This window comes from Mesomycoplasma ovipneumoniae (assembly GCF_024758565.1).
Classification (GTDB): domain Bacteria; phylum Bacillota_I; class Bacilli_A; order Mycoplasmatales; family Metamycoplasmataceae; genus Mesomycoplasma; species Mesomycoplasma ovipneumoniae_B.
The window spans coordinates 487,501-545,171 of sequence record NZ_CP079199.1 but is presented as its reverse complement, the minus strand read 5'-3'; the positions used below and the strand labels follow the sequence as shown (position 1 = coordinate 545,171).

Genomic DNA, 57,671 nt, shown 5'->3' with positions numbered 1-57,671 from the left:
ATATTTACAGGAAAATTAATATCCTAACTTACTAAAATTTTTAGCTAAATTAATAGAAAAATTCAAACAGTTACTTTTTTATCTATGGCTTTGATTCCACCGCTTTTGTTAATTTTTTCTTCTAATTTATTGATGGAAAAATTTTTTATTGTTTTTTAAACTTGTACTTAATATTATAAGATATAATAAGGCTTAATTATAGAAATAATAAATGTAGAGGTGAAAATGAAAAATTTAGAATTAATAAATATTTTAGCCGCAGGAAGGGCTTTAGAAAATGATCTTAAAGAAAAAATTAGAAAAATTATAGCTAATATAAATAAATTATCAGGAAATATAATAAATTTTGAAGATTTTGATATGGAGGAAATACTCGCTTGAGGGTATTAATTTTTCATGAAAGCAATAACTCTTCTTTTTAAATATGTTTTTTTAAACTGGGTGATTAAATTTTTTTACTTTTTAATTTATTTGTTAGAAATACTTTTTTTTACGTTCAATGCCGTTTACAACGGTGTTCTTATTAATCATCCAACGTTATTAGGCAAAATTATTATTTGGGGTTCAATTTCGGTATTATTTATTTTATTTTTATATTGTTTAATAAGATATGTTTGATTTATAAAAAAATATAAAAAAGAAGCATTAAATTTAACTAACAGTCAATTTGAAGAAAAGTATGAAAAATTATCATTAAAACCTCACTGATTTAATATTTTTAATATGATTATTCGTGATATGCGGGATTATCCTGATGAGATTGAATTCAACAAGGAGAAAAAAAACTTTTTATTTCACGTTCATTATAGAATCTTTATTTTGCAAATAATTTATATATTTATTTCATTTATTTCCATACCAATATTAACAATAATTATTGCGATTCTTCCTATTAAAACCACTTATTTCTCTATTCACTTTGCAATATATGTGATAGGTATGGTCATCATTACTATAAGTCACTTTTTTTTATATAAAATATCAGCTCTACTTATTAAAAACACAATTGAAGAAGTTTATAACAAATACAAAAAATCAATTGCATGGTTTTTTATGCCAAAGTATGTATCAAACCGTAATTTTTAATGTTTAGTTGTTTGTTTGAAACGGGAGTGTTCATAATTTGATGAGATAATCTTAAAAAGTGTCCGGTTTTTGGGTGCTTTTTAACTTTTTTGGCAAGAGTTAATTACCTATTTTAAAACACTGACAAAAATCGATTTATGGGTAAAATAACAAAAACCATAAAAAATACAACTACTATTTAAACTCAATGTAAAAAGAAAACTCATTTTTATTTACATTGAGCCTAAAAAACATATGAAGTTTTGAAAGAACAATAACTAAAAGCCCTAATTTCTAGATTTCTAAACGGGTAAATTTAAGGCATTGCATCACATTTAAAAACATGATGGAAAAGTCGCATTTTCTGATTTTTTATGACAAAAACATACTAATTCCTCCCTAATTCAATGTCAAAATTTATTAATTATTCTTAAGTGAGATTTATTATAACATAATTTTATTTTAGACCAAGCATTTTTTTTCTTTTTTTGCAAAAGTCTGAATTTAAAATAATAAAAATTAAGACTTTAGGTCAAAAACCATGGATTTAGCAGTACTTTTGCCTATTTATATTCATTAAAAAGTGAATTTTTACCTTCAAACTAGCAAAGTCAGGTATTTGCTTAGACTTTAACAAAAGAAGTTATAAATTTTGACAAAAGCAAATTAATAAATTTAGCATTGAAAAATTATTTGTATATTTTAGCCTAAAGTTAATTTAAAATAAAAACCGCGAAGTAATCGCGGCTTTTTTACAAAAATATTCTAAAATTTAGAGACCAATTTTATTGTTTTTTGACTGGTAATGATTGACCAACTAGCATTGGGAGTTGATCAATGTTTTGTAAAGGAACTTTAAATTCGAATTCTTTTTTATCTGACTCGTGAAGAATAACAACGATAATATCGGTATTTTTTATGTCTGATTGAGTTAAATAATCAAGATCGACACTAGCAACTTTATCTCCAACACTAATATCTTGGCCAGCTTCAACAAAAACCTCAATACCTTTACCTTGAAGTTCGACAGTATCAATTCCGATGTGAATTAAAACTTGGGTTTTATTATCTTTAGAAGCAAATCCAATTGCGTGTTTTGTAGCAAAAACCATTTTAATTTGACCATCAATTGGTGAAAAAATGTCTTTTTTACCGGTGTTTCCAACACGAATTGCAAAACCTTTTCCTAATTTTTCTTCAGAAAATACGCCGTCTTTTACTTGCGCTAATTCAATTAATTCACCTATTGCTGGAGAATAAATTTCTTCTGGCAAGTGGCAAGTTTTGTTTTCACATTTAGTCATTTCAACTTTTTCTGGCTTAGGTTGAGTTGGTTTGTTTTTCAAAATTGCGTCAATTTCGTCTTGAGACAGTGCTTTAATTAAATCACGTTGGGAATTAATTTTTGCATTCATTTGCTCAGCGATTGGTCCTAAAATTGCCTGAACATGGTGTTGTCCTTCAACTTTTATAGCAACAACGCCGGCAGCTTTTAATTTTTGTTCGTCAACAAGTGATAAGTCTTTAATGTCATAACGAAGACGTGATGCACAGTTATTAAAATTGGTAATATTATCAATTCCACCATATCCATCAACGATTGCAAGAGCTTGTGGGTCAATTGATGAGGCAGATCTTGAACTATCTTTACGTGCTAAATAATCAGATTTTGTATATAATTTGGTGTTTGTTCCTCTTCCTGGAGTTTCAAGGTTTTTCCATTTGATAACAAATAGGAAAACAAAGTAGTAAATTGGTGCATAAGCAAGTCCTACTACTAAAACTCACCAGAAATTAGTACCTTTTTGGACAGGAACGGCTCCATAAATTAAAAGGTCAAGAACTCCACCTGAGAAGGCCATTGGAATGTGAACTCCAGCTAAATTCGCAAACATGAAGGAAAGGGCCATCATAAATGCGTGGAATCCTCAGAAAAGTAGTGGAGATAAGAATAGGAATGTAAATTCAATCGGTTCAGTAACACCAGTTACAAATGAAGTTGCTGCTGCTGGAATAACAGTTCCTGCGGCAACTTTACGATTTTCTTTTGGCGCTGCCATAATCATGGCCGCTGCAGCTGCTGGAAGACCGAACATCATTCCTGAGAATTTACCGTCAGCAAATCTACCAACTTTGAAACCATGGTTTTCTAAAAAGGTAAATAATGGGATTGAAAATTCTTTCTCATCAACAGTGTAATCGATTGTGTTAGGAGCTCCTAATAAAGTAAGTGAAGCTGTTGAGTCACCAACATATTTATCTCCATTTTCACGGATGGCAATTAAAATATTTTTAAGTGAATCACCAGGAATTGTTTGTGCTTTAGCAATTACCTCAAAACCACCGCTGTCACCCGCCTTTGAAACAACTTCAATTCCTTGACCAAGAGCTCAGTTGGTGATAGTTGCACCCGCATCTCCTCCGGCTGATGAAAATCAAAGTGGCGCGTAGAAAACATGGTGTAGACCAAAAGGAATTAGAGATCTTTCGATGTAACCAAAAATAAATGACTCAAATCCATAAGGAACTTTTGCAAGTGAGGCACCAAAGAGGTTAAGTACAATTCCTATTCATGGTCAGAAAATTAGGAAAACAAAAGCTAAAAGCGCCATTACTGGAATTGTGATTAATGCAACAAATCTTTTACCTCCAAAAAATGAGATCATTTGTGGTAATTGAATTGTATGAAAGCGATTATATAGATATTGAACAACAAGTCCAACAGCTATTCCGCCAAAAACTGATGTTTGAAGCGCCCTAATTCCGAGAGCGCTACCAACAAGGTTTTTTAATCCGGCTGGATCACGTCCTGCACCAGAGAATAAAATAGTAACCCCGTTTTCAACATCAGTAATAAAGACTGATTGAATGCTTGAGAAAACAAGATATCCAATTACTGTTGCAAAAACAGCCACACCGGCATCATCAGTAAAGGCAATAACAAAGGCAATTGCAAATAAAAGCGGCAAACCGCCAAAAATAGGGTCACCTAGGGCTTGGATAAAGTCCCCAAATTGTTTAAGTGACGCGGATGAGGCATTACTTGCAATCGCAGCACCAACTCCTAAGAACAGACCAGCAATGGACATAACTGAGATTGGTAGCATAAAAGCGCCAGATATTTTGGACAAAATTTTACGCATTTTCCCAGCACCAGAGTTGTTGGTGCTCTTTCTTGTTTTTTCACTGAAAATTGATTTAAGTGAAATGGACATTTTTCTCCTTTCTTTTTTTGTATATATAAAATAATTAATTTGATAAATTGGTAAGGCAAAAAATCAAATTAATTACCATAATTTTACATTATTTTATAGTTTTTGCTAGAAAATAATTGAAAAATATATTTTTTTTCAATTATGGGTAAGATTTGACAAAACCTGGCAAAAAAATAAAATAAACCGACGTTTTGTCGGTTTATTTTATGCACGGTTTTTGCTATTTATGCAAGTTTTTGCTGAATTATTCAAGAATTAATTTTTCGGCGATAATTAATTCTTTGATTGCTTTTGCAGCTATAATTTCGTCTTCACCTGAAACTTCAATGGTAAAATTTGATCCCATTTTAATTCCAAGAGCCATTATGTTCATAATTGATTTGGCATTACCTGATTTTTCACCAGATATGATTTTAATTTGTGATTTGAATGTTGTTGCTAATTTTGCAACTTTTGAGGCAGGGCGGGCATGAAAACCAAGTTTATCTATTACTGTTCCTGAAATTATTTCCATTTTGTTCCTTTTTTAAGAAATTAAATCTTTTATAAATTATACATTATTTTGGAAAAATAATGTATAAAATGTTAATAAAAAAAGCGCATTCGCGCTTTTTTGAGAATTTGGACAACCTGATATGGAGCAAGTGAAGGGAATCGAACCCTCACAGTCAGCTTGGAAGGCTGAAGTTCTACCATTAAACTACACTTGCACTAGCAAAAAATAATTTTACCACAAAATTTTGAATTAGTAGAAAAAATATTTTTTTTTTTTTTTTATAAGTTATGACAAGCGCGACAACGCGCCTCGTATTCGGCACTATCGCCAATTAAGTTTTGTTTGTCTGATTTAACAAGACGGGCCGATGTTGTTGCAGCGCGCTTGCAAATTGTGCAAACTGCTTGTAATTTAGTGACATTTTCGGCAATTGCCATTAAATTTGGTAAAACACCAAAGGGTTTACGACGAAAATCCTGGTCAAGACCACTGACAATCACGCGAATTCCTTTGTTTGCAATTTTATCCAAAAAGGGGATAATATCTTCGGAAAAAAATTGAATCTCGTCAATTGCAATTGCCCCATATTTTTCTTTTGCAAATAGTTCTTTTATTTCTTGAGTTGTTTTAGCACTAAAAGTTGGAATTCTCAAACCTGAACGCGAAACAATTTCGCAATCAGAAAAACGGTTGTCAATTAAAGGTTTTATTACTAAAATCTTAATATTTGCATAAGTTAGAATTTTTATTCTTTTAATTAGTTCATCAGATTTTCCTGAAAACATTGGGCCGGTAATAACTTCAATAATACCTTCGAAAAATTTTTTGTACATAATAAAACCTTGAAATATTTTTTTCGTGAGTAGCTATTTTTTATTTTTTAATAAGGAGTTAGAATTATACTATAAATTTTTATTTATTTTAAAGATTTGTCATAAGGTATTCCGAGTGCTTTTGGCGCTAAATCTTTTCTGGAAGTAAGACCTAGAATTAAAATTGTAACTAAATATGGTGCTGCCTCAATAATTGCTAAAAAGTCACCAAAATTTCCGGCTAAGCTAATTGAAATTGTGTATAAAAATGAAAAAATTAAGCTATAAATTACAATTAAAATTATTTTTCAACGGCCCATTATTAAAATTGTTAGCGATAAAAATCCTAGCCCCTGAACATCGCCTGTAAAAGAAGATCCTAGATATTGGAAATAAAAAGCGCCTGCGGTTCCTGCAATTAAACCTGAAAGAAAAACTCCAAGTCATTTCATTCTATTGACATTAATTCCGGCTGCAGCAACGGCGTGTGGATTTTCACCAACAGCTGAAAATCTAAGTCCAAATTTTGTTTTGGAAAAAACAAACCAAGTTACAAAAATTAGTGCTGTTACAATTAGTAATTTTAGTGAAAAAATGTTTAAAAATGTTCTATGTGGACCAAAAGCAAGTTCATTTACTGGAGACTCAAAGCGACTACTATTTCCATAAATTTTAAGCAATGCAAATGCAATTGCTGGCGCCAAAATGTTAAGCGCCACACCTGAGATAATATGATTTCCTTTCAGTTTTATCGTTAAAAATCCATGTAATAGCGAAAATAATCCTGAAAAAAGCGCTGCAAGTGGGATTAGTATTAATTGCATCGCCATGTTTGAAACATCAAAAAGAATTGAAAAAAGACCATAAACTGTAGCCCCAATAATCATAACTCCGTTGATTGCAATGTTTACAACCCCCGCTTTTTCACTATAAAGTCCGGCTATCGATCCTGTTGTTATTATTGAGAAAAAAACAAAGAAAAGCGCTAAAATTGGAATAATTGTTTCTAAAGTCATTATTTTTCCTCCGTTTTTAAAGGTTTTTTAGCTTTTTGATCTGCTTTAAAATTTTCAATGATTTCAGATTTTAGACTACGAAACTGAAGGTGATGTTCAATAAGTTGCTGTCAAAAGGCGTTAAAATTATTTTTCGCATCAAAATAACCTAACTCATTTAGTTCGATATTTAATTTACGCCTTTTTTGGTTCATTTGCTCAAAAAAGGCTAATTTTTCCTCAACATTTTCCGACTTAAGTGCCGAATCTAGTCCAGATTTGTTTTTTAATTCGCTCTTTTTTTGCTTTCAAATTGCGACGTTGTCATAATTCTTAATTTTTAAGTATGCTCTTTTTAATAAGAAAAGTTTAATGTTTATTTTTTGAATTTTTATGTAAATTCAAAAAATATTTACTTTTTGGTCTAAAAATAAAGTTAAAAGTTCTGCCTTAATATTTTCAAATTTAGTAATTTCTGTTTGCAAATTCCTAATTTTTTCCTTTTTTTCAGCTTTTATGAACAATAAACTTAAATTACTGTAGGCAGAAGTTGGTGACTTTATGTTTGCATTTTTTGCATTTTTAGCACTGAAAAATCGGCCTGTTCTAGATAAGTATCAAACATTCATCGTTCATTTTAGAGGTTTAAAGTGAATGAAAATAACGGATATAGCAGATAAATACACTATAATTCCAATAATAATTTGTGTTGTTTGTTGATTTAAGGCGATTGAATGAGCCTCAAGTGCGTTTGTTCCAATTAGAAGAACTGAGTAAAAAAATGATATTGGAATTATTCCAAAAGGCGAGTTAAAGGCTAAAAGCGCTAATAAAATAGCATCAAAACCTTCTCGTGGCATTCCGGCCTGAATTGTAAAGGATCTTCTATAAAAAACATACCAGGCAAAACCGGCAATCCCGCCGACAATTCCTGAAAAAGTCATCACTGCAATAGTTGTTTTTTTATTATTAATTCCAGCATAATTTGCAGCATCTTTATTTTGACCAGTAATTTTTATTGAAAGGCCAATTGAGGTTTTTTGCAAAACAAACCAAATTAAAAATGCAAATAATAATGATAAAAATAGCATTATTATTGAAAAATTACGGGTTAAAAATATTGATGTTAAAAATGACAACTCATTTATACTTTGTGAAGTTAGTGTTGTAGTTTTAAATCCAATATCAAGACTTGTTGATGTAAGGAAAAATTTACCAATATAAAAAATTATTCAATTTAATAAAATTGTTGAAATAACTTCATTTATTTTCAAATAAGATTTAAGAATACCAACTAGCGCACCCAGAATTCCGCTTACTAAAATACCTAAAAGTGCGGCTATTAATAACCGAGCATAAATATTAATTGATGTTAAATTTAAAACAATCATCAAGGAAACTATCCCTGAGATCATCATTTGTGCCGGAAGACCGATATTAAATAACCCTGATTTAAAAGGAATTGCAATTGCAATACTAGCAAAAATGAAAATTGATGTAATTAATAGCAAATTTCTGATTTCATTTCAGGCAAAAGCGATCTTAAAAACAATAGTATAATAAACTTGAAGCGGATTATATCCAAATGATCAGATAAAAATAAAAGAGACTAAAATTCCAAAGAAAATTGCCCAAAAAGTAGACAAAATCTTTTCAGATAAGCTTTTAGAACTGTTTTTTTCTAATTTTTTAAAGAAAAAATTAGAAAAAATAGAAAAATTAATTTTTTTCTTAATCATGATTTAAACCTGCCATTAGTCTACCTATTTTATAACGGTCAATTTCATTTGCAAAATATTTTTTAGAAATTTGTCCTTTATTGATAACGCAAATTGTATCAGCTAGCGCTAAAACTTCATCAAGTTCGTATGAAATGAGTAAAATTGTTTTATTTTTGTTTTTTTCTTCAAGAATTTTTTGATGAACTAAATTTATCGCCCCTATATCAAGTCCGCGAGTTGGTTGAACTATTAAAAGTACTTGGTGATCAGTTAAAATTTCGCGTCCTAGAACAAATTTTTGCTGATTACCCCCGGATAAAAGTCGGGAATTTTTTTGGCCGGTTTTATCTCCTCTTACATCAAAAAGTTCAACAATTTTAGCGTATAATTCTTGAACTTTTTGAGTTTTTATATATTTTTTTGAAACATATTTTTCGTTTTTCATGTTTCTTATTATTGAATTATCTAAATTTGGCAAATCTAAAACTATTCCGTATTTATGGCGATCGCTAGGAACATAAGAGATTAAACCAAAACGAGAAGAAACGCTTGAATTTTCTAAGTTTATAGGTTCGTTGTTTTTGTTGTAAACAAAAATTTTACCTGTTGAATGAATTAGTCCTGAAATTGCAAGTTCGACTTCCAGTTGACCGTTGCCTTCAATACCTGCAATTGCAAAAATTTCGCCTTTGTGAATTTCAAAGTTTAAATTTTCGATTTTTTTATCAAAAGAAGCGCTAAGATTTTCAACTTTTAATCCAACTTGAGTGAAATCTTTTTTAAGTAAATTTTTTGAGCTAACAACTTTTTTACCAACCATTGCCGAAGTCATCTCGGAAATACTGATGTTTTCGAGACTATCAAAGTTGGCAACTACTTCTCCATGACGCAAAACGGTCGCAGAATTTGCAACTTGTTTAACTTCGGATAATTTATGTGATATAAAAATTATTGTTTTGCCGTTTTTAATAAAAAATCTTAAAATATCTAAAAAGGAATCAATTTCTTGTGGCGATAAAATTGCTGTTGGTTCGTCAAAAATTAAGATATCTGAATCTCGATATAAAATTTTGATAATTTCAATTTTCTGTTTTACAACCACAGAAGCATCGCCGGTTTTTTGGTCTAAATCAAATTCAATATTGTAAATTTGCTGTATTTTTTTTATTTTTTGACGGGCAGATTGTCGATTTACAACACCACGGTGGGTAAATTCCTGACCTAAAATAATGTTTTCAAAATTAGTATAAGCATCAACTAGTTTAAAATGTTGGTGAACCATTCCTATTCCCAAGTCGCTTGCACGATTAGGGTTGTCGATAAATGATTGCTTTCCGTTTACTTTTATTTGCCCCTCATCTGGTGTATAAATTCCAAAAAGTGTGGACATAAGTGTTGATTTTCCGGCACCATTTTCGCCAATTAGTGCATGGATTGTGTTTTTTTTAACTTTAAAGCTAATGTTTTTATTAGCAAAAAAGTTACCAAATTTTTTTGAAACACCGATAAACTCAATTACATTTTCTTCTCTTAGCATTTAACTAAATATTACCAAAAAAAATTAAAAAATCCAGACAAAATAGCCTGGATTTTTTCTTGACTTTAAAAAGGGCTGAAATTATGCGTTAATTTCAGAAACAAGCTTATTAATTCGAGCTTGTTGATCAGTGTCCATCTCTGGAATACCTAATGTCTTACGAACGTCGCTTGCATTTGCTGTTTTTTCGTCAAAATGTTTTTTTGCATCTTCGATTGCTTTATCGGCTAAAGTTTTATCTGAATCTGGTAGGGATGAATCGGCAATGTCGACAAATTTATCTTTATATCCAAGTTTTACAAATGCATTTTTTTGAGATTGAACAAATCCGCCTAAATATTTTGAACTTGATTTTTTAGTATATAGATCGGCAAGAACTGAAAAAAGTGAATATCCTAAATTTTTCAAAATTGATGTGAAAAATCTTCTTCGCGCATTAGTATAAACTAGTGACTGATCAGTATCAACCCCTATTAAAAAACGGTCATGATCTCCTGCGGCAATATCTGCAAAAATTCCTGTTAGTGGGCCGGCCACTGCTAGTAATGTTGAAGGAGAGCCATTTGCCGCTAAACCTTCAAGTGTGTTTTTACTTGTTGCATTGACAGCAAAATTTGTATCTAATTTGATTGTACTAGCGGTAATTTTAGTTTTTTTGGTAGGATTTGCGGCATTATATGCCTTAATTCCGGCCAAATATCCAGCAATAAAGTCAGTAACAGCGGCAAACGCTCCACCACCTACAGTTATTGCAGAACGTCTGGCTGCATTATTTGGATATTTAGCAGCTAAAAACGCTGCATTTGCATAACCAGCAAGATATCCTGCTTCTTCAGTTTTATAATTTAAACCAATGTATTGCCCTTGTGGAATTACATCATCTAAACCAGATAAGTCAATTCCGATAACAATTATTTTTTTACTAGTAAATGATTGTTTGTTTTCTGGAAGAGCAAGTCAAGTTTTTAGGGCTTCAGTGTGTTGAAATCCAGAAAGAACTCAAATATTTTTATTTGTGTTAATTAAGGAATTATATTTTTGTGATAAACTATCAGTACTACTATCAATTGGGGTAATTTCTGCACCTGTTATTGCAGCCATTTGTTGAATCGCTTCTCAACTTGATTGATTAAAAGATTTGTCAGTAACAGTTCCATCGGCTGTTACAATTGCAATATTCATTGCAAAATGTTTGGTAGGGTCTGCTTTTGCTGCACTTATTTCATCTCTACGGGATGAAACTAAATTAGAAATTTTGGAAACATCAGTAATGTTTTGTGTTTGGCCTGTACCAGGAGTTTCTTTTTTTGGGCCATCATTTGTGTGGCCATTGCCACAACTAGCAATAATTCCAATTACAGAAACTGGAAAAACTAGACCTAGTTTTAAAAACTTGTTTCACTTAGTTTTCATATTCTCCTCTAAAATTTTAATAATGTTTTTTTTGTTGTTTTGTTATTATAACATAAAAAAAAACATTTTTTTGCTATGTTAACAAAAAAATGTTTTTTGATTATTTTTGATATTTTTCTGGGAATTTTTCTTGCATTGTTTTAAGAAAATCTTCTTTTGAATAATGGTGAAAATCTTCATAAAGTTTAGTGCATGTTTCAAATTCTTCAATCGCCTCGTCAAGAGAGATAAATTTTGAGACTTTTGTAATTCCGGGACGTTTTCAATTTTTATAATTGCTGAAAAAATAATGAATTGAATCTAATCACTCCTGAGGTAGACCGTCCATTGAATTAATATGATCTAAACGATAGTCATCATGATGAACTGCAATTAATTTTGTGTCTATCTCGCCGTCATCTATCATTTCAAGGGCGCCTAAAATTCTAGCATTTAGTTGTGATCCGGGTAAAAATTTTTGGCTAGAATAAACTAAAACATCTAATGGATCACCGTCTCAATCTAGTGTCTCAGGAATGCTGCCATAGTTAGCTGGATAAACAAAATCACCACGAAGAATTCTATCAACAACTAATTTTTTAGTTTTGGGATCAATTTCATATTTGATATTTGACCCTTTCTCAATCTCAATATCAACTAAAATTACTTTTTTTTGCATAAAATCCTTAAAAAATATTTGAAAATAGAGCTAAATTATATATTTTAACGTCTGTTCAAAAGTCTTAATATTTGAATGACTAAACGAAGGAAAGAAATATATAAACCAAGTGCATTTGCGATTCCCAATCTTAAAAAAACACGTTTAATTTCTCTTTCACTATTGTAATGGGTCAAAATTACAGATGATTGATTTCTTATAATTCAAAACTCATATCCGATCATTCCTAATGTAACTGTAATAGCGACAAATGAGTATAAGATATCTACAAATGTGGAAAAAACAAAATAGGAAACAATTAAAAGAGTTAATTCAATAAAAATACCAATCATAATTAAAGGTAGTAATTTACCAAAATTAATAACTTGGAAGTAACCTAAAATTCCAATTAGAGCCATTATACCACCAGCGCCACCAACCGCTATCATTATATAGTTACCTTGCCCTAAGGCTATTTGAATAGTGAAAATCAGCGGAATAAGGAAAGAATTAGCCATTACAAAAACAAAAAAGAGCAAAACAAGAACGATTGTTGGCGGGTTATCGGCTAATGCTCATTTATTTATATAATATCACAGGCCAAAATTTACTGCAATAAGTAAAAGAAAAAATATTAAAAGTCCAGCAAACCTTGATGTAATACCGGCAACCATTCTTAAATAAATAGCAAATAATGAGTCTATTGATAAAATTGCAAACGTAATTAAACCAACAAGTAAAATTGCAATACCTAATCACATAATGGAAAAAGACAACAATTTATTTGTTAATTTTTTTGTAGCTTCATCGGCTCGGCTATAAGCACGATAATCTTTGCGGTCAAAAAAAATATTATTGTGCATTTTTCACTCCTTTTTCTAAAATTTTATTAGATTTAACAAGCCAATAGTTTAGGCCTGCTTTTGTTCTAATAATATTATACTCTTTTTTTAAAATTTTGCAAATTTCTTGTAAACTTAATTCAGGATTTTTTTGACGAATCTCGAAAAAAATTAATTCTTGGTCGCTAAATTTCGATGTTAAATTGTTTTTTTGAATTAATTTTCATTTTTTAATAAAGTTTGTCGATGATTCACTTATTTTTTTGGCATTTTTTATGTCAAAATTTGTGATTCGGTTAGCATTAAGATAATGATCACGTTCAATCCTCAAAATTTCTAGTTTTGAAGCTTGCTCAAGTGCACCGATAGCCATTAAAAAATAAATTATTTCGTTAACTTTTTTTAAGTAAATTTTTAAGCGGTTCTGGTAAAAAATTTGCTTAAAAGTGAATTCTAATTGATTTTGACGCAAAATATTTAAAACTTTTTCACATTTTGATTTATCCAAAAATGAAATTTCAAGGTGGTAAGATTTTGACCCTAGCGGTGAAATCGAACCTCCTCCTATAAAGAGTCCAGCAAAAAAATATTGGATATTCTCAGGTGTTTTATCAATTTTAATTAATTTTTTCTCAATACAGATCCAATTTTTGTTTTTTCTAGTTTCTGAAAAATTTAATTGAAATTTTCTAAAAATTTCAATTAATCGAGAATTAATTTCATTTTTGTTAATTCTTAGTATAAAATAGCTTAGGTCATCATCTAGCGATGATGAAAAAATTAAACCTTTAACTAAGGAATTAAATTTTGGTCGAGTTAGTCGATTTGCTAAAATTTCAAGTTTTGCTTGTTGACTGAAAGTCATAATTTAACTCTTTTTTGCCTATTTTTAGGCGTTTTTTCGGTTATTTTAACTGCTTTTTGTTATTTTTACTGTTTTATTATTTATTTAAGAAAATAAAAAAACAGTAACTCCCTATTTTCCTATTTCTAGTATCGTCGGCGTAAAAAGGCTTAACTACTGAGTTCGGAATGGGTTCAGGTGATCCCTTTTGCTATTGTTACTGTTATGTTTATAATTATATCACAAAAAAATTTTTTTGCAAAATATTTTTTTTTTTTTTTTTTTTACAGGCAGGAAAACTAACTAGTTAGTTCCTTAATAAATGCATTTGTAAGCACTTGAGAGATTGACTCTTGGTCTGCAAGATCCACAGAATCATAAATTGCTAGACCTCGAACAGTTACTGTAGATTCATTTGTTAGTGTAGAATTGGATTCACTTGCTGGTGCAGGTGCTGCGCTTGGACCTAAATAACTTCAATCAAGATGGTGGTTATATACGTTAGAGAATGAATCTTCTAAATTTAAATTAGATACAATTTTTTGAGACAATGGATTACGAGATGAACTTAAAGTAAATGTGTAATTAGCATCTTTTTTAGAGATAGTTAAAAATAATAAATCATCTTCTTTAAGCAAGTCGAAATTAGCACTTTGATTAGTTAAATTGATATTTTTTTGAGAAAAAACATCAAAATCTAACGGTGCTGTGGTGCTTTTTTCAAGTTTAGATTGTTTATCTTTAATTTCAATATCTTTAATTTCGAAAAGTCCGGCCGCGTTACCTTGAACACCAGAAATCAGACCAACTACTGGGTATGCTGTTTCACCTGAAGCGGCATTAGAACCATTTTGGTCTAGGCCAATTACTAAAGTTTCTTTATTATTGAAATCAACTTTTGAAATAAATAAGCCCTTGCGTCCTTTAGATGAAAGTAAATAAGTTTTTTTGTTTTTAGTAATGTTTTTTAGACTAAAAGCCAACATTACCACACCATTTTTAAGCGGAGGTTGATTATCTTTTCCTAAAATTACAGGTTTGTTTAGTATAATTCCATCTTGTGGGTTGGCGGTGTTTTGAATAGGAGGTGTGGTTACAGTGGTTGTAGTTCCGTTAGTTTGAGTTGTTTCCGCAACCGGCATTGAAACTGAAGTTGACATTGAAACTTCTTCCTCTTGAGCCTCTTCTGCTTCTTCGTTCATTTTACTATTTAGTTCAATTTCAATATCAGTTCGATTTAATGATGAGATTTTTGAAACAGTTCCATTTTCAGTTTTTTGATTTTTTCTAAAGTCAAAAAGAACTAGCGGATTATATTTAACTAAATTATCATAAGACTGATTATCTTCAAGATTTTGAATTGAAAAAATTAATTTTGCTGGATTTGATGTAGTTTCTCCAGTTGTTTTTTGATTAAAACTCATAACTACATCAATTTGGCTGCTAGAATTTTTAACAACTTCATAAGAAATGTCAGAATTTTCTAATTCTGGATAGTTAGATTTTTGTAAAAATGACCAAAGTTTTATACCTAAACCATCTGTAGTTTCGGTTTTTTCAGGTGTTTTAGGTTTTTCAACTGTTTGAGTTTGGGTTGTTGTTTTTTGAGGTAAATCTTGAAAAGCAGATGCTTGTACAGGAGTTGCGGCTGCGGCAGGAGTTGCGGCAGGAGTGGATGTGGCAGGAGCGGCAGCGCCTGTTGATGCACCAGTTGTTGTTTCGGAATTAGTTTCTGATGAAGTTGAAGCTGGATCTGAAGTTGAAGGTTGAGAAGGAGTTTGGGTTGAAGTTTGATCTGAATTTGGGGTTTGAGGTGTGGTTGAAGCTGGATCTTCTGTTGGTTTTTCTGCTTTTTCTTCAGATTTTTTCTCAGCTTGAGGAAACATTGCTGAATATTTTTGTTTATATTCATCTAATTTAGCAGTATCCTCTGGTTGGTATCCGTGATCTAAAAAATAAAGTTTTCTAGCTACTTCATCAAATGTTTTTTGTTGTTTAGCGTCTTCAACAACTTCTGAAACTAGAGATTTAACGTATTCTAAAGTTAGTTTTGGACCGTTAGGATTTTCTTTGAATTCAAAAGTTCTAGCTAGAGGATTAAAGTTTTGAACTTTTGGATCTTGAAAATCAATCTTATCTAAATTTGAAAAGTCAATTTGTGAATTTCGTTGTAAAGCAGAATTTAGAAGTTTTCGCTGATTATCATCATAATCAAGTTGAACTTCAAAATTAGATTTTGAAGAATCAAGATCAACTAAAACAAATTTAGAATTACTTCCTTTTCCTAATGTGGCAAGTGAAGATTCAAGAACTCGCGGATAATTTGACTTAACAAATTCACTTTCAAGGTAAGGAGCTTCAATATTTAGTTGTTTTTTTATACTAAAATCAACCTCAAAAGAAACTTTATTTTCTTTTAAAAGTTTGTCTTTTTGCTCTTGGGATAAATTTTGTGCTAAACCAATTGAATTAATTTCAACAAGATAGCCTTCAAGTCCAGGAATTTGGATTGTATTTAATTTTCAATCAAAAAAAGAATTAAAATCCTGAGGGTTAATTTGAACTTTTTCGGTTGTAGCTTGTGAATTTTGGCCTGAGTCTTGGAAAAGTTGGGTTGAAACTTGATTATGTCGTCCATTTTGTTGAGAGTTTTGCGTAATTCTACTCAAGACTTTGGCGAGATGAACGGGGTTATTGTCGGTTTTGTAAATACTTTGGGCCAAACTTAGATTATCTTTAACAAGCGCAAGTTGAACAAAAGGTTTTAATTGAATTACATCACTAAATTGTGAAAGAATTTGTTGCTCGAAATTTTTGGCATCAACACTTAATTTTTTAATTCCTAAAATTGGAAAATCAAATTCTTTGACAACTTTTCCGGTTGGGTCGATTAACTCAAAAGAAATTGAAAGAGTTCCGGCTTTATCGTCATGATTTTTGAAAACCAAGTTTTCAACATTCATTAAGCTATCAACTCTTTTGGTTTCTGAATCAGCAATCATAACCATTTTTTCTTGTTTAGCTTTTTGGTTTTCAACTGTTTTTGGGGACAAAACATAACCTTTTTCCAAAATTGTTGGTAAACCTAAAGTGTTAACCAAATTATAAGTTAATCCATTTTGAAATAAAGCATCAGAAAATGCCTGAGATTTTGAGCGTGATATTTTATAAGAGGCTTGAAAATCATTATCAAGTTTAAAAGCAACTTCAGAGGCTGTCAAATTAGAACTTTTTGCTGTAGAAAGTTCTAATTTTGATTTTTCAAGATCAATTTGGAATCCAACTAAATCACCATCAGCTTTATCGCTTTGCGCAAAACCTTTAAGATCAGTTTGCTTTGAATAAGTAAGTTTGAATTGATCTGAATGAGCATAAACTACAACATTTTTTACTTCACTACCAGAAGCAGTTGCTTTTTCAATATCTAAAACTACCCGAAAATTGTGTTTAGTAATTGGACTAAAGTCATATGCTTTTAAAAAATTAAAAGCATATGAAGGATTATTAGCTAAAGCAAGAGCTGTTTTTGCTGATAAATTTTTATATTGATCATGTAATTTTAGATTATTAAGAGCATTAATGAAATCTTCTTCGCTAAAAGTTGACTGAGTTTTTAGATCCACAACCTGATTTTTATCAACGTTTCCAAAAATTTGTGAACTATATGAGCGCTCAAAAATAGTTAGACCAATCGGAACTGCAACAATTGTTGTAAGAATTGCTGTAATCGAAAAACCAGTTGAAATTATTGTTTTTGCATTTTTTATTTTGTTTGTTTTATTAAGCATCTTTTTCTACTTTCTAAAAAATTATGTTGTTGAACTTGTTTGTTGAGTAGCGGTTTCAGTTGTTGTGGTTGTTTCTGAAGTGCTTGAATCAGTTGTTCCTGGAGTGGTTGGTTTTGCTGTTTCTGGAAGTTTTTGAATTCTGATTTGGAAATTAAGTTGAGATTTTTCACTATTTTGGGTTGTGTTTTGGCTAGATTCGGTTTCACTTTGAGCTTTTTTGGTAACTTCAAGGAGAACTATTTTTGTTGTATTAGGATGAAAAACATCTTTTGTTTCTGATTTAACACTAAGGGCTAAAGTTGGATCATATTTTTTAATAATTTCTTGAATTTCTTTGAATTCTTTTGTTTCTTCAAAAGCTTTTTTTGAAGCTTGATCACCACTTTGGGTAGTAGCTATTTTGTCAAATTCAGTTTTTTCATATTGAAGCAATGAAAAAGAAGGTGGGATACTTAAAACTGCTTTATTTAGGGTTTTTATTTCTTCAGATTGATGTTGATCTGTTTTAGAAACCAAAATTTTTAAAGCTGTTTTAGGACTTTGATATTCTTCAGTCTTAGTTTGTTTATTGAAAATTTTGTAATAATAAGTAAGATTGTACCCTTCAGATCCGCTTGGAATATCGGTTTCTGATGTTGAATAATTTGCTGCTCCAGTTTGTTTTTCAAAAACTATTTGATAATCTAAATCTGAGCCAACTTTTGCTCAAGCTCTAAAATTATTAAGTTCTTTAGCCTTAACATAAAATGCAAGTAATAAATCTTTTAAATTTGTCAGTTTTTCTGTTTTTGTTGAATAAAATTCTTTTACTAATTCTTCAACAGATTTGGCGGATTGTTGAGTTTCACCAGTGGTGGCGGTTGAAACTGGTGTTAAGATTCCGTTTCCTGAACTTGAAGTGTTACTACTTTCATTAATTTTCTTAGTCTTTTCGCGAATTTCTTTGTAGATATCTTCGGGTTGACCTGTTCCTGTTGAGTTGGTTCCTGAAGAACTTTGTTGGGTTTTTGCCGTACTTATTTTGTTAAGTTTTTCAAAAATTTTGTCATCATCATGGACATTTTTAAATTGATCAGCGATAGTTTTTGGTAAAAATAAGTTAGAAAATCAACCTCTTGTGTCAAAAGTTTTAACATGACCATTAAAATCTAGACCCATAATGTCAGATTCAGACTTAAATTTTATATCATATGCGGTTTTAAAAATGCTGCCTTCTTTAATGTCTGTTATATTTATTTTTTCATTAGGATCGATTAAGTTTGCTGATTTTGCAATTTCAAAAAGATATTCTAAAATTTCAGTTGGCTCCATACTTAATAAATAAGCATAAAAAGCAGCAACATCATGCTCGTTTGTGAAAAATTTGTTAGATTTTAGAGATTTAATTTTAAACTGTGAGCCAGTTTGATCATCAGATTGAAAATCAAGAAAATCATGTAATTTAGGGAATTTTTGATTTCCTGTTCATGATTTTAGCATTGATTCATGCGGATTAAAATCATATCCATACTGGAATTTATTTGATAAAATTTGCTTTAATTCTTCAGATTTTTGACTATCATCTCCAATTAATTTTTCTAACTCAGTCTTGGAAATAAATGAAGTTGAGGTTACAATCTTTTCTTCATGAATTTTAGGCTGAGCTGATGAAGCAGCAGAAACTTGAACTTGTTGCATTTGAGGAGAATTATCTGGTAAAGAATTAATAAAATAAAATTCTTGACGATTTTTATCAAGTTGATGAGTTGCGCCAGTTGTTTCAGTTTTTTGTTTGAAATATTTTATTTCAAAAGTTTCTTGTTTTGATTTTAATAGTTTAGGGTTGTTGTCGCCAAAAAAACTTGAATAAAGGTTAATATTTACCGGAATTTCAAGAGTATTTGAGGTTGCTTTTGCACGATTAATATCAAGATAAAAATCAACTCCTGATACTTTTTTTTGTGAAAAATATGGAGAAAGTTCACCAAAATCAAGAGAAATCGGTTTTATTAAAAGATTATCATTGATTGCTTTTACAACAGAATTAGATCGAGCTTGATTTGATTTATAAAGATCTTTATTTATTTTTTCTAAAAATTCTATCGAAGTACTTGAATTAACGGCAAGTTTGTTAACAAATTGTTCTAAACTTTGTGATTTTGTTTCAGGAGAAGAAGGTTGTTCTGGTGATTCGGTTTGGGTTTGGGCACCTTCAGTTCCTTGTTCTTCGTTTTGTTGTTGTCCTTCTGTTTGTCCTTGCGGTTGTTCTTGGAATAATTGGACTGAATTTACTTGCTGAAGTTGAGGTAATGACTCAGAAGTTGATGAGGAAGCTAAATTAACTACAACAGTTGAAGTGCTTGGGGTTGTAATTTCCCCTGGAGCAATTTTAAAATCAAGAAAATTTAGTTTTCTGATTGAAATTTTAGATAAAATATCATCTAAATCAGCAAAATAAGTTGCTTGTTTTATTTGTTTTTCACCAGATTCAGTGGTTTTTCCTCCATTATTTGCATCTTGACTTGGGTTAGAATTTGAACTAACTTGTGGAACTAAATCAATTTTTTCAAGTAGTTGAGCGTCTTCGATATTAAAATTTTTAAGTTCAAATTTTGCATCATCAGTCAATTCAGCTTTAACTAAAAAACTTGGAACTGAATTTGAATCAACTGAAATAAAATTATTTGTTCCAGGGTGTTTTTCTAAACTAAAATTGTAAATTGTTCCTTGTTTAAAAGGGAAAGAATTATTTTGATCAAAATTTAACTCGTTAATTATTTTATGAAAATCAGGGAAATATTGAGCTATTCTTTCAACTGCCTCAAGTTGAGTTCCAGCTTTATTGATATCAGCGGCAAAATCCTCAACACGAGTTAAGGATGCGATTTTTTGATTAGTTAAATTTGGACTTGAAAAACTAGAACTAAAATCTGTTCTTCTTAAATTTTGGATGTTTTCTTTGAAACTTTTAGTAATTTTTTCTAAATTGGAATTAAATTCGGCAAGAGCAAATTGTGAACGTTGTGCAAATGAAACTTTTTTAGAAATAATTGTTGAAAATGCGGTGCGATTGTTATCGATTTGGTGTTTTGCACGAAAGCGAAGTTCAAAACTTTGGTCATTATCGTTTGGAATTAAGTCAATAAATTCTAAAAATGGTTTATTTGGTGCAAAAGTTGGCTCAAATTTGCGTAATTGGGAGTTAACTTGTGTGTAAAAAGATATAAATTTATTTAAATCAGTGCCAGCTAATAATTTTCCACTATTGTCAAAAAGTTGTGCTTTTATTTGACTATATGTGGTAGAATCATCAAAGACATCAGTTTTAAAGGCAACATTATGGATTCGGGAAACTAAATTTTCTAACTCAGCTCGCGGATTTTCTCCTGTATAACGAATTCGAGTTACAAGTCCAACCGTTGTTGCAAAAATAGCAACACCACCAACGGCGGTCAATGCTAATATTAATGAATTTTTGTTTTTTTCGGGCATCCTTTCTCCTTTTTTATTTTTGTGTATAGATACATAATTATATCATAAATCGCTATTTTTTTATGTTTATATATAATTTTAGACAAAAAAATTCATTTAAAAATGATTTTATTTTTAAAGATTTTTTATCCATTCAGTCAAAATTAGATTTACTTTTTTAGGATCGGCATTTCCTTTTGTTTTTTTGATTAATTTGCCTATCAGAATTTTAAATAATTTTTCTTTATTATTTTTATTTTGCTCAATTTGTCTAATTTCCTCACTAGCAAGTTCGGTCAAAAGACTTTTAATTTCATCATCAGATAATTTTTTTTCAAAAATTGTTTTTATAATGGTCTCAAGATCTAAGTTAGGTTTGTTATTTTTTATTTCAATTATTTGACGGAATTCACTGTTAGTTATTTGATTATCTAACAATTTTTTGACTGAATTTCCAAAAAAATCAGAGTCAATATAGAGCTGGTCAAAACCGTTTTTGTTAATAATTGGAACTATTTCAGCAAAAAATAATTTTACACTTTGGGTTCAGTTTTCTGGATTTGAATTTTTTAAAAAAGTTCAAAATTCAAAATTATTTAAAATTTGATTAATATAAAATGTAGAAACACCGTGTTTTTCGAGCTTTTTTTGGATTTCTAAAGGACTGAGTGGGACTTGGATAGAGTCAATAAATTCTTTTGTTAATTCGATATAAGGCAAATTTGGTTCGGGGAAATATTTATAATCTATGGCATTGGTTTTGGTTCGTAATGTTTGATTTTTTATCAGTTTATCGTTAAATTTTTTAGTAACTTGAGAAACTTTTTGGCCTTTTTCGTAAGTATTAATTTGCTCTTCAATTTCAAGTTGGGCGGCTTTTTGGATATTAGAAATTGAATTTATGTTTTTAATTTCAACTTTTGGATTAAAAAATGATTGATTTTTTTCACGAACTGAAATGTTTATATCAGCACGAAGTGAGCCATTTTCTAGTTTTGCATCAGAAATACCTAAAAATAAAGCTAATTTTCTAATTTCATCAACATATTGAGCAGCTTTTTCGGCCGAATCTAGCATCGGCTGAGTCACTATTTCAATTAAAGGAACCCCACAGCGATTATAGTCAAAAAATGTTTGATTTTCTTTATGAATTTGCTTTGCCGTGTCTTCTTCAAGGTGAATTCTTTCAATTAAAACACTAAAATCGCCAACATTTATTGAACCATTTTTTCCAATTGGATAAAATTGCTGGGTAATTTGAAAACCTTTTGGCAAATCAGGGTAAAAATAATTTTTCCGGTCAAAAGCTAATATTGATGGAATTTCCATTTTTAAGGATTTTGCTAAAATTATTGCTTTTTCGACAGCTTTTTTATTTATTTTTGGCAATGTTCCAAGATAACCTAAATCAAAAAGATTGAAAAATTTATTAGGTTGACCACTTGAGTTTGGCGAATTTGAGAACATTTTTGCCTTTGTATTAAGTTCTAAGTGAATTTCAACCCCAATAGTTACTAAATATTTATTATTCAACATTAATGTCACCTATTTTTTCTTCAATATAAAGTGAAAAACCTAATAAACTTGCATCAGAGTTAATTTTTGAGTCAATGGCTAGATTAAAAGGTAAATTTTTGTGTTTTCCTAATGGGATTGTTATCGAAGGGTTTCCGACTAAATTAGAAATTGCAAGTATAAAATTTGTAATTTTGTCACTTTTTTCACTGTTTTTTCCAAAAACATCAGGCGCAACTCCATAAAAAGCAGGGAAAAGCACAACATCAAATTGATTTAAAAGTGATTCATAATAATTTTTAATTAGGGTTCTTATTTTTTTTGCTTTAATGAAAAAATGTTCTTGATTTTTCTGCTCAAGGAAAAAAGATCCTCAAATAAGTCTTTTTTGGAGCATAAAGCCAAATCCGTCTGTCCTTGTTTTTAAGAAAATATCTTCTCATTTTAGATTTTTGTCTGTATTTCCAAAAGTTAAACCGTTTATTGCTGATAAATTCGAAGTAGCTTCTGAGTAAGAGATAATTTCATAAACTGGTAAAATTGTTTTAAGCAAATTTAAATCAGGCATCATGTTTTCAACTAAAACACCCTCAGATTGTAAAATATGCTCTAATTTATAGAGTTTTTCTTTAACATAAGGTTCAATTTCGTTATCAAAATTTCAGAATAAAACTTTTTTTGGCTTAGTTTTTTCAACTTTTTGAACTTGTACTTCAACAGAAGTTAAGTCGTTTTTATCTTGACCAAAAACTATTTGAGAAACCAAAATCGAATCACTAACATTATGAGTAAGTCAAGCGACTGTGTCAAGAGAAGTTGCATAAGCAAACAAACCATGACGAGAAACAGCCCCATATGAGGGTTTAAAACCGACTTTTCCGACAAAACTAGCCGGTCTTCTTATTGAATCACCAGTGTCTGAGCCGATTGCGAAATGGACAGAATCAATTGTTGCTGCACTTCCTGATGATGATCCACCAACTAGTTTAGTTTTGTCAAGCGGATTTAAAATTTTACCAAAAAAAGAAAAAAGACCTTTGCCACCTAGACCTAATTCGTCATTATAAACCTTAATTAATGGCTGGGCTCCTTGATCAATTAATTTTTGAAAAACTGTAGAATTATATCCAGGTCTAAAATTAATAAGCGAATTTGATGAACCATGCGAAACTCCTTCAACGGTGGCAAAATTTGATTTTATGCTAAAAAACATACCTGACAAAATTCCCTTTTTTTGATTTTTTTGTTCAAAAAAAGAAAAAACAGCATTATTTTCATCTTTTTTTAATTTTTCAGTTGCTTGGTTTATATTTAGTTCAAATTTAGTCATCAATCACCTTTTTGGTTATAATTTCATTTTGACTTGCGTGGACTGAATTTGTAAAAAGTTGAGATCTAAAATCAGAAAAATTTGGCTCGTCATCGAATAAAATTTCAATTCCTTTTGGAAAAGAGTTGATTTTTTCCAAACTAGGAACGTCTTTTGTATCAAAAGTATGCAAAAAATTAATGCGGTTTAGCATTTGGTCTTTTTCTTGTAAAACGGTTTCAATTACTTTTTCACTAGGAACAAAATACAACGATTTTGCAAGTTTGATTATTTTTTCTCTATCCATTTAGCCTCCAATTTTGTTATTTTAATTTATATTAAATGTAAAATTATACTAGAAATTAGGGTTTAATTTGAATTTTAGATAAAAATAACGAAAATCTATGGTTTTCATCATTCTGGTTTTGAGACAAATTTTTTTTCGTTTAAATAGGATAAAAATCCGTCTAAATTATTGAATTTTAAAGAAAATGAATGCAAAAATAAGCGACTTTTTTGCTCGCCATTGTATTTTTCATCACCAAAAATCGGAAAACCTAGGTGTGATAAAGTTGCTCGAATTTGATGTTTTTTGCCAGTATGTAAAATCGCAAAATTTCTGTTGTTTTTAGAAAAAAATGTCGTAGAAATAAGGGAACATCCTGCTTCATTTTTACAAACTTCCATTTTTTGATTAAGGTCATTTTTCCTTATAAAAAGATCGGTTTTTATAGGTTTTTTTAGCTTTATTTTTGATTCAAAGGTGTAAATTTTCTCAAAAAATTTCTGCTTTTTATTAAGTTCAACAACACTTTTATAATTAAGTCCGTATAAAATAATTCCAGAAGTTTTTTTATCAAGCCGACCCACATGTGAGGGCATAAAAACATCAGTTTTTTCTATTTTTAAATAATTTCAAACGACCAAATCAAGGTTACTATTACCGCCATGAACCTGTAAATCTTTAGGTTTTTCAACAATTAAAACATTTGAATCTTGATAGATTATTTTTAAATTTGTCTTTATTTTAGGCAACTTTTTTTGATTTTGAACTTCCTTTTTAGCGTTAAAAATCAAAACCCTATCACCTAAAGCCAGCAAATATTTTTGTGATTCAGCCTTATTATTGACCTTAATTTTTTTATTACGAAAAAGCTTTTGAATTTCGTTGTAATTGAAATTCAAAAGCAATTTTTTAACTAATTGAATAAGTTTTTGGCCTACTTGATTTTCAGATACGCTAAATTCTATCATCCAAATTATGCTTGATTTTCTGAACCAAATTCGACAATTTTAGCCTCGACAAGTTTTTGGATCGCTTTTGTTCCTGGGGCTAATAATTTTCGTGGATCAAAATTTTTGCCTTCTTTAATTTTTCCAGAAACAACAAAATCTGTTACAGCGGCCGCGTTTGCTTGTTGAAGTTCAGTATTTACATTAATTTTTGCAATTCCTAATTTGATTGCTTTTTGAATTTGATCTTTTGGAAGACCACTACCACCATGTAAAACCAGTGGAAGTTGAGTTTTTTCTGAAATTTGATCTAAAACATCAAAATCCAAAGATTTTCAACTAGATGGATAAACACCATGAATGTTACCAATTCCGGCAGCTAGGCAAGTAATTCCAGTTTTGGAAATCTCATATGCTTGATCAACATCAGCGATTTCGCCATTTCCGATAATTCCGTCTTCTTCGCCACCAATTTGGCCAACTTCAGCTTCAACTGTTGCATTTTTTGAATTTGCAAGTTCGACAATTTGTCTTGTTAGCTCTAAATTTTTTGAAAATTCTTCTCTTGAACCATCATACATAACTGAAGTAAATCCTGTCTCAAGAGCTTTTTTGCAAGTTTCAAAACTTCCATGATCCAAATGAAGGGCAACAGGAACACTTATTTCTAAAAATTCAATTAAATTTGTCACTAAATTATAAACAGTTTTTAGACCACCCATATATTTTAGTGCACCTTCTGAAGTCGCGATTATTAAAGGAGATTTTTTAGCTTGCGCGCCAAGAAGTGCGGCTTTTGTTCATTCAAGATTATTTATGTTAATATGTGGAATTGCGTATTTGTTTTTACGAGCTTTTTCCAACATTGCTTTTGTATTTTGTAGATTCATTTTACACCTTTAAAAAAATAAATTAAATTAAAATATCACTTCTAAGTGCTCAGTAATTATTGCCCAAAGCAACAAAACTACCATCAATTGTTAATAATTTATAGAGCTCGCCTCTTTTTAAAGTTAAAATTTTATCTGTAGATAAATTAGGTAATTGATTTTCTCATTTTGACATCAGGGCAATCTGAACTTCAAGAAAAATGTCGCTAAAATGGGCAGATTCTCGGTTTTTTAGAAAATTTATTGCTATTGAAATTATAGTTTTCATCTTTTAAATCCTTTCTTTTGCCTTTATTCCAAGTAATTTTAATCCATTTTTTAAAACAATTGAGACAGCTTTTGTTAAACATAAAAGATTATTTGTGTCTGAATTATTCAATATTTTTGTGTTAGAATAAAAAGAATTAAAGAGGTTAGCTAGTTCTAGTAAATATTTTGGTAGTAAATTAATTTTATAATTTTTTGCTATTTTTAAAACAATTTCCTCAAATTGGTTTAATTTTGAAATTAAATTAGTTTCATTTTCTAATTTAAATGTACTCAAATTTTCGACATTTAAATTAGATTTAGCCAGTAAATTAACCGCACGAGCATGGGCGTATTGGATTAAAAACAACGGATTCTGTGAATCTATGCTACTTGCTAAGTCTACATCAAATTCTACAAGCGAATTATACCCCCGTTCAGCAATAAAATAACGAATTGCATCAGCATTTGCAACTTGAAGAAGGTCTTTGATTGTAAAAGTTTGCCCTTTTCTTTTGGACATTTTAAATTCTTTGCCCTTTTTTACTAATTTTACAAGTTGATATAACAAAATTTGCAATTTATTTTCCTGATTAGCGATTTTTAGGGCTGCATTTACACGGTCAACATAGCCAATATGGTCTGCTCCTCAAATATTTATTAAAATGTCGGGCTTATATTCTGAATTAATTTTGTGCAAATGATAGGCAATATCGCTTGAAAAATAAGTATAATTTCCGCCGTTTTTTATTAAAACACGATCTTTTTGGTCGCCAAAATTTGATGTTTTTAGTCAAAGTGCGTTGTCTTTTTTATATGTAAAACCTATATTTTCAAGGGTTTTTTGAACATTTCCAGATAAAAATAAATCACTTTCGGATGTGAATTTATCAAATTTAATAGATAAATTTGATAAATCTTTTTTTATTTCACTAAGAAAAAAATCAATAGCTTTTTGGCGAAAAATGCTGTAAATTTCGGGGTTTTCAAGACTTGATGATTCAAATTTATTACCATATTCATCAAAAAAATTTTTGGCCATTAAAATAATTTCTTCACCAAGATAAGCTTCTTCTGGAAGAGGAATGTCTTTAAAAATTTGCTGATAACGGGCAAAAACTGAAGCAACTAGTTTGTCAATTTGAGACCCAAAATCGTTTACATAATACTCACGAAGAACAGAATTACCTGAAAATTCAAGAATATTTGACAAAATATCGCCAATAACAGCACTTCTGAGGTGACCGAGGTGTAAAAATCCTGTTGGGTTAGCAGAAACAAATTCGACATTTATTTTTTTTGACAAAAAACTTCGACCAAAATTTTCGTTTTGGTCGATTATTTTCTTAACAATTTTTGAATATTCTGTTTTGGAAACAAAAAAATTCAAAAATCCTGGTGAGGCTATCTCAATTTTTTCAAGACCTAATTCTTGCTGGCTTAATCAGTTTTTAATTTTTTCCGCAAGTTCTAAAGGCTTTAATTTGTTTTGTTTTGAAAAAATTAAAGCTACATTTGTGCTAAAGTCACCAAAATTTTTCGATTTTTCAACTATTATCTTAGTTTTCTCAAAAATTAAATTATTTTTGACAAAAAATTCAGATATTTGGTTACTAATTTTTTTGTTCATTTGTGTTTCCAACAACTACAAGCGCTGTTTTTACAACCCGATCATGAAGTTTGTATCCAATTGAGATTATGTTAGAAATTTTATCTTTTTCTCCGTCAGAAACTTCATAAACTTCATGGACTGAAGAATCAAAAACACCACCTACTTCAGGCACTATTTTTGTTATTCCAAAATTTTCCATAACATTTTCAATTTGACCAACGAGCATCTCAAATCCTTTTACATATGAAGAAGTTTCGGGATTTTCTGCGTTTAAACCATATGAAATTGCTTTTTTAAGATTTAAAAATGGTGAAATAAACTCTTCAAAAAAAGGTTGTAAACTATATTTTTTTATGTGATTTTGGTCGTTTTCAAATTTAGTTTGAAGTTCAGCTTTAATATCTTTAACTTTTTGAGCTGCTTTTTCCTCAAAAATTTTGACTTGAGATTTAAAGTCATCCTCAATTTTTTTTATTTTGTCTTTTAATTTTAAGGACTCAATTTCAAGACTAATGTTTTTTGTGGTTAATGATTGGATTTGATTTTCAAGGTCTTTTAATTTAGATTCCTTTTTTAAAAGACGACGTGATTTTTTGCTGTTTTTTTCATTATTTTCTGTTTCGTTTTCTGTTTTTTGGGCTGAATTTTCAAGGTTATTTTCGACTGATTCACTAGAAATTTTTTCAGATTCTTGTTTTTCATTGTTGTTTAGGTTAATTTTTTTATCTTCAGAATTCTCAAAAATCATATTATTCCTTTCTATTATTGTTTTTATTTGATAGAAAATCTTCTAAAAGTTTTATGCCCGTTCGCGCTGCAGAATAATTAATTTTTTTCGTTGATCCTATCATGCTAATTTCCTTGATTGCAAACGATTTTTCAAGTTTTTTTGAGATAAATGAGGTTTCAGGCGATTCTATACTGATTTTTAAGGTTTCATCTTCAGTGGCAGTTTTTTCGTCTAGCATTTCTCAAATCGACTTTTTTTCAATCAAATTAAGCAAATCAACAAGTCTGGTTCTAGAAATTTCGCTATCTAAGATTAACATATTTTTATTATAAACGTCTGATTTATTTTGGATCTGGAAGTTAAAAATTTTGTGTATAAAATGATGCAAAAGTTCATCACTATGTTTAATTTGTTTTTCTAATTCTTGTTTTAAAATTATTAATTTTGATGAAACTTCTGCTAATGGAGTATTTATAAGTCTTTGTTGAAATAGGCGAATTGCAATTTTGACATCTTGCAAAGAAATTGAAGGTGAAAATGTGATTTTTTTATTTTCAACACTGCCACTAGAGCTAACAACAACAACAATTCCTTCATTTTGTGATATTTGTGTCAAATTTATTGACATTAAACGGTCATTTTCGTTGCTTGTTGTGGTAATTATTGTGGTGCCAACAGATTCAGAAATCAATTTAAAGGCTTCAGAAATTGTATTTTCTATGCTGACACGTCGGCGAGCAAACAAGTCTTTTAGTTTATTCGCTAAAATTTCGTTTTCGTCGAATGACAAAAATTCAGCATAGTATTGAAACCCTCTTAATGTTGGAATTCTGCCGCTTGAAATGTGAGGTTTTTCCAAATAACCTTCTTTTTCAAGTTGATTCATTACCATTCTAAGGTGTGAAGAGGATTTTTTTATGCTGTAATTTTGTTTTAAAGCGTTCGAACCGATTGATTCCCCGGTTTTAATAAAATTTTCAACTATCTGCTTTAAATATTTTTCTTTTTTAGCATCTAACCTTGACATTCTTGTTAAATTATAACAAAAAAACTAAAAAATAATTAACTTTAGTAGTATGAAAATTTAAATTTTGTTTCTTAATTTTTTAAGGCTTCTTCAATTTTTTCAATTAGCAATTCTGCTGGAGCGTATTCAAATTTTTTAAAAATTGGCTTACCGTCTTTGAAAACGAAGTGAGTTGGCACAAAAAGAACTTCATATTCAGTGTCTTTTTTTCTAAATAATTGCGCTTCTTCTGCATTAACTTGAATTAATTTTACATCAGTTCTGTTTTTAAAGTACTCAGAAATTTCTTCATTAACAGGTTCTTGCATTTTGCAATCACCACACCAATCAACCGCAAATTCTAAGTAAACAACACCACTTTTAATTTCTTCTTGGGCGTCTTTTCATAGCATTTTTTTCATTTTTAGCTCCTTTTCTTCTGGATAAATGTTATGAATTATAACAGAAACATTGGGTTCTTTATCAAAAATACGGAAAATCTTTTTTTTGATATTTTTTTGAGTTTTTTGTTGTAATTCTTTTAATATTTTATCATTTGTTTTTTTAATATTCGAAAAATTATCAAAAATAATTTTTCGAATTATCTCATGATATGAATCACGATTTTCACGACTCAAGATACCATGATCAGTTATTTCAACTTTTGAAACAATCTTTTTTAAAACAGGATTGAACAAAAAGGAAACAATTATCAGTCCGTCTTGAGATAATGATTCGCGCTCTTTTAACACTTCAAAAGAAACATCGCCAATTCCATAGCCCGAAATATAAATTTCATCTTGACCTTTTGTTAGTTTTTTACGTGAAAATAAATTTCCGTCAATAAAATTAGCTATTCTTTTATTTTGCAAAATAATTGTGTTTTGCCTATTTATTTTATTATTAGCGGCAATATTTGATGCAACAACTAAATATCGATAAAGTCCTTGAATTGGAATAAAATATTTTGGCTTAAGAAGGTCAATCATATCTGAAATATCTTCTTTGTATGGGCGTGCTAGTCCAAAATCTGATTCAGAAATATCAACTATATTTGTTACAGATTTAGCAATTTGGTCTAAAACTTTAGCATAAAGTTGCTCCATCCCATTAATTGGAGGGGTTAACATAATTACATAATCTGACTTTTTTAGCTTAAAATAGGCATCGTCATTCTGAAGAACTCGATTAAATCGGTGACAAATTCTTTCGGGACTAGATGTTATTAAAACAACAGAATTTCTTTGCTTATTTGCAAATTTATAGTCAAAAAAAGTTGGCAAACTTTTAATTTTATTTGTTGTTAATTTGTCAAGCTTATAAATCATGTCATATAATTTGTCATATTTTTTTCCATAAGCTGTAATTTGTCTGTTGAATTTCAAGGCAAGGTCTATGATTTCCTGAATTGAGACCATTTCTTCATCATAAGCTGAAACGACAATTCGCGAATTTTTATCGGCTTGCAGGAAACTTTTTTCAAGAAAAGATCTAGCAAAAAGCTTGTTTATTGCTTTTCCAGGCACATTAGATTTACCTGAATCAGAGATAAACATTAAAACACCTTTTGGGTTTTGGCTAATTTTTTTGATTAAGTCAAAATTAGTTTCACCATAAACACCTAAATTTCCAACGACATAATTGGACATAAAAACAATTGAGCCATCCTCGGTTTGAAAGCAAAAACCAATTGAGCCAGGCATTGAACCTGCAACCGAAAAAGGAATTATAGTTATTTTTTCACTAATTTTTAGCTCAGATATTATTGGTTTTATCTCAAAAGTAGCATCTTCGATATTATATTTGCTCATTCGGTCAAGAATTAGCGCTTTAGTAAAAAAAGAGCTATAAATCGTTACGTTTTTTAGTTTCATAACTAGCCAGGGAATTCCCGAAAATGATTCATTTTTGGCATCAGTTATAAAAACACCTTTTATTTTTTCCTTGTTTTCTTCAATGTAGGTGTAATCTGGAATAATTGTGTCAACCCCAACTGAACTATCAAGTGGGATTTTAGCACCTGCGTTTATAACGAAAATATCGTCGTCAATTTCTAAAATATAGCAATTTTTTCCGTTTTCATCTTGGCCGCCTAGTGCAAAAAAACTAATTTTAGCCATAATTTCCTTTTAATTTTGATTTTTATTTTATTTATGTGAATTTTTCACATAAGTTTTATCTATATTTTTTTAACATTTTAATTTTTGTTTTTGCAAGGACACAAATCTAAAGATTTGCCAAAATCTTTAGATTTGATATTGATTTTTTAATCCTTTTGTGATTGCAAAAATAAATAAATCTAGATCAAACGGCTGTAAATCATCCATCCCTTCGCCCAAACCAACTAATTTTACACTAATATTAAGTTGATCTTTGATTGAAAAAACGATTCCGCCTTTACTTGTGCCGTCCATTTTTGTTAAAATTATACCAGAAATTGGAGTTGCTTTTGTAAATATTTCAGCCTGAGAGACTCCGTTTTGACCAGTTGTTGCATCAATTACCAAAAGTGACTCATGAGGTCCATCTGGTATTTTTTGAGAAATTATTTTGTTAATTTTTGCTAATTCTTGCATTAAATTGACGTTATTTTGTAGTCTTCCAGCCGTATCAATCAAGACCAAATCCATTTTTTCTTTTATTGCAAAATCCAGACCGCGAAAAACTACAGATCCTGGATCTTTTTCGTTAGTTACTGGTTTTACAATTGACGCGCCGACTCTTTTAGCTCATATTTCAAGTTGCTCGACAGCGGCCGCGCGGAAAGTATCTGCCGCAATAATTAAAACTTTTTTACCTTCAAGCACATATTTACGGGCTATTTTAGAAATTGAAGTTGTTTTTCCAGAACCATTAACACCAGAAATTAAAAAAACATTAATTCTATCGGTTTTTACGTTCAAATTTATGTTAACAATTGACCGGTTTGAATAAATTGTGTACATTTTATCCATAATAATTTCGGTAATTAATTCAGGATTATCAATGTTGTGAAAACGAACTTCATCTTTTAGCGCATTTATTATTGTGTTTACAAAATTTGGAGAAATATCTGACATTATTAGTATTTCTTCAAGTTCATCAAAAAAATCATCATCAATTTTGATGTGTTTTTTTTGAAGTTGAACAATTTGATTCAAAAAAGAAAGTCTAGATTTAGACAAACCAGCCACGTATTTATCTAAATTAGCGACTTTTTTTTCTTTTGAACCAAAAATTTTTTCTTTGATTTTTTTAAAAAAAGACATTTTGTGGTTCCTATAATTTTTAATAAATACATTATAAATTATAAGGGTTTTTAATTTTTTATTAAAAGGCAAAAAAATTAAAAATCGTTTTTTAGTACATCTATTTCACTGTCTTCAAGTATTGTTTCGTTAAGAATAATTTTGTTTGTTGGATTGGACAAGGCGGTTTTGTATGATTTTTGTTTGTATGACAAATTCATTAATTCGTTTGGACGCATTTTTTTCAACCGTTCAAAAACAAAGACAAAACAATCTCACCGTTTTTCTTGAGCCTCTATTTTTTGTTGCTCAGTGAAAGTTTCACCATAATCTTGACTAAAGTCTCTTAAAAAATCGTTTTTTAATATGTCCTTGAATTCGTCAATTATATCATTTCTGTGATAATCTAAAATATCCTCAAGATTATAGGAGGTATTTTTAGGTGTCTGAAGGCTAAAAAACTGAGTTTTTAAAACTGTTCATGAAACAGGACCATATTTGTATGACTCAAAATCATCACAAAAAAACGGTTCATTATAAAGTCTATAAAATTTTCAATGCGTAAATCATAGTATTTTTTGAACTCAAGTTCGATAAAGCTCGGTTTCCCCGGTCTCAACGTGATAAAGCGCAAATAGATAATTTAAAAATTTTTTAATATCAATTCCATTCATAACAACCTCCATGGTATGTTTGTGAATATTAATTTTTTTATGATTTTTAGTTAAAAAAAGGAAAAATTTAGTATTTTGGTCGACATTTTTCCTTTTTAAGTTAAAGAATTAGCTTTTCATTCTTCGTATTCTGCTTGGCAATCGTGAACTAATAAATCTAATTTTTCAAGGTTTTCAAGAATGGTTCCTGAAGCATTAAGGTGACCGCCTCCACCTCATTTTAGGGCAATTTTTTGAACATTTGGACCTGCTGATCGAAATTCAACCCGCCATGAATTTTGAGTTTCTTGAACTAAACAGAGTCAAATTTTGTATTCATCGATGTTCGCTAATAAATTTGGTCTAACTGAATTTTGTGAATTTTTTTGTAGTTTTTGTTGTTCTTCAATGGATAAAGTGTAATAAATTACATTTTTGTAAGTTTTTTTATTAGCAAAAATGTAACTATCAAATTCAAGATCAGATAATCTTTTGGCATTTAATTTTTCATGAATTTTTGAAAAATTAAATCCAGTTTCAAATAAAACCGCTGTTAAAAAGTGAGTTCGTGCTGATGTATTTTTATATAAAAAGCGCCCTGAATCTGTGTAAATTCCAAGATAAATGAGTTCGGCTGATCTTTTTGATATTTTTCAGTTTAATTCATGCGCTAAATCTGCAATTTGTTCACAAGCAGCAATGTAAGTCGGATCAACTCAGCGATAACTTTCACCCAAATCATCGTCATTTGGGTGATGATCAATTCTCAAAATTGATTTGAATCGAATTTGCTCAAATAAATAAGCAAATTCGATTCGATTTTTAAAGTTTGCATCAACAATTATGGCTAAAGATTTTTCCAAAATTTCTTTTTCCGGAACTAAATCTTCTTTTAAATATAAAAATGAGAATGATTTCTTAAAATCTCCGATTGCAAAGACTTGCTTATTTGGAAAGTTTTCTAAAATAAGCGATTTCAAACCGTTTTGAGCACCAAGGCAGTCTCCATCAGGTCTAATGTGGTGAAAAATAACGATTGAGTCGTGTTTTTCGATAAGGTTTTTAATTTCTGTTGCTATTTTTTTATCCATTACGTGTAAAACCTTCGGCTAATTTTTCTAGTTTTTCTAGTATTTCACTAATATTTTGATTAATTTTTTCATTATTATCTAAATTAATTCCAGCAGCAAAAGGGTGACCGCCTCCGCCATATTCGACCGCTATTTTATTAATAACTGGGCCATTTGAACGAATTCTAACTCTGATTTGGTTTTCATATTCAATCAAAAACAGCCAAATCAAGGCATCACCTATATTTGACAAAAGATTAACAGCCGAAACTTGGCTTGAGGACAAGTTAAATTTTTCCTGTTCATTTTTTGAAACATAATGTCATAAAACTTTGCCTTTTTTGTTGTAATTTCCTAAAACATGCGCTTGAAAAGCGACTTCATTTTCAGTTCTCTGAGACAAAAGGCGATTTAATTCGCTGAAATTAAAATTGGTTTTCATTAAAAAAGCGACAATTTCAAAGGTTCTTGCTGTTGTCGAAGGAAAAGCAAAACGACCTGAATCTGTTAAAATCCCTAAATAAACAAAAAGGGCAATTTCCTCGTCAATTTGTCATTTTTCTTCTTTTAAAATAAAGCCAATCATTTCAGAAGCGGCAGAAAAAGTTGGATCGATTCAAGTTTGATCGTAAATTTCTTCCTCTTTTTCAGGGTGGTGGTCAATTTTAACTCTTGTTTCAAATTTAGAATTCAAGAAAAAGTCAAATTCTTGAATTCTATTAATATCGGCAGTATCGACTGTAATTGCAAGTGAATTTTGAAAAAATTCACTTGCAATTAAATCCATATTATCAAAGTGAAAATTTAAAAAATCAAATTCTTTATTGTTATCTCCAATTAAAAAAACATTTTTTTGGGGAAAATTTTTTTTAATTGCTTTTGCAAAACCTTGTTGGGCTCCGAGACAATCTCCATCAGGTCTAATGTGGTGAAAAACAAAAATGTTATCGTGTTTTTCGATGTTTTTTATGATTTCTAAGTGTGGTTTTGAGTTCATTTTTTCCTTTTTTTAGTCATCGTGGTGGTACTTTCGATTATATTTTATAGAAAGTCCGCGATAAATTTGTTCTAGAAGTACAAGTTTGAAAATTTTATGGGGGAAAGTTATTTTACCAAATGATAAAAACCTAATATTTGGCACTTTTTCAAGAATCAACTGTTCATCAACGCCCCTTGAACCGCCGATTATGAGGCAAATATTTGCTGAGTTTAATAGTTGTGAAAATTCTGGGCTAGAAATGGTTTGACCACGCTCTGTAAAAAGAAAACAACTGTAATTTTTAGGTATTTTTTCTAGAATTAGCTTTGTTTCAATGGTTTTCTTTAAACTTATGTTTTCATTTTGACTTTCACTAAGATTAATTAAATCAACCTGGTATTTAAATTCTTTAATTTTATTGATTTCTTTTTGATATAAAACTGAAAAATCTCTAGAATTACTTCCGAAGCCAATTATTAAAATTCTCATTATGTTTTTGCTTCTTTTTGCATTTTTAAAAGATTAAGATGAAATAAAAGCATTTGAATATCTGCTGGATTTACGCCGCTAATTCTACTTGCTTGGCCAATAGTTTTTGGTCTAACTTTTGAAAATTTATCGAGCGCTTCAGTTGATAAATTAGCCACTTTTTGGTAATTTATATCTGTTGGAATGAGTAAATTTTCAAGCCTAATCATTTTTTCGGCCTCAGAATTTTGCTTTTGAATGTAACCTTTTAAACGAGAAATGACCATTAATTCATAACCGTATTCAAAATCGGGCAAAATATCTTTAAAATCAACATCAGGTCGAGAAATTAATTTTAACTTTGAAATTCCAGTTTTTATACCGTATTTTTTTGCCAAAGGGTGTTTTGGCGACAAAAAATCTTTCGAAAGTTTTTCTATTTTTTTATCAATTTTTTTGTATTTTTCTTTAACTTTTAGGTAATAGTCTCTTGAAATCATGCCAGAAACAAAAGCATATTTTAACATTCTGATATCAGCATTATCATTTCGAAGAATAAGTCTATATTCTGCTCTTGAGGTTAGCATTCGATAAGGTTCTTTTGTCCCTTTTGTTACTAAATCATCAATTAAAACGCCAATATATCCGTCATTTCGCAAAATTTCAATTGGTTTTTTCTTTAAAATAAATTGTCCAGCATTAATTCCAGCAATCAAACCTTGGGCTGCAGCCTCTTCATATCCGCTAGTTCCGTTAATCTGACCAGCCATAAAAAGCCCTTTTATTTTTTTAGTTTCTAAACTTTTTTTCAATTCAAGCGGATTAATTGCATCATATTCAATTGCATAGCCATATTTTGCGATTTTTGCATTTTCTAGACCAGGGATTGTTTTAATTATTTGGTCTTGGACTTCTTCGGGCATTGAGGTCGAAAGGCCATTTATGTACATTATGTCTTGTTTTTTTGTTTCTGGTTCAAAAAATATTTGGTGTCTAGGTTTGTCTGAAAAACGGACAATTTTATCTTCAATCGAAGGGCAATAACGAGGTCCAACTCCCGAAATTAAGCCTGAATACATTGATGATTTGTCCAAATTTTCATTTATTATTTGGTGTGTTTTTGAGTTAGTATAAGTCAGATAACAGGAAATTTGTTTTTTTAGTCTGTGTTTTGACTGAAATGAAAAATTTATATTATAAAGTGGTAAAACTTCACGTTCAACTTTGGAAAAATCAATGGTGGAAGTAAGAATTCTTGGAGGGGTTCCTGTTTTAAGTCGCTGTAATTCAAAACCAAGTTTTTTTAAGTTATTTGAGAGCAAATTTGAGGTTTCTTGACCATCAGGACCACTTGAGATAGACGAAGAACCGCGAAGAACTTTTGAATCCATGTAGGTTCCGGTGGTTATAATTACACTTTTTGCAAAAAAAACAGCCCGTTTTTTTGTTTTTAGTCCAAAAATACGGTTTTTTTCAACCAAAAGTTCGGTTACTAAATCTTCAAAAATAGTCAAATTATCTTGTTGTTTTAGATCTTTTAGGATAATTTTAGAATATTTTTCTTTGTCAATTTGCGCCCGCATGGCCAAAACAGCAGGTCCTTTTGACTCATTTAAATATTTAATTTGAATCATAGCAGCATCAGAAAATTTAGCCTGCACACCACCAAGAGCGTCAATTTCTCGAGTTATTATTCCTTTAGCGGGTCCACCGATTGCTGGATTACACGGCATTGATGCTAATTTTTTTTTATCAATTGTTATGAGCGCCACTTTAAAACCTTTTTTTAAAAGCGCATAAACTGACTCAATTCCGGCGTGACCGCCACCAACTACAATTGCATCAAACTCTGAACCACTTTTATTTTTTTCTTTTGACATTTTAGACTTTCTAAATTCAATTAATTAAAAAATTATACTATATTTTAGCTGTTTTTATTGATTTTTTAAAATAGAAAATCGTCTTTTATACAAGAATTAGACCAATAAGTTGGCTAGTTTCTGGGCGCTCAGGTGATTTTATGAGCATTTTTGTCTTTTTTTCATTTATATAAATTTCAATGATGTTGTCAAAAACAGAAATTGCGTCTTTCAGATAACGATAATTGACATTTATTTCGACAAATTCGGGATCATACTCGCCAGAATTAGCAAAATTTGGGTTCATTTTAAAGTCAATAACATTTTTTGTTGAGACATTAGATTGCCCGGAATCTTGTCGTGAAATAAAACCTTTTAATTCAGTTTTTGACATTGTAAGATTAATTACATTATCTTTGCCGGGCGAAATTATCGTAGTTTTATCAATTAGATCGATAATTTCACGCTTTTTTATAGAAAAGAAATACAAAATTTCATCTTTTTTTGGCAAAATATTTGAAATATCTTTGTAATCTATTGTCAAAATTCTCGATTGAATAGTCAAATTATCGTAAATGTAGCTAATTTTTGTTGGTTCAATATTTAATTCAATGTCTGAATCGAGCTCTGGAGGTATAAAATCCTTCAAGTTTTTAGCATTAACAGAAATATTTATTCTACTTTGGTTAAAAATTTCAACTTTTTCTGAGGCAAATCTAGTTGTATCTGTTGCTGAAAAAAATAAATAACCTGAATCAGAACTAAGATTTATAGCTGATAAAACTGGTTGAGAAGGATTGTTTGTCGTTGCAAAAGCTGTGTTTTTTACAGCTTTTTTGAAGTTTTTTGCATTTACAATTAATTTTATCCCTTTTTGGTCAAAGTCAATTTCTGGGAAAAAACTAGCATTAATAAGACTTTTTGTAAATGAAGCTTCTTCTCAGGAAACAATTAATTCGTTGCCTTTTAATTCAAAATTAATTTCTGAATCACATTTTTTTATAACATCACGTAAAAAAAATCCATCAATTAAACAAAAACCGACATCAATTATTTCAATTAAATTTTCTTTTTCAATAAAAACTTTATAAGAAAGTTCGCTATTTGTCGATATTATAAACAAACCACCTCTTGTTAATTTCATAAAAAAAGAGCTTAGTGGAGAATTATTATGACTAAGAATTGCTACTTGCATTCTTTCGATTTGTTTTTCAATTATGTTCTTTTTAATTCTAAATTTCATTTTTACTCCCTTATAAAATAAATAATTAATTTAGTTAAGTTAAGTTTTGTTTAGTTAGGTTATATTTAGTTTAATAATAATTATAATAAGTTTGTTTAAAAGTCTAAAAAAACTAAAAATCTTTAATTTATGGTGTTTTTTTACAAAAAACAGTGTTAATTTTTATTATTTTCTATGTTTAAAACTTCAATTTAAATGTTTATATATTTGGTTTAAGGCTAACTCTAATTCGTTATTATTGCTTTGTTTTAAATTATCAATTTTTCTAAGTGTAAAAATTATTGTCGAGTGCTTTCTGTTATTGAAAAATGACCCAACCTCATTGTGAGTCAAGTCGAGAATATTCTTAATTAATCAAATGGCGATATCACGCGCGTGGACTATATTTTTATCTCTTTTTTCACTTTTTATATCGCTAACGGGAATTCCATAATATTTAGAAACGCTCTGAATTATTAAATCAGGCGTGATTATTTGTTCAGTTTCATGTTTTTCTACAAAAATTTCGAGCATTTTTTGCTTGTCAAAATAAATTTCACTTTGAAATTTAATTCTATTTGTCTGAATGTAGAAAACAATTGACTTTAGTGCGCCCTCAAGTTCTCTGATTGAGTTTCGAAAGTGTTTTGAAAGAAATTCGAGCGCTTCAGTTGTCCAAATGTGTTTATCCAAATTTTGCTCGCGCAATTTATGTGTAAAAATCCGCAAAAAGTCCTCTTTTTTTGGCTTATTTAATTTTATATGCAAACCTGAACCAAACCTTGTGATAAATCTTTCTTCAAAACCACCCAATAAAGAGGGTGATTTATCCGATGTTATAATTACAGTTTTATCATTTTCAATAAATTTGTTCAAAATTTCAAGAGCAACTATTGAAGTTTGGTGTTTATGTCCCAAACCTTGAATGTCATCAAATAAAAAAACGTCAACTTGAGTCAGTCACTCTAAAAAATCACTGATTTTATTGCTTTCACCGTTTTGCATTCAGCCGGTTATGCAACTTATAAACTTATAATCATTAATGTAGAAAACTTTTTTACCTTTTTCAGCCAGCAAATTTCCGATGGCGTTAATAAAGTGAGTTTTCCCTATTCCTGAGGGTCCTGAAATAAAAATCGGCGAAAAATTGAGCTTCGTATCGCTTATAATCGAATCGTAAATGCTAAAAATCTGAAAATTATAATTAGACCTTATAAAGTTTTTAAAGGTAAATTTATTCAAAAAGTTGTTTATTTTAAAGCTGCAATACTTGTTTTTTATAGTAAAATCATGCACTTGTTTAGGTTTTGCTATATAATTATTTTCATTATTAAAAGTTAAAATCTTAGAAATTTCAAGGTTAGAAATTGCTTTTTCTACAATATCAATTCATCGAGAAATAACTTCTTGTTTTGCGATTTGATCTGTAAAATCAACGATAATTTCGGTTTCTGTCTCGTTTACCACAAAAATTGTTTGAAAAAAATTGTTGTAAACCATTTTATCATTTAATAGGTTTTCAATTTGTTGCCGAAGTTCTTGGGTTCTGATTTTTATATTACTATTTGCATTCATTTTTTTTGATTTTTCCTTCTTTTGTGGTAAAATTTAGAAACGTTTATTTTATATTTATATAAGAATATAAAAAGTGTTAAAATTTAACTGTACAATTTTGGGCGCAAGTCAACAAAATAACTATGTTTTTTTAAATTTTAGCAATATTTTTAAAAAAACAAATAAAACAAAAGGAGATATCATGAAAAGAACATACCAACCAAATAAACTAAAACATATAAAAACTCATGGGTTCCGCGCACGTATGTCAACTACTGACGGTAGAAAAATTTTAGCAGCTCGAAGATTAAAGGGTCGTAAAAGATTAACTGTATCAGATAAATAGTTTTTAGGATAATTTTGCAAAAAATTCCGACTATTAAAAAAAATTGAGAATTCCAAGCAATAATTGAATCTAAAAAGCAAATAGTTACAAATTCTCTTATTCTTTATTATTCAAAATTTGCTTTTTTCGAAATTGGTATTTCGATTCCGAAAAAATTTGCTAATGCAGTTAAACGAAATTATTATAAAAGGCAAATCAAAAATATTCTTCACAACCTTCAAAAAGATTGACCCTCTGCACCAAAATTTCGAGTAATTTTAATAACAAGAAAATCATTTTTAACACTTAATTTTAAAGAAAAAGAGAACGAAATTATTAAAATATTCAAAGAATTCCAAAAAAATGAAAAATAAACAAACACGACCAAAGGCTTTTGATTACTTCCAGAACCAAAACGGATCAAAAAAAAATAGCTTCAAAAACTTCAAATCTATTTTCAAATTTTTGAAAATCTTTTTTTACACTATTATTTTCGGAATTTCTCTAACCGGTTGTATTCAATCATTGGTTGTAAAAACTTCGCATAATGTTGGTGAAGCGCTTGAGTTTTATAATTCTAAAGAAGAAATAACCCCAAATTATACAATTTTTAAAAAATCAGAAAATGAAAATGCGCCTGGTATTGAATTAGCAACGAAAAACAATAACTTTTTGATTTCCGCTGATTCAAAAAAAGTAAATCAAGAAAGCGTTTTAAACCTGTTAAGACAACAAATTGGAGATAAAAATTCAGATTTTGGTGAGTTTAATTCACTTCTTTTGTTCCAAAATAATGAAAATGAATTTGAATATTTAAAAGGCGACAAAACTAATGAATTTATTTTTTTCAGTTCTGCGCAAAAATCATATGAGCAAAAAACTGTTTGAACTGAAATAAATATTCCATCTCCAAAATATTTTAGCCAAAAATCTGATAAAAATTATTTTGAAAGTCTGTCAAACGCCAAAAGTTTGCCTATTAATAATTTTAATTTTCAAAATAGCACCAATGAAACAGCTAACATAAGTGAAAAAATTGATCAGTTTTTCTTTAAAATAGACGACAAACTCCCTCCGGTTAATCGGAGTTATGCAACTTTTAGCCGTGATATTCTTCAAGTTCTTTATAACAAATTAATTTCATTACCAGAATTTTCAGATAATAAACTGCAAAATGCAATTCAAGAATATGAATCAAAGGCAGGAAAAGAAATTTCTCCTGAAACTGAAAAAATTATTTCTGGATACGCCGAATCTATAAAAAAAATTATTTTTCCTATTAATTTTTCCCGAATTGATATACAAAACAAAACTTACAACTGGAATAATAACGATGAAAATTTTGCAAGAAAAATCGCTTTCCAAAATGAAATTCCATCATTCCCGATTGTTAGTTGACTTGAATCATGGAAATTAGGACCTTTTTATTCGATGTTTGTTTACCCGATTTCTAAAATAATTACTTGAGTAACCTCGTCCCAATCATTATCCGCTTGGTCTGGTTGAATAACAATTTTGGCGATTTTAACGATCGTTGTAATAACAAAGCTCATCTCCTTTTCTTTCAGATTTAAAACAATTTTTGGTCAAAATAAGCAAAATGAGTTACAACTAAAAAAAGCTAAAATTGATGCAAAATACGAAAATTACAAAAAAAATAAAGTCATGCAACAACGTCATCGACAAGAAGTTGCCGACCTATATAAGAAAAACAATTTTTCACCTTTTGCACCTTTTTCCCAAATTTTAGTAACTATGCCTATTTTTATAGCTGTTTGGCGAGCGCTCCAGGGAATCCCAAGTTTTAAAGTTACTTATTTTTTAGGACTTGAATTAGCAGCAACTTCTTATCAAAAACTTTTTGATGGACAATGAATTTATCTTCCAATAATAATTATTACGGTTTTAGTTCAAGCATTGCAGCAAATAATTCCAAAAATTTTAAATAAAAATAAAACAAAAAGAATAATTAACGCTCAAGAAAATGAGACATATAAAAAACAAGTAAAAACACAAAGAATAATGTCAATAATTTTTGTGTTTTTTGGAATAATTTTTCAAGCTTCACTTCAAATTTATTGAATTATTGGTGGTATTTGAGAAATTATGCAAGCACTTGGCGTCCATTATTTTCAAAAATCCAAAGTTTATCGTGAAAAAGTTCAACCCTGAATGCGTAGGAAAAAATGGATTTAATAATTTAAATAAAGGTTTGCAAAAATTCACTAAAATAGTATTGAATGTTTAAAAAGTTTAAAAATCTACGGAGATACTAAATGAATAACAAAATTTCACCCTGCATTTGAACACTTATTTCAAATACCCACCTTCGAAAAGCTGAAAGTTTAGAAATATTAATTAAAGCGCTTTATTTAAATAAAGAAGAAATAAACCAAAATTTTAAAAGTAAATGACTAAAAATTTATAAAAATAAAAACTGAAAACCAGTTGGGGACTTGAGCGAACACATAAGATTAGCCTCTCAACTAGGGATAGCAAAAACGAATATTTTAACTAACGGACAACAAAAACTTAATATTTTAGCAAAATTAATAAACAACGGAACAATAAAAGTGCGCGAATATATAAGCATTGTTTTGTTTAATTTAGTTACTTATATTAATGAAGAGTATCGCCACTTGTTTAAAATGACGCTAGAATTGCTCAAAGAGAAAAAAAATCACCCTGTTTCAGTTGATGAAATTTTTGATAATTTTAATTTCGGCGAGTCCTCTTGTCCTGAATTTGATGAAAAACATCAGCGTTATAACTTAACGCAAAAAGACCATATTTTTTATATTCTAACTTCTGGGATTTTTTTTGAAGTTTTGTCTTTTCGCGAAAAAAACCAACAATACAGCACAAAATTTTTTAAAATAAAACTTTTTGATTATTGATATTTAAGAATTGACGAACTAATAAGTAAATGCAACACGCAATTAGAATCGCATAATTTTGAAAAAGCGAGTCTTATAAGACAAGACCCAGAAAAATGATCTAATTATTTAACTTCAAACTCTCAAGCAAATTATGACTATATCATAAGTGTTCTGAAAAATAAAACACAAGAAATACCTCCGGTTTTAGATAAAAATGAAACTCCGAACAAAATCCCAAGCGAAACTTTAACCGAAACTCCGGTCGAAAAAAAAGACGCTCAGGACGACTTGGAACCCCAAAACCAAGTTTTAGATCAAACTCAAGAACCAGAGACAATAACTGAATTAAGCAAGTGTGAAGTTAAAAACACGGAAGACACAATCAAACCCACTGAAAAAAAGAGTGATTTAGGCGAATTTTCCCAATTTTATACTCCTGCATTTGACAGCCAAACCTGCTGCGAAAACAATCCTGAAAATTTATCAACAAATCAAAATTATCCTATGAATTTAGGCGTAATTTTAGATTCTCAAATAACATATTGGTCTGAAAACACCGAAAAAAATTTGCAAAATTCACCTGAGGAATATTTGTGTAAAACAAAAAAATCTTTACCTCGCGTTTTACATTCTCATGAAACTCTCTCTTGTCCTTGTGAAAATTCACAAACTGTCAATGCAAAATCATTAAATTCAAAGTCAACTAAAACTGAAGATATCGAAACAACAAAAAAAGAAACTCAACAACTAGAAAAAAACTCCGTAGAATCAGAAAAAATTTGCTATTTACCGAAAGAATCGCAAACCCAAATTAATAATGTAAAACTTCCAGCTTCAACATTTCTAAAATCCAGAGAGTATTATTATAATTATTTTATCAACAACGTATATAAAATAATCGACTTTTCAATTAAAAATTTACTAAATCAACCCAAATTCAAACAAAATTTTTTCAACTTATTAGATAGAAGAAAAATTAATGACGAAATCACAATAAGCCAAAAACAAACAAAAATTATATCCGGTAAGAATATATTTTTAATTTCCCCATCACAAAACCAGATTTATTATGAAATTAAAAATAATATTTTTAATCACCATTTGGACAAAAATAACTATGAAATAGCTACTTTTTCTGATAGTTACACTATCCAAGATTTTGTTGGTTATAGTGATTTTAGTGTTGATGAAAAAAATGATGCTAATTTTATTCCTGGCCCATTTTCACGAATTTTGAGAACCTCTTTTTGAAATCCAGATAAAAAATATTTCCTAATTCTTGAAAACATGGATAAAAAAGCTGCAATTGATTTAGTTTCACAACTAAAACCGCTTTTTTATCGCGATGGAAAAGCTAACAGCTTTTTTTCAATTTCATTCCCAGAAGTTTCATCATATGTTTTTTCAAATGAAGAGCAAAAAATTTATATTCCCGCAAACCTTACAATTATTGCAACTGCAGTTGTTGATCTTGAAAATCAAGAATTTGACTTTCCGATTGATTTACTAGAAAATTGAGATTTTAAACATTTGCCTAACAAAAAGCAAACAAACATTTTGCCTAAAAAACAAATTTGTGACACTGGTTTAAATTGAGATGATTTTTTAAGGGTTTTAGAGAACCAACTTGCTAATAAAAATCAGGACTACGTTTTACAACTTCCTTTTGAAATAGATCGAAATATCTTAGAAAATCCTGATCTTTTTGTTAACAAAGTCCTATTTTTCTTATGAAGTTTTACTTTTAAAAATAAAAGAGAACTAATTTTTAACTATGACTCATATTTAACTTTGGCGAATAAATTCATTAATCCCAAAGGACCTGAGCGCCTAAAAATCTTTAAAGCTAATTTTTTTGAGTCGTAAATATTTATTAATTTTAGAAGGATTTATTTAAATTTAACTGTGAATTTTAACAAAAAAGTAAAAAAAATTTTTCGACATTTTCTATTTAGTGGTTTTTGAATACCACAAACTTTTTTTATCATAGCCTCATGTGGACAAGTTGATAAAACCGAAGATCCGTTTATAAATCCAACAGGTCTAGGTGTTCAAAATGCTATAAATTTGAAAAAATTCATTAATTCAGAGAATTTAATTGAAATTCCTGCCGAAAAACAGCAACAAATATACGAGCAAAATGATTCACAATTTTACCTACTTAATCTAAAAGATGCTCCAAAAATCTCAAAATCAGAAAAAATAAATCCCGAATATACATCAAGATTTAGCCCAAATTCGCAAATAACATACTTAAATTTAATAAATCGCTACTATAATTCTAAGCAACTTCAGGAAACTAAGCGCAAATTGAATCAAAGCCCTGACTCAATTTATGTCCCAACTGTAGCCGAAAATTCAAAGGATTTTTGGTTTATTTACGTAATCCCAACTTCAGTTGGTTTTACAGAATTTGAACAAAATGGCCAAAAAATCAACATAACCGAAACCGCCGCAAAAATTCCTCGAACTTTAACCCCGTTTTCTTCTGTTGAGTTAAAATTATTAAAAAAAGATCTTATTTCAAACGATAATAAAAATTATTTGCAAATAAATGTTAACCAAATGCTTAATTCTTTTGCCTATAAAAGCAAAGATCCTAGTGCTTCCCAAAGCAAAGAAAAAAATTTATTTGGATTTCTTGAATCAGAAACATTCCCTAATTACAAGCTTTTTTTAAAAAATATTGATTTTGAAAAAAATGAAATCACGTTCACGTTAGATGAAAAACAAAACAACTTAAAACACGAAATAACACAGACAAACCGCCTAAATTCAAATATTTCAGTGATTAATTTGGAATATAAGTCTGATAAATATGAAAAAAATACTAATCCCGAAGCGTTTTTTTCTAAAACTGAAGATCCAAAAGACCAATTATCAGATTATCCGTTTGTTAGATTTTTCACCCAAACTTTTGTCGTACCTTTTGAAGGCAACACAGTTAACTTTGACAACAATTTTTCTATAATAATCGAAAAAAAATAAACTTATTTTTTTTCGTAAAACTCTAATTTTTCTTTAAATTTCTTAAGTTTTTCACGTTCGAGTTCAACTTTTTCTTTGGGCGCTTTTTCAACAAATTTTTGATTTGAAAGTAAGGTTTCTGCCCTTAAAATTTCGCTTTTTAAGAATTGAATTTCTTTTTTATAGTTTTCTTCTTGCGCTTTTTTTATCTCATCAGCAATTTTAAGCGAAATTTTAAAGTTTTTTGTTTTAATAATAAACTCATTGTTTGGAACTCATTTTCCAAAAACAAATTTACTAATAATCTCAATTTCTTCTTTTTGGAACTCTGCATCAATAACACAAAATTCCAACATAATTTTTTTTGAAATCTGTAAATTTTCGCGATAAAATCTTAAACTATCAATAATTTCAAGGATATTTTCGACCTTTTGATTGTCATTGAATTGCCTAACTCTAGGCATTTTTTGTTCTAAAATTTCCTCATCAAAAATTTTTTCCATCAAAAAATCAGTCAAAAAAGGCATAAATGGGTGCAAAATTATCAAAACGCTTTTTAATAGTTTTCTAGCATAAAAACCGTTTTGTCTAGTTTTAATCAACTCTATATAACGAGAAGAAAAATCCCCAAAGATAAAATTATTAATTTCGGTTCCAATAACGCTAAAATTATATTTTTTAATATTTTTTACAATTTGTTTTTTAAAATCATAAATTTTACCTTCCATTCAAAAGTCGATAAAATCTGGTTTTCGATAAGTATTATCTAAACTTTTGATATATTTGGCAATATTTCAAAGTTTATTACTTAAATTTCAAGCTGAATTTAATTTTTCAAGACTAAATCGGATATCTTTTCCCGGGCTAGAATTAAAAAGAAGCATTTGTCTTAAAGAATCTGACCCGTATTTTTCAATTATTTCCATAGGATCAATCCCGTTTCCGAGCGATTTTGACATTTTTCGTCCTTCTTCATCGCGAATAAGACCGTGAAGTAGGACTTTTTCAAAAGGTTTTTTATCCATAACAAAAAGAGAGGAAAAATACATTCTAGCAACTCAAAAAAACAGGATATCTCACCCTGTAACGAGTAAACTTGTCGGAAAATAGGACTTAATTAATTCAAAATTATTAGGTCATCCTAAAAAAGAAAATGCGCTAATTCCTGAAGAAAATCAAGTATCAAGAACATCAGGATCTTGAGTTCATCCTTGGCCAGGTGATGTTATTTGAACCTTAAATTCGTCATTTTTATACCAAACAGGGATTCTGTGACCTCATCAAAGTTGGCGCGAAATAGTTCAGTCGTGGATTTTATCGAATCATTTTCTTAAATTTTTCTCAAATCCGCGCGGGTAAAATACAACTTTATCTTTTGAATTTAGATGCAAAATTAAAGACTGAGCTAATTCATCCATTTTTACAAATCACTGTGGTTTTTTAAGAATTTCGACAATTTCACCACTTCTTTGTGAAAAGCCGACATTTGAAACAACATCTTCGACCTTAATTAAAAGACCTTCATTTTCAAGTTTTTTTGCAATTAAATTTCTGGCCTCAAATCTGTTTATTCCTTCAAATTCAAGGGTATTTTTATTTAAATTTCCATAATCATCAATGCAATCTTCGGCAGACAAGTCGTTTTTTTCTAAAATTTCAAAGTCTAAAATTGAATGAGCCGAAACCTTCATAACCCCTGAGCCAAAATCTTGACTAACATTAGAATCGCCAATTATTTTTATTATTTTTTTAGTTAAAGGATGAATAACTTCTTTGCCAATAAAGTTTGAATATCTTTTATCTTTTGGATTTACGGCTAAGACAACATCGGATGAAATAGTTTCAATTCTTGTTGTTGCCACGGTTAAAAATTCGCTTGAGTCTTTCAAAAAGTATTTTAAATAATACATTTTTTGATTTACAGGTTTGTTGATCACTTCAATATTTGAAAGTGCAGTTTGTAATTTTACATCTCAATTTATCGCTCTTTTTCCGCGATAAATCAAATTTTTTTCTCATAATTTGATAAAAAAATTTGAAACAGCGACTTGAGCTTCATTGTCAAGTGTAAATCTTTCTTTGGAATAATCAAAGGCAATCCCTAATTTATTTCATTGTTCTTTAATTTTTAGATATTGCTCGTCTTTTCACTGATAGCATTTTTGGATGAATTTCTCGCGGCCTAAATCAAATTTAGAAATATTTTTTTCCGCTAAAAAAGCTTCAACTTTTGCCTGAGTAGCAATTCCGGCATGATCAACGCAAGGCAGTAAAAGAACGTCAAAACCTTGAAGTTTATGAAATCTAATCAAGGAATCTTGAATAAAAATATTTCAAGAATGACCTAAATGCAAGTGTCCTGTGACATTTGGCGGCGGGCTTATGATGGAAAAAGGTTTTTTTGGATTTGGACTAGCATAAAAAAAACGCTTATCAAGTCATTTTTGGTTTCTATTTTTTTCAACTATTTTATGATTATATTTATTTTCCATGGTTCACCGCTTATAAATTTATGACAAGAATATCTTCGTCCAAAAGTCTGTTTTGTCTCGGAAATTCGTTAGTTATTTTTATATTTTTTATAGGATTTCAAAAATCAGCGTAATATTCAAAATTGTTGTTGATTCCAGAGGGGTTTTTTCGAAAAACTTCGTTTTGTATTTGCTTGTAAAGTTGCGTTTCAAGCAAATACAAATTAGTTCGATCAAAACTACTATTTTGGTAAAAAAACTTAGCAAATGTGGTTTTTGGAGTCAAAGGCAAATCCACCTCTTGAATATATTCGATTAAAGTACCGTTTTCAATAAAAACAATACTAAAATCACGAATAGGTTTGATTGACCGTTTTGCACAAATAAAAAGTTGGACCGAATTCTCGCCGTCATTAAAAAAATGCTGAAAAAGTTTTTGTTTGTAAGTAGTGTTTAGGTAAAAAGAATTTTCGTCAAATAAAAAGCGAGAATAATTACCCATTTTTGTTTTTTTTAATTCTAAAAAAAACAAAATATTTTCGGGAAGATCACCGTAAAATTGGTACAAAATGTCAAAATTAATTTTGTTTTCAAAACAAAAAATCAAAAATTGATTTTTTCGCAAAAAAGTATCAATTCTGCTTAAATTATAATAGTAAAAAAAATTTTTTAAATCCAACAAGGTATCTCTCAAAAAAGCAAAATGAGTCGAATATTCGTTTTTTGAAATTTTATTTTTTAATCTTTTTAATTTGTTCTCAATAGAAGAAACTCAAAGTCTTTTTGCAAAAAAAGAGTTACTAAAATTCTTCTTTCTGAGACTTTTTTTCATTCTAATTACTTCGTGTTGTCACAAAACATTGGCGCGTAGCAAAGTTTTGCTGTTTATTTTAAGATTTTGGTAATAAGGATTTTCTTTGCGAAAAGCGTTAATTTTCTTTGTTCTAAAGTGTTTTTGTGCCTTTTTATTTTTTTCTTCAAGAATTTTTTGCTGGCGATTTTTTCTTCAAAAAATTCAAAAATCATCAGCAAAAGTTTTATCAAAAAAGTTTTGAACACTTGGAATATTATCAAGACTTTTTTGGTTTAACAATTTGGACATCCAAACTTCAAATTCGTAGTAAATTTGAAATATTTGTTCAGTTGACAATCACCTGAAATTTCCGCTTTGTTTTATTAAATTCAAAAAACAAGCATACCCAGTAGTAAAAATTTTTATTTTATAAAGGTCAGCATCTGGTGAATTTGTTAGCGAATTATGCTGGCTAATAATGTTTTTTATATCATTTTTAATAATTTTTAATGCATTTTGGGTTGTTTCGTTGTTTTTAAAATTGTCAAATTTAAAATCAAAAAAAGGATTGCTAAGCTTTAATTCTTGGTTTAAATTTTCTCGCTCAACTTTTGGATTTAATTCTGTTTTTATGTATAAATTATAAAAATTTTCGTTTAATGTTTTATACTCGCTTTTAATTTTATTGACCATTTCGGTAAAATTAAAAGAAAAAAAAGCACTTTTTTCTAACAAATTAGTTATTTGATTATCCACATTTGTTATAAATCGATCAATTTCAGGCATTGTTAAATATAAAAGGTATTTTCTTGTTGTATTAGTTTCAATTTCAAACGGTTTTGTGTTTCAATGGGATAAAAGAACCTGAATAACGAGCTTTTTTTTAATTTTTTCATACATTTCTTTTGATAAAAAATCTGAAAAACAACTGTTTTTGCTGTAATCATAAGGTTTATCGTTTTCAAGAATAAATCCGTTATAAGAATCTTCTTTTTGAAGAATTGTTTTGAATTCATTAAAAAAATTTGGATCAGAGGAATAAATAAATCCACATTGTTTTGCATCTAATTCAAGACTAAAATAATTTCAATACTTATTTTTTATATTATGAAAAACAAGTTTTTGCTTTTTCTCGTTATTAAAATTAATAATATTTTCCATAATTTAAGTAAGAGAGTAAGAGAATTTTTTATAAACTAAAGGTACAACAGCTCTTGCAGTGAAATAAATAACAGAGGCATTAATCCAAATTTTAGCAGGAGAAATAATTATATGTGTTAAAAAAGCGGTTTCAAAATTATTAAGTGCACCAGATTCTACATCACCTTTTGCGGCAAGAACGCTTGCAATTGGTTCGTGCAAGGCAGAGAATGCAATAATTGGAACAAGAGTCAAATATCGATCATTTTTACGGAAAAAGTTAACAAAACGCGCAACAAGTAAAAAGATAATCATTGAAAAAGTACCAAAAAGAATCAAAATTAAAAACGAAGTTTTGCTAGAAATGAAGCGCGCCTTGCTAAAATCAATAGAAGAATTAAACACAACCGTCGAAATAACTGCCGAAGCTATTAAAGCCAAGACAACAAAACTCGATATTCAATAAAAATTCAATAAAGCTTTTTCTTCGGTTCAACCTTGAATTTTAGCGACTTTTTTTTGTAATCTAAGCAAATTTTGCCGCATTTTTCGCTCTAAGTTTATATCTTTTGTGTTATGGCTAATTGCATCATAAGTGTAGTTAAAAATTTCTCGCTTTTGGGCAAAAATTTTATCTCCTAAGCGTTCTAAAATTTTATCTTTTTGGAATCATTTTTTCCCTTGAGCAACAAAAAATCAAAAGAAAACGCCAGGAATAAACCCAGTAAGTGAAAGACTAAGAGTATAATACCAAGAATAAACACCGGGAATGAACAAAAAAGTAATCAAATCAGCTAGTAAACCGGTTAAAAAACCAACAATTGGTCCAAAAATAAAACCTGTTATTTTAATCGGCAGTCCAATAATTGAAAAGCGGAAATTAGGTAAAATAGCAAAAGGAGCCAATCTGACTCCGATTATTAACATAATTACCGCAATTGATATGAAAATCGCCACAAAAGAGATTTTCATATTTGTCACTTTAGCCATGAAATTTCTCCTTTTGCCAAAATTTTCCCCTTATAAAATGAGTTTAACTTAATAAATTATAGCAAAAAAATTATAAACAACAAGATTTTAGATAGATTCTTTTAAAGTCGAATTTTCAAGCGTCAAATTAATCGCTCAATTAGATTTTAGATAAATTAGTTCAAAAATAATTCACTTTAGAATATCTGAAAGATAAAAAACTGTCAGTGAAACAAAAAGTTTTAAATGAACTTCAGAAATAAGAGGGATAAGAACAAAAACTATAAGAATTTGTCAAACAAGTTGCCCTAAACCGGTAAAAAAGTCTCACCAACTAGCAAAATTAGCCCGTCCGCCGGCTTTAATTATCGTTAAAGAGGAGTTAATTTGAACCCAAATTGGATTAATTAAAATTATAACTATACAGATCATAAAAATCTGATTTAAATAAAAATCAACGGCCAAAACTTTTTGAGCGTCAATAACAGCTTGGTCAATTGGCAAATTATTTTCGTTAAAATAATCAGACAATCCTTTTTGAACTTGTTCTTTAATTCCCGTTGTGATCAAGTCAGTTTTTGTGATAGCAAAAACGATAATAAAGGCAACAACTGACATAACAACTGAAACAACAAACAAAAAACCTTTGAGCATTGCAGCGTTTTTTTTGGCTAGTTCAATTTTATTTTGACCTAAATTTTGACCAACAACAATCGAAACACTTGTCTGAATTGAGGCAAAAGTTGTAAAAAAAATGTTAGCAATTGTGATAATAATTCCTGAAACAGTTAAAAATCCTATGCCTCAAAATTTATAAAAACCACTTCCATCGTCAATTCCAATTGAACCTGGCGGCAAACTTTGAGATCAAAGAACTGAACGGATTGAAATAATTAAAGAGGCAATAGTTACAAGCGACATTCCGACAAAACGGGCGAAAAACTGCTTTCAAATGTTTCTCTCAATTTGAAACATTTTTAAAATTGAGAGACTAACTTCTTTTTTATAAAAAAGTTGATATAAATACATTAAAAGAGAGGTTATTAGTCTTGAAATTACAGTTGCAAGCGCTGAACCAGAGACTCCCATTAGCGGAATTAGGAAAAAATTAAGACCAATATTCATTACTAAGGTTAAAGTGTTAAAAAGAACAGAAACTTTCATTACACCAATTTCGCGCAGAATTCCTGAGGAAGTGACAATGTAGGCAAACAAGATTCAAGAAAAACTTATTATAAATAAGTAACTTTTTGCCTGATCAAAAATATCTTGGTCTAAATTTGACGAACCCCTTCTTCACTGAACCACTCTGAGCAGACTTTCAGGAAAAGCTCAAGAGAGAACAGCAAAGAATAAAATAACAATAAAACAAAGAATATATCTAATATTATTTACTTGTTGGGCCAGTTTAAATTCTTTTTTTCCTCAATATTGGGCAAAAATAATTGACCCGATTGTGTTAATCGAAATTATAAAAGAAAAAACAATTCCTGTTCAAAAATTGGCCATCCCGACAGCCGTAATACCGCCACTGATTTGGGAAACCATGAAATTATCAACAAAATTATTTATTGAAATAAAAAGCGTTGCTAAAATTACTGGAATAGTAATTTTAGCAAATTTTTTCCACATTTCTGGCGAATCAGGAAAAAATTTTTTTATTGAAAAATGCATTTTATTCGTTAGTTACTTCCAAAATTTTAACCGAGTATTTTTCATTTACATCAACTTCAACTTCATCTCCTTCATGTTGACCTAAAAGAACTTGTGCAATCGGTGAAAAATTGGAAATTTTATTGGCAAAAGGATCAGCGTCAATTGAAGAAACAATCTGAAAAGTTTGAACTAAACCACTTTCAAGATTTTTAAGAGTAACTTTTGATCCAATTGAAACTCGTTTTGATCCTGAACGAGTTTCAATTATTTTTGCTTTTGCAATAATAGCTTCAAATTCACGTATTTTTGACTCAATTATCCCTTGTTTTTCACGGGCTACATCATATTCGGCATTTTCAGAAAGATCGCCTTGTGAGCGAGCATCTTTAATTTCTTGAATTACATTAACACGCTCAACATTTATTAAATGTTCAAGTTCTTTTTTTATTTCATCAAGTTTTTGTTGTGTTAAAAGAACTTCGTCATTCATCATTTTTTTCATTTTTTTCCTTTTTAAACAATTTTTAGTAAAATTTTAATTTATTTTTTTTGAATTATCAAAAAATTATAATAAAAAAATTCATCAAAATGGATTTTATGCAATTTTAACATCTTTAAAATTGCCCTTCGCTGATTTTTTTTATATTTTCAGACTAAGTGTCCGCCAATTTTAACCTTTTCTAAAAATTCTAGAAAATTTTTAGGGTTAATTTCTGCCGAAATTAAAATAAAATCAAAAAAAGTCTCGAAATTGCTTGCATATTTTAGATTTTTTATTTGCAATTTTTCAATATTTTTTGTCAAACTGTTTTGATCAAGCCAGGAATCAAAAACTGTGTTTGTTGAGTTTTGGATATTTTTTTGACTAAGACAAGCAACTAGACCATCTTTTTCAACAAATAAATTTGTTTTTGAATTTGTTTCCCTTATTTTATTAATAACCAATTCAAGACTTTCAACGAGCCAAAGATCGCTTTCTAATTCAGTGACTTGTGATTTTAGATTTATCCACTCATCATAATTTTGACTTTGGTGTTCGAAATTATATTTTTTAATTAATTTATTTTTTTTCACTCATGTTCAAACAAATGAGACTAGTGCAACCAAAAATGCAAAAATCCCTGTAATTAATAAAATAATTTTTCAAATCGGCATATTTCTCCGCTAAAAAGCATTAACATAATAAATTATAAGTTTTTTTGTAAAACAAACAAAAAAAATAAAATTAAGCAAATTTTCCCAAATAAACATGTAAAAATTTGCAAATTTGAAAAAAAATATTTTTATTTGGTTAAAAATTTAAAAAAAATATTTTTTTTCAAATCCACCGGTCATTTTTAAGATTAACTAGGACTGGTGTAAAGCAAAAAATCTCCTAAAATTTTACAAAATTTACAAAAAAAATTAGGAAAAAATGCCTATATATAATAAATTAAAGAAGAAAAAAATTTTTTTTAACTTTTTTCTTGGTTTTTTTATTTTGCCGGGTTATAATAACTAAGCTTTGTTTTAAAGTTAAAAACAGGCAGCGTAAAAAAAAAAAAAAAATTATTTGTAAAAAAATTTTTTTGTGATACAATTATATTTACGCTGTTAAAACGGCAAAAAAAATTTTAGATCTTTCAAAACTAGGTATATAATTTCAAAACCAATTTCAAATTGAACGCAATCATGAGAGTTTGATCCTAGCTCAGGATAAACGCTATCTGTGTGCTTAATACATGCATGTTGAACGGAATATGTTAGCTTGCTAATATATTCAGTAGCAAATGGGTGAGTAACACGTACCTAACCTACCTTTTGGACCGGGATAACCATTGGAAACAGCGGCTAATACCAGATATGATAAAAAAATGCATGTTTTTTTATTAAAAGAAGCCTTAAAGCTTCACCAAAAAATGGGGGTGCGCAACATTAGCTAGTTGGTGAGGTAACGGCTCACCAAGGCGACGATGCGTAGCCGACCTGAGAGGGTGATCGGCCACACTGGGACTGAGACACGGCCCAGACTCCTACGGGAGGCAGCAGTAGGGAATCTTCCGCAATGGACGAAAGTCTGACGGAGCAACGCCGCGTGAGTGATGAAGGTTTTCGGATCGTAAAGCTCTGTTGTTAGGGAAGAACAAGTGCCGTTCAAATAGGGCGGCACCTTGACGGTACCTAACCAGAAAGCCACGGCTAACTACGTGCCAGCAGCCGCGGTAATACGTAGGTGGCAAGCGTTGTCCGGAATTATTGGGCGTAAAGGGCTCGCAGGCGGTTTCTTAAGTCTGATGTGAAAGCCCCCGGCTCAACCGGGGAGGGTCATTGGAAACTGGGGAACTTGAGTGCAGAAGAGGAGAGTGGAATTCCACGTGTAGCGGTGAAATGCGTAGAGATGTGGAGGAACACCAGTGGCGAAGGCGACTCTCTGGTCTGTAACTGACGCTGAGGAGCGAAAGCGTGGGGAGCGAACAGGATTAGATACCCTGGTAGTCCACGCCGTAAACGATGAGTGCTAAGTGTTAGGGGGTTTCCGCCCCTTAGTGCTGCAGCTAACGCATTAAGCACTCCGCCTGGGGAGTACGGTCGCAAGACTGAAACTCAAAGGAATTGACGGGGGCCCGCACAAGCGGTGGAGCATGTGGTTTAATTCGAAGCAACGCGAAGAACCTTACCAGGTCTTGACATCCTCTGACAATCCTAGAGATAGGACGTCCCCTTCGGGGGCAGAGTGACAGGTGGTGCATGGTTGTCGTCAGCTCGTGTCGTGAGATGTTGGGTTAAGTCCCGCAACGAGCGCAACCCTTGATCTTAGTTGCCAGCATTCAGTTGGGCACTCTAAGGTGACTGCCGGTGACAAACCGGAGGAAGGTGGGGATGACGTCAAATCATCATGCCCCTTATGACCTGGGCTACACACGTGCTACAATGGACAGAACAAAGGGCAGCGAAACCGCGAGGTTAAGCCAATCCCACAAATCTGTTCTCAGTTCGGATCGCAGTCTGCAACTCGACTGCGTGAAGCTGGAATCGCTAGTAATCGCGGATCAGCATGCCGCGGTGAATACGTTCCCGGGCCTTGTACACACCGCCCGTCACACCACGAGAGTTTGTAACACCCGAAGTCGGTGAGGTAACCTTTTAGGAGCCAGCCGCCGAAGGTGGGACAGATGATTGGGGTGAAGTCGTAACAAGGTAGCCGTATCGGAAGGTGCGGCTGGATCACCTCCTTTCTAAGGAAAATTACTACTTAAATGTGGTTAAAATCAAACTAACATATTAGAAAATTTAATAATTTGAAATAATTTGTTCTATTAATTCATTTTCTCCTTGTTTAGTTTAGTAAATTTTATTTTTTTTGTGAAGTAAACTTTTTTTTAACTTTTTTATAAATGTTTTTTAATACAATCTCAATTTGAAATTGATTATGTACCTAGTTTTGAGAGCTCTAAAACTCTCAAAATGTCTGTAAAAAGACAATTAGCTCTTTCAAAACTGAACAGTAACAATTTTATATCTGATCTAAAAATCAGATAATATTCCAAAGTCTTTTAAAATTAAACCGAGTTTATTTTTAAAATTTTATAACTTTTAGTTATAAAAACTCTAAAATTGTTAAAATACCTTAAGATATATTATCTAAATAGGCTATACTCAGAAGATAGTTTTAACTTTTTAAATAAATAAGAGTATTTGGTGGATGCCTTGGGTCTGAAAGTCGATGAAGGACGTGATTACCTGCGATAAGCTTCGTGGAGCTGGAAATAAGCTATGATACGGAGATTTCCGAATGGGGAAACCCAACCTAGCAAACCTAGGTTGCGCTTTAATGAATTCATAATTAAAGCAGCGAGATACGTTGTGAATTGAAACATCTTAGTAACAACAGGAAAAGAAAATAAATAATGATTCCCAAAGTAGTGGCGAGCGAAATGGGAGGAGCCCAAACCGTTTTTACGGGGTTATAGGACATTTTAATTGAGTTACAAAATTATATAATAGCAGAAAAAGTTGGAATGCTTTGACAAAGAAGGTGAAATCCCTGTACGCAAAATTATATAATCTCATAAATGGATCCTGAGTACGGCGGAACACGTGAAA

At 29.9% G+C, this 57,671-nt stretch carries 43 protein-coding genes, 1 tRNA gene and 3 rRNA genes (1 of these 47 running past the window's edge); 9 read left to right on the top strand and 38 right to left on the bottom strand.

Annotated features, from left to right (window positions below; translation table 4 throughout):
• The first annotated feature begins 225 nt into the window (after positions 1 to 225).
• Together KW512_RS01980 and KW512_RS01975 are read left to right on the top strand one after the other, a co-directional pair.
• A complete protein-coding gene (locus KW512_RS01980) occupies positions 226 to 390 on the top strand; it encodes a hypothetical protein (protein ID WP_258841176.1) in 165 nt (54 codons plus the stop codon).
• Between the two features lie 6 nt (positions 391 to 396).
• Entirely contained in the window at positions 397 to 1,086 is a 690-nt protein-coding gene (locus KW512_RS01975; protein WP_258841175.1) for a hypothetical protein, read from the top strand.
• Between the two features lie 764 nt (positions 1,087 to 1,850).
• On the opposite strand, the gene KW512_RS01970 is transcribed toward KW512_RS01975, so the two are convergent.
• From KW512_RS01970 to dnaA, 32 genes are all read right to left on the bottom strand, one after another.
• A complete protein-coding gene (locus KW512_RS01970) occupies positions 1,851 to 4,280 on the bottom strand; it encodes a PTS transporter subunit IIABC (RefSeq protein ID WP_258841174.1) in 2,430 nt (809 codons plus the stop codon).
• A 244-nt stretch (positions 4,281 to 4,524) separates the two neighbouring features.
• A complete protein-coding gene (locus KW512_RS01965) occupies positions 4,525 to 4,794 on the bottom strand; it encodes an HPr family phosphocarrier protein (RefSeq protein WP_069096525.1) in 270 nt (89 codons plus the stop codon).
• Positions 4,795 to 4,916: 122 nt separating this feature from the next.
• A tRNA-Gly gene (locus KW512_RS01960) sits at positions 4,917 to 4,990 on the bottom strand.
• 64 nt (positions 4,991 to 5,054) lie between these two features.
• On the bottom strand, positions 5,055 to 5,609 hold the full coding sequence (locus tag KW512_RS01955) for a thymidine kinase (protein ID WP_069098528.1): 555 nt from the start codon (positions 5,607 to 5,609) through the stop codon (positions 5,055 to 5,057).
• 83 nt (positions 5,610 to 5,692) lie between these two features.
• The gene (locus tag KW512_RS01950) at positions 5,693 to 6,604 is read right to left on the bottom strand and encodes an ABC transporter permease (RefSeq protein WP_010321029.1); all 912 of its coding nucleotides are present in this window, start codon (positions 6,602 to 6,604) and stop codon (positions 5,693 to 5,695) included.
• Positions 6,604 to 8,322, bottom strand: a complete 1,719-nt coding sequence (locus KW512_RS01945) for an ABC transporter permease (RefSeq protein ID WP_258841819.1) — start codon at positions 8,320 to 8,322, stop codon at positions 6,604 to 6,606. Before KW512_RS01945 ends, KW512_RS01950 begins: the two co-directional genes overlap by 1 nt.
• On the bottom strand, positions 8,315 to 9,841 hold the full coding sequence (locus tag KW512_RS01940) for an ABC transporter ATP-binding protein (RefSeq protein WP_258841818.1): 1,527 nt from the start codon (positions 9,839 to 9,841) through the stop codon (positions 8,315 to 8,317). Before KW512_RS01940 ends, KW512_RS01945 begins: the two co-directional genes overlap by 8 nt.
• A gap of 81 nt (positions 9,842 to 9,922) precedes the next feature.
• Positions 9,923 to 11,254, bottom strand: a complete 1,332-nt coding sequence (locus KW512_RS01935) for a BMP family ABC transporter substrate-binding protein (protein WP_258841817.1) — start codon at positions 11,252 to 11,254, stop codon at positions 9,923 to 9,925.
• Positions 11,255 to 11,354: 100 nt separating this feature from the next.
• Positions 11,355 to 11,912 carry an inorganic diphosphatase gene (locus tag KW512_RS01930; RefSeq protein WP_258841816.1) on the bottom strand — a complete coding sequence of 186 codons (558 nt, stop codon included), beginning with the start codon at positions 11,910 to 11,912 and terminating at the stop codon, positions 11,355 to 11,357.
• A gap of 44 nt (positions 11,913 to 11,956) precedes the next feature.
• A complete protein-coding gene (locus tag KW512_RS01925) occupies positions 11,957 to 12,754 on the bottom strand; it encodes an MAG0110 family membrane protein (protein ID WP_258841815.1) in 798 nt (265 codons plus the stop codon).
• On the bottom strand, positions 12,744 to 13,598 hold the full coding sequence (gene whiA / locus KW512_RS01920; protein WP_258841814.1) for a DNA-binding protein WhiA: 855 nt from the start codon (positions 13,596 to 13,598) through the stop codon (positions 12,744 to 12,746). Before whiA ends, KW512_RS01925 begins: the two co-directional genes overlap by 11 nt.
• 98 nt (positions 13,599 to 13,696) lie before the next feature.
• A 5S ribosomal RNA gene (gene rrf, locus KW512_RS01915) occupies positions 13,697 to 13,802 on the bottom strand.
• Between the two features lie 74 nt (positions 13,803 to 13,876).
• A complete protein-coding gene (locus KW512_RS01910) occupies positions 13,877 to 17,365 on the bottom strand; it encodes a P110/LppT family adhesin N-terminal domain (protein ID WP_258841813.1) in 3,489 nt (1,162 codons plus the stop codon).
• A 21-nt stretch (positions 17,366 to 17,386) separates the two neighbouring features.
• Positions 17,387 to 20,836 (bottom strand): P97 family adhesin, encoded by a 3,450-nt coding sequence (locus KW512_RS01905; RefSeq protein WP_258841812.1) that lies wholly within the window; start codon positions 20,834 to 20,836, stop codon positions 17,387 to 17,389.
• Positions 20,837 to 20,950: 114 nt separating this feature from the next.
• Positions 20,951 to 22,351 (bottom strand): Asp-tRNA(Asn)/Glu-tRNA(Gln) amidotransferase subunit GatB, encoded by a 1,401-nt coding sequence (gene gatB, locus KW512_RS01900; protein ID WP_258841811.1) that lies wholly within the window; start codon positions 22,349 to 22,351, stop codon positions 20,951 to 20,953.
• On the bottom strand, positions 22,341 to 23,660 hold the full coding sequence (locus KW512_RS01895) for an amidase family protein (protein ID WP_258841809.1): 1,320 nt from the start codon (positions 23,658 to 23,660) through the stop codon (positions 22,341 to 22,343). The genes gatB and KW512_RS01895 overlap by 11 nt, the downstream gene beginning before the upstream one ends.
• The gene (locus tag KW512_RS01890) at positions 23,653 to 23,946 is read right to left on the bottom strand and encodes a glutamyl-tRNA amidotransferase (RefSeq protein ID WP_258841808.1); all 294 of its coding nucleotides are present in this window, start codon (positions 23,944 to 23,946) and stop codon (positions 23,653 to 23,655) included. The genes KW512_RS01895 and KW512_RS01890 overlap by 8 nt, the downstream gene beginning before the upstream one ends.
• Positions 23,947 to 24,041: 95 nt before the next feature.
• Positions 24,042 to 24,893 (bottom strand): pseudouridine synthase family protein, encoded by an 852-nt coding sequence (locus KW512_RS01885; RefSeq protein WP_258841807.1) that lies wholly within the window; start codon positions 24,891 to 24,893, stop codon positions 24,042 to 24,044.
• A 5-nt stretch (positions 24,894 to 24,898) separates the two neighbouring features.
• On the bottom strand, positions 24,899 to 25,762 hold the full coding sequence (gene fba / locus KW512_RS01880; protein WP_258841805.1) for a class II fructose-1,6-bisphosphate aldolase: 864 nt from the start codon (positions 25,760 to 25,762) through the stop codon (positions 24,899 to 24,901).
• A gap of 22 nt (positions 25,763 to 25,784) precedes the next feature.
• The gene (gene rpoE / locus KW512_RS01875) at positions 25,785 to 26,030 is read right to left on the bottom strand and encodes a DNA-directed RNA polymerase subunit delta (protein ID WP_010321015.1); all 246 of its coding nucleotides are present in this window, start codon (positions 26,028 to 26,030) and stop codon (positions 25,785 to 25,787) included.
• A gap of 3 nt (positions 26,031 to 26,033) precedes the next feature.
• Positions 26,034 to 27,638, bottom strand: coding sequence for an arginine--tRNA ligase (argS, locus tag KW512_RS01870; RefSeq protein WP_258841804.1), 1,605 nt, complete (start codon positions 27,636 to 27,638; stop codon positions 26,034 to 26,036).
• The gene (locus KW512_RS01865) at positions 27,622 to 28,368 is read right to left on the bottom strand and encodes a nucleotide exchange factor GrpE (protein WP_258841803.1); all 747 of its coding nucleotides are present in this window, start codon (positions 28,366 to 28,368) and stop codon (positions 27,622 to 27,624) included. Before KW512_RS01865 ends, argS begins: the two co-directional genes overlap by 17 nt.
• A gap of 1 nt (position 28,369) precedes the next feature.
• A complete protein-coding gene (locus KW512_RS01860) occupies positions 28,370 to 29,377 on the bottom strand; it encodes a heat-inducible transcriptional repressor HrcA (protein WP_258841802.1) in 1,008 nt (335 codons plus the stop codon).
• 71 nt (positions 29,378 to 29,448) lie between these two features.
• Positions 29,449 to 31,476, bottom strand: coding sequence for a thioredoxin domain-containing protein (locus tag KW512_RS01855; protein WP_258841801.1), 2,028 nt, complete (start codon positions 31,474 to 31,476; stop codon positions 29,449 to 29,451).
• A 126-nt stretch (positions 31,477 to 31,602) separates the two neighbouring features.
• A complete protein-coding gene (gene ftsY, locus KW512_RS01850) occupies positions 31,603 to 32,604 on the bottom strand; it encodes a signal recognition particle-docking protein FtsY (protein ID WP_258841800.1) in 1,002 nt (333 codons plus the stop codon).
• Between the two features lie 77 nt (positions 32,605 to 32,681).
• Positions 32,682 to 33,257, bottom strand: a complete 576-nt coding sequence (locus KW512_RS01845; protein ID WP_258841798.1) for a Panacea domain-containing protein — start codon at positions 33,255 to 33,257, stop codon at positions 32,682 to 32,684.
• Positions 33,258 to 33,352: 95 nt separating this feature from the next.
• The gene (locus tag KW512_RS01840; RefSeq protein WP_258841797.1) at positions 33,353 to 34,327 is read right to left on the bottom strand and encodes a DHH family phosphoesterase; all 975 of its coding nucleotides are present in this window, start codon (positions 34,325 to 34,327) and stop codon (positions 33,353 to 33,355) included.
• Positions 34,320 to 35,303: a DHH family phosphoesterase gene (locus KW512_RS01835; protein WP_258841796.1), complete on the bottom strand. Its 984-nt coding sequence runs from the start codon at positions 35,301 to 35,303 to the stop codon at positions 34,320 to 34,322. The genes KW512_RS01840 and KW512_RS01835 overlap by 8 nt, the downstream gene beginning before the upstream one ends.
• Positions 35,304 to 35,315: 12 nt before the next feature.
• Positions 35,316 to 35,774, bottom strand: coding sequence for a 23S rRNA (pseudouridine(1915)-N(3))-methyltransferase RlmH (locus tag KW512_RS01830; protein WP_258841794.1), 459 nt, complete (start codon positions 35,772 to 35,774; stop codon positions 35,316 to 35,318).
• Positions 35,774 to 37,633, bottom strand: a complete 1,860-nt coding sequence (gene mnmG, locus KW512_RS01825; protein ID WP_258841792.1) for a tRNA uridine-5-carboxymethylaminomethyl(34) synthesis enzyme MnmG — start codon at positions 37,631 to 37,633, stop codon at positions 35,774 to 35,776. Before mnmG ends, KW512_RS01830 begins: the two co-directional genes overlap by 1 nt.
• An 85-nt stretch (positions 37,634 to 37,718) precedes the next feature.
• Positions 37,719 to 38,855: a DNA polymerase III subunit beta gene (locus KW512_RS01820; protein ID WP_258841791.1), complete on the bottom strand. Its 1,137-nt coding sequence runs from the start codon at positions 38,853 to 38,855 to the stop codon at positions 37,719 to 37,721.
• Between the two features lie 165 nt (positions 38,856 to 39,020).
• On the bottom strand, positions 39,021 to 40,409 hold the full coding sequence (gene dnaA, locus KW512_RS01815; RefSeq protein WP_258841789.1) for a chromosomal replication initiator protein DnaA: 1,389 nt from the start codon (positions 40,407 to 40,409) through the stop codon (positions 39,021 to 39,023).
• A 181-nt stretch (positions 40,410 to 40,590) separates the two neighbouring features.
• On the opposite strand from dnaA, the gene rpmH reads away from it, so the two are divergent.
• From rpmH to KW512_RS01790, 5 genes are all read left to right on the top strand, one after another.
• A complete protein-coding gene (gene rpmH / locus KW512_RS01810) occupies positions 40,591 to 40,734 on the top strand; it encodes a 50S ribosomal protein L34 (protein ID WP_258841788.1) in 144 nt (47 codons plus the stop codon).
• A gap of 14 nt (positions 40,735 to 40,748) precedes the next feature.
• Positions 40,749 to 41,087, top strand: a complete 339-nt coding sequence (rnpA, locus tag KW512_RS01805; protein ID WP_010321001.1) for a ribonuclease P protein component — start codon at positions 40,749 to 40,751, stop codon at positions 41,085 to 41,087.
• Positions 41,077 to 42,909 carry a membrane protein insertase YidC gene (gene yidC, locus KW512_RS01800; protein ID WP_258841787.1) on the top strand — a complete coding sequence of 611 codons (1,833 nt, stop codon included), beginning with the start codon at positions 41,077 to 41,079 and terminating at the stop codon, positions 42,907 to 42,909. Before rnpA ends, yidC begins: the two co-directional genes overlap by 11 nt.
• A gap of 80 nt (positions 42,910 to 42,989) precedes the next feature.
• Positions 42,990 to 45,458, top strand: coding sequence for a hypothetical protein (locus tag KW512_RS01795; protein WP_258841785.1), 2,469 nt, complete (start codon positions 42,990 to 42,992; stop codon positions 45,456 to 45,458).
• A gap of 39 nt (positions 45,459 to 45,497) precedes the next feature.
• Positions 45,498 to 46,580 carry a hypothetical protein gene (locus KW512_RS01790; RefSeq protein ID WP_258841784.1) on the top strand — a complete coding sequence of 361 codons (1,083 nt, stop codon included), beginning with the start codon at positions 45,498 to 45,500 and terminating at the stop codon, positions 46,578 to 46,580.
• A gap of 2 nt (positions 46,581 to 46,582) precedes the next feature.
• Here the strand turns inward: KW512_RS01790 and KW512_RS01785 are convergent, their stop codons facing one another.
• The 6 genes from KW512_RS01785 to KW512_RS01760 form a co-directional block, all read right to left on the bottom strand.
• Entirely contained in the window at positions 46,583 to 49,051 is a 2,469-nt protein-coding gene (locus KW512_RS01785) for a valine--tRNA ligase (protein ID WP_258841783.1), read from the bottom strand.
• 10 nt (positions 49,052 to 49,061) lie between these two features.
• Positions 49,062 to 50,984: a hypothetical protein gene (locus KW512_RS01780; protein WP_258841782.1), complete on the bottom strand. Its 1,923-nt coding sequence runs from the start codon at positions 50,982 to 50,984 to the stop codon at positions 49,062 to 49,064.
• 3 nt (positions 50,985 to 50,987) lie between these two features.
• On the bottom strand, positions 50,988 to 51,953 hold the full coding sequence (locus tag KW512_RS01775; protein ID WP_258841781.1) for a LytS/YhcK type 5TM receptor domain-containing protein: 966 nt from the start codon (positions 51,951 to 51,953) through the stop codon (positions 50,988 to 50,990).
• An 87-nt stretch (positions 51,954 to 52,040) separates the two neighbouring features.
• On the bottom strand, positions 52,041 to 53,606 hold the full coding sequence (locus KW512_RS01770) for an MATE family efflux transporter (RefSeq protein ID WP_258841780.1): 1,566 nt from the start codon (positions 53,604 to 53,606) through the stop codon (positions 52,041 to 52,043).
• 1 nt (position 53,607) lies between these two features.
• On the bottom strand, positions 53,608 to 54,090 hold the full coding sequence (greA, locus tag KW512_RS01765; protein WP_010320993.1) for a transcription elongation factor GreA: 483 nt from the start codon (positions 54,088 to 54,090) through the stop codon (positions 53,608 to 53,610).
• 38 nt (positions 54,091 to 54,128) lie between these two features.
• Positions 54,129 to 54,743 carry a BC85_0335 family putative methyltransferase gene (locus KW512_RS01760; protein ID WP_258841779.1) on the bottom strand — a complete coding sequence of 205 codons (615 nt, stop codon included), beginning with the start codon at positions 54,741 to 54,743 and terminating at the stop codon, positions 54,129 to 54,131.
• A 512-nt stretch (positions 54,744 to 55,255) separates the two neighbouring features.
• Here KW512_RS01760 and KW512_RS01755 point away from each other — a divergent pair.
• Together KW512_RS01755 and KW512_RS01750 are read left to right on the top strand one after the other, a co-directional pair.
• Positions 55,256 to 56,803: ribosomal RNA gene (locus tag KW512_RS01755) — 16S ribosomal RNA — on the top strand.
• Positions 56,804 to 57,242: 439 nt separating this feature from the next.
• Positions 57,243 to 57,671 (top strand): 23S ribosomal RNA (locus KW512_RS01750); it runs 2,481 nt beyond the window's last position.